The sequence below is a fragment of the Micrococcus sp. MS-ASIII-49 genome (assembly GCF_000946635.1).
GTDB classification, from domain to species: domain Bacteria; phylum Actinomycetota; class Actinomycetes; order Actinomycetales; family Micrococcaceae; genus Micrococcus; species Micrococcus luteus.
This window is the reverse complement of the sequence record NZ_JXSP01000029.1, coordinates 1-56,455: the sequence shown is the minus strand read 5'-3', so window position 1 is coordinate 56,455 and position 56,455 is coordinate 1. Positions and strand designations below refer to the sequence as shown.

Here is a 56,455-nt window from a genome sequence, read left to right as displayed (position 1 = left end):
CAGGGTCCCGTCCGCGGCCAGGGCGAAGCTCGCCACCACCGTCCCGCGCACCTCGCGGTCCACGATCCGCCCACCGGCCGGCACCGTCATGTCCCCCACGGCCTCCACGTGGGCGTCGTACCGGTCGGACCAGAACCACGGGGCGCCCGGGGCGTCCGCCTCCTCCCCCAGGATCGCCGCCGCGGCGGCCGCGCCGGAACGCAGGGCCGGCTCCCAGTGCCGGGACGGGGCCCACGCGGACTCCCGGGCGCGCGCGGCGTCACCCACGGCCAGGATCCCGGGCACGGTCGTGCGGCCCATCGCGTCCGTGAGCACGCCGTCGGCCACCTCCAGACCGGCGTCCTCGGCGAGCGCGGTGTCCGGCACGGTGCCCCCGGCCAGCACCACGACGTCGGCGTCCACGGTCCGCCCGTCGTGGAGGTGGAGCCGGTGGGCGGCCGGCAGCGCGGCGCCGCCGTCGGCGTCCCGGTGCTCGATCCAGGCCGCCCGGCCGACCTCGACAGCGACCCCGTGCTCGGCGTGCATCCGGTGCAGGCGGGCGGCCAGCGCCGGCCCGACCGCCGCGCGAGCCGGGGCGTCCGTCCCGGTCACGAGCGTCACCGCGGCGAGCGAGCGGCGCGCCGCGGCCGCGACCTCCGCCCCCGTGAAGCCGCCGCCCACGACCGCCACCTCGGCCCCGAACGTCAGGCGGTCGCGCAGGGCCTCGGCGTCGGCGCGGGTGCGCAGGGTGATCAGGTCCGGGTGGTCGGCGCCGGCGACGTCGAGGGCCCGGGGTCGCCCGCCCGTGGCGAGCACGACCGCGTCCGCGTCCAGGACCCGCCCGGAGGCCGTCTCCACCCGGTGGGGCGCGGGGCCGCCGTCGGGGTGGACGCCGCCCGGCACCACCCGGACCGCCTCGTCCTCCACCAGCTCCACCCCGTGCTCGGCGAACCATGCCGGCGGGGCGAGCAGCAGGCGGCGCGCGTCCGCGTCGCCGGTCAGGAACTCCTTGCTCAGGGGTGGCCGGTCATAGGGCACGCCCTGCGGGTCCACGAGTGCGATCTCGCCCGCGAAACCGCGACGCCGCAGCTCGCGGACCACGGCGAAGCCCGCGACGCCGCCGCCCACCACCGCGACCGAGCCGGGCACGCCTGCCGGGGCCTCGACGTCGTGGCTCATGCGCCGGGGACGAGGTAGAGCTGGCCCTCGCGCTCCTCGACGCGGTGCACGCCGACGCCCTTGGTGGCGGGCAGGCAGAGCGCCTCGCCGGTGCGCAGGCAGAACTGCGCGGCGTGCAGCGGGCACTCCACCCGGTCGTCCTCGAGCCAGCCCTCGGCCAGCGAGGCGTCCTCGTGGGTGCACGTGTCGTCGATCGCGTGGAACTCGCCTGCGTCCGTGTGGAACACCGCGACGTCGTCCCTCGTCCCCGCCGTCGCCGCCGGGACGACGATCGCCTCGCCCTCCGGGACGTCCGCCGCCGCGCCGATGTGGATCGGCTCCGCCATGGTCTGCCTCCTCTGGTTCCCGGGCCGGGCGGCCCGTGGTGGTCTCCCGTCACCGTATCCCCCGGCGCGGACCCGACACCCCTCCGCTGTGCTCCGCCCCGGTGCCACACCGCGCCCACCTGTGAATGGATGAACCGGACATCACGGGGGCGTGAAATCACCCGACAAGCCTTCGAAAGATGTTCCCGGGAATGGTCGATCACGCTACGATCACGACGGCCTCTGGCCCTCATCCCGCCCTCACCACGCCACCGACCCGGGAAAGCGACACGGCCCGCGCCTGTCGTTCCTCGGGCACTCCACCTTCCGAAGGCATCCGCATGAAGATTCTCCCGCCGCGTTCCGCCGCGTCCCCCCGCCCGCTCGCGCCCGCCGTCGCGGTCGCCGCGCTCTCCGTCCTCGTCGGCGGCCTGCTCCCGCAGCCGCCGTCCGCGACCACGGAGGGCGCCCCCGACGCGCGCCCGCTCGACGACGCCGCCCGTGCCACGACCGCAGGGACGGCCACGACCCCCGCGTCGGCCGCTCCCGTCGAGGGCGCCGGCGTCGCGACCGTCCCGCAGGAGGGCGAGAACCTCGTCCCGGCCGAGGAGGCCCCGGCCGGCGTCGTGCTCGGCGAGCCCGTGGTGGACCGCCCGTTCACGGTGGCCGCCGCCGTGTGGGACGCCGCGGCGGACGACGCCGTCGAGCGCGTGGAGATCCGCGTGCGTCAGGACGGGGCCTGGGGCCCGTGGCAGGTCCTGGATCGGCCCGTCCTGCCCGAGGGCGCCGCCCCCGCGCGCACCGGCACGGACCCGTTCGTCGCGTTCGGCGCGGACGGCGCCCAGCTGCGCGTGACCACCGCCGACGGCGCAGCCCCGGCCGGCCTCGAGCTGTCCCTCATCGACCCGGGCACGGCCGCCACGGACGAGACCGTCGCGAGCGCGCACCCGGCGGTGGCCGCCGAGCAGGCCGCCGAGACCGCCGGTCTGCCCCGGGGCGTGAAGTCGAGCGCCGTCGTCGGGGGCGCGGAGCCCGCCGAGGCCCGCACCGTGGCCACGGCCTCGGACGCCCGCGCGAAGATCCTCCCGGACGTCATCACCCGCGCCCAGTGGGGCGCGGACGAGTCCTGGGCGGAGGACTCCCCGCAGTTCGACCAGGTGCGCGCGCTGACCATCCACCACACGGCCGGCACCAACGACTACTCGCGCGCCCAGGCCGTGGAGCAGATGCGCGGCATCTACGCGTACTACACGAAGACCCTCGGCTGGGGCGACTTCCCGTACCACCTGATCACGGACCGCTTCGGCAACATCTACGAGGGCCGCCGCGGCGCCCTGGACTCGAACCCGCTGGGCACGCACGCGGGCGGGTTCAACCGGGGCACGATGGGCATCTCCACGATGGGCAACTACGACGTGGTCGCCCCGTCCGAGGAGGTCGTGGACGCGATGGCCCGCGCCACCGCCTACTACCTGTACCGCGACGGCATCGACGCGCGCGGCCGGGTCACCCTGACCTCGGGCGGCAGCACGAAGTACGCCGCGGGCACGCCCGTCACCGTGGACACGATCTTCCCGCACCGGGCCACGTCCGCGACCGCGTGCCCGGGGCAGCACCTGATGGCTCGCTTCGACGACCTGCGGGACCGCGCCGAGGCCATCGCGACGGCGGCCGGCCAGCCGCCGACACCGGCCACCCCGGCTCCGACGCCGGCTCCGACGACCGAGCCGTCGACCGCCGGCACGTACACGGTGCAGCCGAACGACGGCTGGTGGATCATCGCCCGCCGCACCGGAATGCCCGCGGCCACCCTCCAGGAGCTCAACGGCATGACCGAGTCGACCGTGCTCCACCCGGGCATGGTGCTGCGCACCGTCGCCGACCCGACCGCCCCGGAGCCCACCCCGATCACCACCGGCACCTACACGGTGCAGCCGGACGACGGCTGGTGGGTCATCGCCCGACGGACCGGCGTGTGCGCCGCGGAGCTCCAGCGGCTCAACGGCATGACGGCGTCGACCGTCCTGCACCCGGGGATGGTGCTCATCACGGCCGCCACGGCGCCGGCCTCCACGCCCGCGCCCGCTCCGGCCCCCGCCCCGGGCACGTACACGGTCCGTGAGGGCGACGGCTGGTGGATCATCGCCCACCGCACCGGCGTGACGATGGAGACCCTCCAGCGCCTCAACGGCATGACCGCGACCACCGTGCTGCACCCGGGGATGGTGCTGCGGACCGGCCAGACCGCCTCCGCCCCGGCGCCCTCGCCCGCCACCTACGTGGTCCAGGCGAACGACGGCTGGTGGCTCATCGCCCAGCGCACGGGCGTCTCCATGGAGCGCCTGCAGCGCCTCAACGGCATGACGGTCTCGACCCTGCTCCACCCGGGCATGGTGCTGCGCACCGCCTGAGCACCCCGCCGGGACGACGTCGGCCCGCACCTGCGCGCGAAGGTGCGGGCCGCCGTCGTCGGTTGAGTTATCACCGGTCGCAGGCCGCCGCACCCGGGATAAGTCAACCGGCGTTCCTCCCCACGAGAAGTCGACGACGGCGCAGGCCTCCGGGAGCCCGTGGGGCCGGTGACTGCGGCGCGGCGGCTCAGTCCTCGAGCTTCTCGAACCGCACGCCGGGGTGCGCCGCCTCCAGCTCCTCCCACGTGATGCCGTGCAGCTCGCGGACCCGCACGACCCCGGAGGCGTCCAGCAGGAAGACGCCCCGATCCGCGTAGATGCGGGAGACGCAGCCGACGCCGGTGAGGGGGAACGTGCACTCGGCCAGCAGCTTCGGATCGCCCTTCTTGGTGAAGAGATCCATCATCACGTAGGTGTCCTTGGCGCCGATCGCCAGGTCCATCGCACCCCCGACGGCGGGGATCGCCCCGGGCTTGCCCGTGGACCAGTTGGCGAGGTCGCCGGTCGCGGAGACCTGGTAGGCGCCGAGGACGCACACGTCCAGGTGGCCGCCGCGCATCATGGCGAACGAGTCGGCGTGGTGGAAGTACGCGGCCCCGGGCAGCTCGGTGACGGGGATCTTGCCGGCGTTGATGAGGTCTTCATCGATCTGCTCGCCCTCGGCCTGCGGGCCGAAGCCCAGCATGCCGTTCTCGGTGTGCAGGGTGACGTTCTTCTCCGCCTCCAGGTAGTTGGACACCGTGGTGGGCTGGCCGATGCCCAGGTTCACGAAGGAGCCGGGGGCGATGTCCGCCGCGATCGTACGGGCCAGTTCGTCCTGGGTCAGCGGGGTGTCGGTCTGGGTGATGCTCATCGCTCTCCTCACTTCCCCTCGGCGGCCGGCTCGGCCGCGGTCGTCGTGGCCGCGCACGGCTTCGGCCGGCCCTCCGCCAGGGCAGCCCGCTCGGCGCGCTCCTTCTCCCCGGACTCGGTGTCGATCCGCACCACGGTGTCCGTGTAGATGCCGGGGGTCACCACGTGCTCCGGGTCGATCGGCTCCTCGCGGACCTCGTCCACCTGGACGATCGTGGTGGCGGCGGCCGCGGCCATGACGGGTCCGAAGTTGCGGGCGGTCTTGCGGTACACGAGGTTGCCGTGGCGGTCCGCCGCGTACGCCTTGATGAGCGCGACATCGCCGCGGATCGGGGCCTCCAGCACGTAGTGCGTGCCGTCGATCTCGCGGACCTCCTTGCCCTCGGCCAGCTGCGTGCCGTAGCCGGTGGGCGTGAAGAAGCCGCCGATGCCGGCGCCGCCGGCGCGCAGGCGCTCGGCCAGGTTGCCCTGCGGGACGAGCTCCAGCTCGATCTCCCCGGCACGGTAGGCCTCGTCGAAATGCCACGAGTCGGACTGGCGCGGGAACGAGCAGATGATCTTGGCGACCCGCCGCTCCTTGATCAGCAGCGCCAGGCCCGCGTCCGCCTGGCCCGCGTTGTTGTTGACCACCGTGAGGCCGGTGGCCCCGGACTCGAGCAGCGCGTCGATCAGCTCCATCGGCTGGCCGGCGTTGCCGAACCCGCCGATCAGCACCGTGGCGCCGTCGGTGATGCGGGAGACGGCCTGCGCGGCCGTGTCCACGAACTCCAGCATGGGGACTCCTTGGATGAGGGGGTCGGGTGGGTGCTCGGCCGGACGCGTCAGCGCGCGGCCACGTTCTCGAGGACGACGGCGATGCCCTGGCCCACGCCGATGCACAGCGCGGCCACGCCCCACCGCTCACCGGAGGCCTCGAGGCGGCGGGCCAGCGTGCCGAGCACGCGGGTGCCGGAGGCCCCGAGGGGGTGGCCGATCGCGATCGCGCCGCCCCAGGCGTTCACGATCTCCGGGTCCACGCCCCAGGCGTCCGTGCAGGCCAGGGACTGGGCGGCGAAGGCCTCGTTGAGCTCGACGGCGGCCACGTCCTTCCAGCCGATCCCGGCGCGGGACAGGGCCCGTTTCACCGCCTCCACCGGCGCGTAGCCGAAGAAGTCGGGCTCGTTGGCGGCGGTGGCGCGGCCGGCGATGCGGGCCAGGGGCTCCAGGCCGAGCACATCGGCGCCCGTCGACGAGCCCAGGAGGGCGGCCGAGGCGCCGTCGTTCATGGGCGAGGCGTTGCCCGCCGTGACGGTGCCGTTCTCCCGGCGGAACACGGTGCGCAGGCCGGCGAGGGTCTCGGGGGTGGAGTCCGGGCGGACGGTCTCGTCCCGCTCCAGGTCCGTGCCGGGCACGGCGGCCACGAGGGAGTCATACCGCCCCTCGTCCCACGCCCGCGCGGTAAGGCGGTGCGAGCGCGCGGCGAACTCGTCCTGGCGCTCGCGGGAGATGCCGAAGCGCTCGCGCAGCAGCTCCGTGGCCTCGCCGAGCGAGACGGTCCACTCCGGCGGCATCGCGTCATTGATCAGGCGCCAGCCGAGCGTGGTGTTCGCCGCCGCCAGGTCGTGCATGGGGAACGGGCGGGTGGTCTTGGGCAGCACCCACGGGGCACGGGACATCGACTCCACGCCGCCCACGAGGACCACGTCCGCCTCGCCGGTGTTGATCTGGCGGGAGGCGATGATCGCCGCGTCCAGGGAGGAGCCGCAGAGGCGGTTCACGGTGGTGCCGGGGATGGACAGCGGCAGGCCGGCCAGGAGGGTGGCCATGCGGGCCACGTTGCGGTTCTCCTCGCCCGCGCCGTTGGCGTTGCCGAAGACGACCTCGTCGATCCGCTGCGGGGCGGCGGCGTCCGTGCCGGCCTCGATCGGGCGGCCGGCGGCGGCGTCGGCCACGGCCTGGGCGGACGCGGCGCGCAGGCCCTCCAGGCCCGGGGCGCGGTCCACGAGGGTGCGGACCACGTGGGCGGCCATGTCGTCGGGGCGCACCCCCGACAGCGCGCCGCCGACCTTGCCGAAGGGGGTGCGGACGGCGTCGAACACGTAGGCATCGGTGAGGCTCATGGCCTCACCGTAGGACCGCCTCGGCGGGCGGGGAAGGGTGTGTGCGTGACGCGCACGGGCGTGCGCTGTGCGCATAGCGGACTACGCTGGCGGACATGACCGACGACGTCGACGCCCCCGGCGCACGTCCCGCGTCGGGCGGGGACGTGGTGCGCGCCCTGGCGTCCGGTCTGGCGGTGCTGCGCGCGTTCACCCCGGACACCCCCACGCTCTCGGTGAGCGAGGCCGCGACCGCCGCGGGGGTCACCCGGGCCACGGCGCGGCGCATGCTGCTGACGCTCACGGAGCTCGGCTACGCCGTGCAGGACGGGCGGCGGTTCGCGCTGACCCCGCGCGTGCTGGAGCTCGGCCACGGCTACTGGTCCGGCCGGTCCGTCTCCGAGATCCTCCGGCCGATCCTCACCCAGGCCTCGCAGCGCCTGCACCAGTCCTGCTCCGCGGGCGTGCTCCACGGGGCGCACCTGATGTACATCGCGCGTGTGCACACCGAGCGGATCCTGCGGGTGAACCTCGACGTCGGCACGCGCCTGCCCGCGTTCACCACGTCCATGGGCCGCGTGCTGCTGGCCGACCTGCCCGAGGACGAGGCCTGTGCCCTGCTCGCAGGCGCCCCGCGCACCCCCGCCACGGAGCACACCCTCACGGACGTGGACGCGCTGATGGCCGAGCTGGCGCGCGTGCGGGAGCAGGGCCACGCCGTGGTGACCGCGGAGCTGGACGCCCATCTGAGCAGCGTCGCCGTGCCCGTGCGCGACGCCGAGGGGCGAGTGGCCGTGGCGATCAACACGGCGCTGTCCCTCGGGCCGGACCATCGCGACCCGGGCGCGCGCCGGGCGGCCCTGCGGACCGGGGCCCGCGTGCCGGCGCCGCGCACGCCGGAGGTGGCGGCCGCCGTCGTGCAGGCCCTGCCGGTGCTGCGCGCCGCCGCGGACGACGCCGAGGCCGCCCTGGCCGCGCTCCAGCGCTGAGCGCCCACCCCCTTCAGCACTCCCCGCACCCGCATCCGCACCAGCACCAGCACCAGCACCCGCCCCCGCGAATCGACTGCGGTTCTGACCCTTCTGAGGCCCGGAACGGCCGCCAGAAGGGTCGGAAGTGCAGTGGATTCGGAACGGGAAGGGCAGGGTGGGGGGTCAGGCCGGGAAGCGGCGGAGGTACTCCTCGAGGGAGTCGTCCGGGCGGTCCATCCACGGCACCGGGTGCGCCGCGGCCAGCGTGCCGGTCACGGTCGAGCGGTGCCGCCGGTCGCGGAACGTCCGGACGTCCTCGATCCGGGCGTCGCGCATCTCGAGGAAGGTGCGGGCCACCGCCTCGACGTCCACCTCCGGGCAGTCCGTGTGGGAGGACAGGTCCTGGATGTACGCGCCCTGGTAGGCCAGCGCGGCCGGCGGCCCGTCGATCCGCGTCATCCGCTCGAACCAGGCGTCCATGTCGGCCCGACGCTCCTCATCGCCGGGCACCGGGACGCGGCCGAGCAGCACGTCGCGGGCGAAGAAGGCCTGCGCGTCCAGGAGCGTCAGGGTGAACAGCTGCTGGGTGGCACCCAGGTAGAGCACGCGCGGGTCGGCGTGCCAGACCACGCCCTTCCACAGCCCGAACGGGGCCAGCAGGTTCGGGCCGGCCAGCGCCAGCTCGCCCGGCAGGAAGGGGTAGTGGTGGCGGTAGCCGGTGCACAGCAGCACGGCGTCGTACTCGGCGGTGGAGCCGTCCGCGAAGGTGACCTCCGCACCGTCGAACCCCTGCACCTCGGGGGCCTCGTCCATGCCGGCCGGCCACGCGATGTCCTGCGGGCGGGCACGGTAGGCGGTGGTCACGTGGGCGGCGCCGGCGCGGTGCAGCTGCAGGGCCAGGTCCTGCCCGGAGTAGGAGGAGCCCACCACGAGCACGCGACGGCCCGTGTACGGCTCCGGGCTTCGGTAGTCGTGGGCGTGCTGGGCCTGCCCGGGGAAGGTCTCCACGCCGGGCCAGGACGGCAGGTGCGGGGTGTGGAAGTGCCCGGTGGCCACCACGACGCGGTCGAACCGCTCGGTGACGGCCTCGCGCGTGACCAGGTCCTCCGAGGTCACCCCGAACCCGCCGTCGTCGAGCGGCTGCACCCAGCGGACGGCCGTGGCGAACCGGATCTGCGGGCGGATGCGCCCGGCCACCTTGGCCACCCGGCCCACGATGTAGTCCCGCATGGCCTCCCGCGGGAGGTACGAGGACACGGCGCGGCCGAAATGCGCATCGAACGGGTAGTCCGGGTACTCCATGCACTCCTTGGGCCCGTTGATCCACAGGTCCCGGTACATGGCGGAGTGCACGGGCTCGCCGTGGCGGTCCGCGCCGGTGCGCCAGTCCAGGTTCCACTGGCCGCCCCAGTCGTCCTGGCGCTCGAACGCCACGACCTCCGGGACCGCCGCCCCCGCGTCCTCGGCCAGGGCGAGGCTCCTCAGCAGGGCCATGCCGGACGGGCCGGCTCCGATCAGGGCGACGCGCTCACGCATGGGTGTCCTTCCGAGAGTGGGGGTGGGGCGGCTCGGCCCGACCGTAGCACCGGCCCCCGCGAATCGACTGCGGTTCTGACCCTTCTCCGGGGTGGAACGGCCGCCAGAAGGGTCACAAGTGCAGCGGGCCACCCGCACCATGATCGACCCGCCGAACGGGGCGCGGCGGACAAGGGTCACGGCCGCCACGGCCATGAGTCCGAGGCCGTAGAGGAGGCCGGCCGGGTCCCACATGCCCAGCACGACGCCGGACCCGGCGTCGGCAAGGTCGGCATCGTGCCGGGCGAAGACCTCCTGGGCCAGCTGGAACGCGATGCTCCGGGGAGTACTCCCAGCTTCCTCTACGGCATGCGATACTCCCATCATTCATTACTCAATTCACGCGCCGTGCATGGCAGCCGTTGGCCACAACGGCATGTGACATCACTGCGCCCTCCCGAAGGAGCATCGTGGCCCGCAAGAGCAATCCTGTGTATTACGACGCCAACGGCAATGTCGTGCAGCCCCCCGCGAAGAAGAAAGGGGGGTGTCTCAAGTACGCCCTGATCGGCCTGCTCGCCCTGATCGTGATCGCCGTCCTCGCCTCCATGATGGGCGGCGGTTCGAACAGCACCTCGGAGGGGGGCGGAGAGGCCGCCTCCCAGGGCGAGACCAGCTCCAGCGACGAGGCAGCCAAGGTCGGCCTCGGCCAGGAGTTCACCGTGGGCGACTGGGCCACGACCGTTGAGTCGGTCGATACGCCCGTCGCGAGCGTCGGCCCGTCCGGCTTCTCCACGGAGGCCCAGGGCGAGTTCGTGCCCGTGCAGATCAGCGCGAAGAACAACGCCAAGGAGGAGCGGACGTTCTTCGCCGACAGCGTGAAGCTCGTCAGCGCAGACGGGGCCGAGTACAGCTACAGCACGGACGCATCGATCTACGGCACCGAGAACGGCATGAACATCGAGCCGACCAACCCGGGCAACGTGGCCAGCGGCTACCTGTGGTTCGACGTTCCGGCAGGGACCGAGATCACCCAGGTCAAGGTCTCCGGGGGCGGCCTCTCCCTCGATCAGCCGGTGGTCGTCGAGCTCGACTGATCAGCGCGCAGACGAGGCCCCATGTCCTTCCCGGGCATGGGGCCTCGTGCGCGCTGTGAACGTTGCGCTCAGAGCGGCCTGCCCTCGGCGAGGTCGGCGTCCTCCTGGGCGAGCTTGAACGCGATGTTCGCCGCCGGCACGGAGGCGTAGACCGCGGTCTGCAGGAGGATCTCCTGGATCTCCTCCCGGGTCAGGCCGTTGCGCAGGGCGGCGCGCGGGTGCATGGCGCACTCGTCCCAGTAGCCGCCGGCCACCATGGCGGAGATGGTCACGGCTGAGCGCATCCGCCGGTCCAGACCGGGCCGCGTCCAGATCGTCCCCCATGCGTAGCGGGTGATCAGGTTCTGGAAGTCCTCGGTGGTGGCGTCCTTCCTCGCCTCGGCGCGGTCCACGTGGGCGTCGCCCAGGACCTCGCGGCGCACGGCCCTGCCCGCGTCGAGCACCTCCTGGGAGGTGCGGTCCATGTCGTGCCCGATGGGCTGCTCGGCGCTCATGCGCAGTCTCTCCTCGTGGTGGGGGCGTCGTCGTGCGGGGCAGGGCGGGAGGGGGCGGGCGGCTCAGCGCGCCGGGAAGGCGGCCAGGGCCGCGGCGGTGCGCTCGGGCTGCTCGAGGGGGGCCTGATGGGCGGTCTCGTCGAACACGTGGGTCACGGTGCCCGGCACCGCGGCGGCGATCTCCTCGCCCGCCGAGGGCGGGGTGACCTGGTCCGCCACGCCGTGGATCGTGAGGACGGGGACGGCGATCTCCCCGAGGCGCCCGCGCACGTCGAAGTCGGCCAGCGCCTCGCACAGGCGCGCGTAGGAATGGCGGTCCGCCTCCTGCAGGGTGTGCAGCAGGCCCGTCGTCCGCTCCGGGTGGGCCGCGATGAACCCGTCGGCGAACCAGCGCTGCGCCGAGCCCTCGACGAGGGTCGGGGTGCCGGCACGCTCCACGAGCTCGGCGCGCTCGCGCCAGGACCCCGCCTCGCCGATCTTCGCGGCGGAGCAGATCACGGCCACACCGGAGACGGTGTCCGCGTGGTCCAGGGCCAGCTGCAGCGCCACGCACCCGTTGAGGGAGACGCCCGCGAAGTGCACGGGCAGGTCCGCGGGAACGGTGCCGTCCTCCTGCAGCGCCTGCACGGCGGCGACGACGGCGTCCGCCAGCTCCGCCATCGAGAACGGCTCGGCGTGGGGCTCGGAGGCGCCGTGGCCGGGCAGGTCGTAGCCGACCACCACGGTGTCCTCAGGGAGCTGCTGCGCGGCGAGGCTCCACAGGGCCTGGACGCCGGTGCCGAGGCCGGCGCCGACCACGAGCACGCGGGCGGGGTCCTGGGCGGGCTTCAGGAGGGTGGTGGTGACACGGGGGGTGCTCATGGGCGGTCCTTCCTCTGCGGCGGCGCCGCACCCCGAGGGGCGCGGCCGGTTCTGACGGAGATGGTCTCAGGTGCGGGGCGGCGTCGTCGTGCCCCGGCGGGCGGCGAGGAGGCGGTCCACGAGGGCCTCGGCCTCCCCCGTGTAGGCGGCGGGGTCGAGGAGGTCGTCGAGGCGGGCGTCCGGAACGGACTCCGGGACCGCCGCGCGCAGCAGGGCGCGGGAGTTCCCCTCGCACGCCAGGGAGCGGTCCACGACGTCCTGGATCAGCCGCTTCCCGGAGCCCGGCTCGCCGGAGGCCTCGTCCAGCTCCGGAGCCAGCTCGGCCATGATCCGCTCGGAGACGAGCAGCGGGCCGGTGAGCTCCAGGTTGCGCCGCATGCGGTCCTCGTGGACGCGCAGGCCGGAGACGAGCTCGCGGGTCAGGGCCGCGGTCCCGCCGGCCACCCGCAGCAGGCGGCGCAGCGCGGGCCACTCGGCGTGCCAGGCCCCGTCCGGGCGCTCGTCGTCCGCGGCGCCGGCCGCCGTGTACACCCGCGCCGCGAGCCCGGGGGCGGACAGCGCGGCGGAGCGGATCAGCACGGAGAGCACGGGGTTCTGCTTGTGCGGCATCGCGGAGGAGCCGCCGCGGCCGGCCGCAAGCGGCTCACCGAGCTCGCCGTTCTCGATCCGCGCCGATGTCAGCACGTCGTTGGCGATCTTCCCGCACGCGGCCACGACGTCGGCCAGGGCCGCGGCCACGCCCGTGACGGCCATGCGGTTCGTGTCCCAGGGCCCGGCGGGGGCGGCGAGGCCCAGCTCGGCGGCGAGGTCCTCGACCAGGGTGAACGCGGTGACCTCGGGGCCGAGGGTCCCCGCGCGGTGCGCGCGGTCGACGTGCCCGGACAGGGAGGCCAGGGTGCCGGCGGCGCCGCCCCACTGGACGGGCAGGTCCGCGACGGCGGCGGCGAGCCGATCCGCGGCCTGGCCGAGGCCGTCGAGCCAGTTCGCGGCGCGCAGCCCGAAGGTGGAGGGCAGGGAGTGCTGGGCGAGGGATCGGGCGACCATCGGCGTCGAGCGGTGGGCGCGGGCCAGCTCCGCAAGCGCGTCCTGCGCGGCGGCGAGGTCCTCGGCCAGGATCGCGCCCACCCGGCCCACCATGACCATCAGCGCGGAGTCCACGACGTCCTGGCTCGTGGCGCCCAGGTGCACGGCGCGGGAGCCGGCCGGCAGCTGCGCGCGCAGCGCCTTCAGCGCCGGGATCAGGGGGGGTGCCGCCGCCCTGGGCCGCGCGGGCGAGCGCGGCGAGGTCGTAGGCGTCCGGGTCGCCCGCCGCCGCGGCGGCCGCCGCCTCCGCCTCCGTGGCGAGCCCGTGCCGGGCGAGCACGCGCACCCATGCCGCCTCGACGTCGAGCAGGTGCCCCAGGAAGGTGCGGTCCGCGGTGGCGGCCTCCGCCCGACTGCCGGCCCAGGCCGGATCCAGGAGGCCGACGTCGGCGACGGCGGCGAGGTCGGCGGCGGCTGAGGTCATGGCGGGCTCCTGGGGTCGGAGGGGTGGGATCGGGCTCCGGAGGCGGCGTCAGGCCCGACCCGTCCCGCGTGTGGGAGGGGCCGGGCCTGCGGCCGAGGCCGGCGTCAGTCGAGCTCGGGGTACTCGATGCCGGGGAACTGCAGGAACACGGTCTCCTTCGGTGCGTGCTCCCCGGGGCCCTGGATCCAGATGTCGAACTCGAGCGAGCCGTCGTCGTTCCGGGTGCCGATCAGGGTGCGACGGCGGTCCTCGTCGAGGGAGGTCAGGAACGCGTCCTGCACGATCGCCTCGGCGTCCTCGGGCAGGTACACGCGGGTGTGCAGCTTGTTCAGCAGGCCGCGGGCGAACACGACGACGTGGATGAACCGGGCGCGGTCCTCGTTCACCACGCCGGGCTCCACGGTGGAGAAGGTGTAGCGGCCCGCGTTGTCCACGGCGCAGCGGCCCCAGCCGGTGAAGGTGAAGCCGTCCTGGACGAGGGAGCCGTCCTCCTGCGAGATGACGCCCTCGGCGTCGGCCTGCCAGATCTCGATCATGGCGTCCGGGATCGGATCGCCGTTGCCGTCGTAGACGGTGCCGAACAGGCGCATCGCGTCCGCGCGGCCCGCGGGGACCAGCTGGTGGCCGTCGCGCCACGGCAGGTGGACCTGCTCGTAGCCGTTCGCGTAGCCGAAGAACGGGCCGATGGTCTGGCCCGGGGTGGGGACCAGCCTCCCGTCGGCGGTGCGCTCGGTGGTCTCGTCGATCCGCATCAGTGATCGCCCTCCTCGTCTTCCATCCAGGTGCGGTGGCTGCCCGTGAGCACGATGTCCCACCAGTAGCCGGTGTTCCACTCGTGGCTGGTCACCGAGTGGTCGTAGGTGGCCACGAGCCGGTCGCGGGCGGCCTGGTCCGTGATGCCCTGGTAGATCGGGTCCAGCGGGAACAGCGGATCGCCCGGGAAGTACATCTGGGTGATCATGCGCTGCGTGAAGTCCGTGCCGAACAGGGAGAAGTGGATGTGCGCCGGGCGCCACGCGTTGCGGTGGTTCTTCCACGGGTACGGGGCCGGCTTGATGGTGGTGAACTCGTAGGTCCCGTCCGCGCCGGTCAGTGTGCGGCCGATGCCCGTGAAGTTCGGGTCCAGCGGCGCGGGGTGCTGGTCCCGCTTGTGCACGTAGCGGCCGGCCGCGTTGGCCTGCCAGATCTCCACCAGCTGGTGGCGCACGGGGCGGCCGTCGTCGTCGAGCACGCGGCCGCGCACCTTGATGCGCTCGCCGATCGGCTCGCCGTTCTGGCCGACGGTCAGGTCCGCCTCGAGCGGGTGCACGTCGCGGTGGCCGAAGGCCGGGGACCACAGCTCCACGGTCTCGGGGTCGGCGTGCACGAGCGACTTGGTGGGGTGGCGGAACACCGACGAGCGATAGGGCGGGAAGTCGAGCCGCGGCTGGGTCTCGCCCTGGGCCTGGGCATGGACGGCCGCGATCTCTTCACTGATCTGCCCCTGCGAGTCGCGGGTGGCGGCTGGATCGAGCACGTGGGCGCTGTCGAACGTGTCGTCGTCCTTGGCCTGGGCGGCGATGCTCACGTCGGCTCCTTTCTCTGCGGGGTCGGGGATCGGTCGGGCTCAGGCGGAGGGCCAGCCGGTGTACTGCTCGGCGAGGAACTGCCGTCCGTAACGGGACTGGACCACGTTGCGGAGCTCACCGCGCACGCGCATGTCCTCGAACTCCGAGGCGTCCGGGCGGGCGTGGAGCATGGTGGTCATCCAGTAGGAGAAGTTCTGGTCCTTCCACACGCGGGTCAGCGCCGTCTCCGAGTAGGCGTCGAGCAGGTCGCGCGAGCCCGTGGCGGCCCACGACTCGAGCGCCTCGGCCAGGACGCGCACGTCCGCGAAGGCGAGGTTCAGGCCCTTCGCCCCGGTGGGCGGGACGGTGTGTCCGGCGTCGCCGGCGAGGAAGACGTTGCGGTGACTCAGCGGTGTGCGCACATAGGAGCGGAAGCCGAGCACCGTCTTGTCGATGATGGGGCCGGTCTTGAGGGTGAAGCCGTCCGGGCCGGCCACGATGCGCTGCAGCCGGTCCCAGATCCGGTCGTCGGACCAGTCCTCCACGCGGGTCGAGGGGTCGCACTGGAAGTACATGCGCTGCACGGTCTCCGAGCGCTGCGAGATCAGGCCGAAGCCGTGCTCGGAGCGGGCGTAGATCAGCTCAGGCGAGGACTTGGGCGCCTCGGCGAGGATGCCGAACCAGGCGAAGGGGTACGCGTGGAAGTGGTCCTCGCCCTCGGTGTCGCGCTGGAGGGCCTTGCGGACGGTGGAACGCGAGCCGTCCGCGCCCACGAGGATGTCGCAGCGCAGTTCCTCGACCGGCCCCTCCTCGCCAGCGGCCACGGAGCGGAACCGGACGCCGGGGGTGTCCGAGTCGACGTCGAGCACCTCGAGCACCTCGGTCTCGAAGCGGACGTCGCCGCCGTCGCGCCGCCGCGCCGCGGCGAGGTCGACGAAGACCTCGTTCTGCGCGTACAGGGTGACCGTGGCACCCACGAGCTCCGGGAAGTCCAGGGCATGCGACTCGCCGTCGAAGCGCAGGATGATGCCGCGGTGCTCGTCGCCCACCGTCCTCACCCGGCCGTCGACGCCCATGTCCGTCAGCATCTCCACGCTGGGCTGCTCGAGGATGCCCGCGCGGTGGGTGTGCGCGATGGTCTCGGGGTCACGGGACTCGAGGACGACGTTGTCGATCCCCTGCCGCGCGAGCAGGTGGGAGAGCATCAGGCCGGCGGGCCCGCCGCCGACGATGCCGACGCGGGTGCGGGTCACGGGGGGCTGGGTCATGGCGTCCTTTCCGGGGGACGTCACCGGTCGGGCCGGGCGGGTCGGGCCGCGCGGCCGGGGCCGGCGGCGGAGGTCCCGACCATCCTGTGGCGCAGGACACGGCCCGCGCCCGGCCGTTCTCACTCAGTGAGAATGGCCGCCGAGTCCGCGGGCGATCCCCCGGGCGGCCGTCATCAGCAGGGGCGGCACCCCCGGGGTGTACGGCGCCTCGCGGGGGACGACGACCCCGAGCGGGGCGTGTCAGATGGTCTGTGTAAGCCGTACCGAGAGGAACGGTAAGAATCATGACCATGATCGACGAGAAGAACCCAGGCGAGCCCTCGGGCCAGGACCTGGTCGAGCAGCTGAAAGCCTCAGGGCAGCTTGATGCCCTGTTCGCGCAGATCGACGCGGGCGGCGTCGAGCTCACCGGTGACGGCGGGTTCGTGCCCGCGCTGGTCAAGGCCGCGCTCGAGCGGGGCCTGCAGGCCGAGCTGACCAGCCATCTGGGCTACGAGAAGGGCTCGAGCGAGGCGCTGAAGCACGCCAACTCCCGCAACGGGACCACCCCGAAGACCGTGGAGTCCGAGGTCGGGCCGATCGAGCTGGACGTCCCGCGAGACCGGGGCGGGTCGTTCACCCCGCGCCTGGTGCCCAAGGGCCAGCGGCGCCTCGGGGGCCTGGATGACATGATCATCAGCCTCTATGCCGGCGGAATGACGATCCGGGACATCCAGCACCACCTGGCCTCCACGATCGGCACGGACCTGTCGCACGAGACGATCTCCAACATCACCGACGCCGTGAGCGAAGAGGTCCTGGCGTGGCAGTCGCGGCCGCTGGAGGAGTTCTATCCGGTGATCTATCTCGACGCAATCCGGATCAAGATCCGAGAGAACAGCCAGGTCCTCAACCGTGCCGCCTACATCGCCGTCGGCGTGGACCTCGAGGGCATCAAGCACGTGCTGGGGATCTGGGTCCAGGACACCGAGGGCTCGGCGTTCTGGGCCCACGTCTGCGCCGATCTCGCCAACCGGGGCGTGCAGGACGTGCTGATCGTGTGCTGCGACGGGCTCAAGGGCCTGCCGGAGGCGGTCGAGGCGACGTGGCCGGACTCGATGGTCCAGACCTGCGTGGTTCACCTGATCCGGGCCGCGATGCGGTTCGTGGCCTACCAGGACCGCAAGAAGGTCGCCGCCGCGCTGAAGCCGATCTACACCGCCCCCAACGAAGAGACCGCGAGGAAGGCGCTGGCCGAGTTCGAGGCCTCCGAGCTCGGCACGAAGTACCCGTCTGCAGCCGCGACCTGGGCGAACTCCTGGGAGCGGTTCATCCCGTTCCTGCAGTTCCCACCCATGCTCCGCAAGGTCATCTACACGACCAACAGCATCGAGTCGCTGAACTTCCAGCTACGGAAGGTGACCAAGAACCGCGGCCACTTCCCCTCGACCGAGGCGGCGGTGAAGCTGCTCTGGCTGGCGATCTGCAACATCGAAGACAAACGCGCCGCCGAACGCGCTCGGGACCGGGGCAAACCCGCCGGCCAGCGCAAAGCCCAGGGCCGGCTCGTCGAAGGTCAGGCCGTCACGAACTGGAAGCAGGCCCTCGCCCAGCTCGCCGCGGCCTACCCCGACCGGATCAACCCCTACCTGTGACCACCCCGCTTACACAGACAAGTTGACACGCCCCCCGAGCGCGGCCGCCGCCACGCCGTCGGCCCCGCGGACCGGCACGGCGACCCCCCGGGACTCCTCGTCCAACGCGCCGTCCACGGCCGCGTGGCCCTCCCGGCGCACGTCCGCCAGGAGCGCTCGCAACCGCGGCTCGCTGGGCGTGGCCACCCGCGCCCGCACGCCCGCGGGCACCGCACCCCCCGACTCGAGGGGATGGTGATCCACGACGGCGCCGAGCCGGTCCCGGTGCCGGGCGATGAACCGCTCGGCCGTCTCGACCGGGGCGTGCGCGAGCAGCACGAGCCCCAGGGCCGTGGTGAACGGCGGCAGCCGCCCCGCGACGTCAGCCTGGTTCACCACGGCCCCCTGGGAGGAGAGCCGGGCGAGCACGAGGACGCCGTCGTCGCCGAGGACCGCGAGCTGTGTGTGCTGCCGCAGCACCGACTGCACGTCCACGAGGAACGGCATGGCCGTCCGGGCCAGGGACATGCTCGGCGCGCTGCGGGAGGCCATCTCCCACAGCCGCAGGCCCGGCCGGACCACGCCGTCCTCGTCCTTCTGCAGCAGCTCGGCGCGCACGAGCCGGTCCACCCACCGGTAGGCGGTGGCCAGGGGCAGCTCGGTGCGCCGGGCCAGGGCCGCCACGGTCAATGCCGGATGCTCCGCGTCGAACGCGGAGAGGACCCGGATCAGCCGGTCCAGCGTGCTGCTCACGCCGGCCCGCTCACGTCAGGAAGTCGCGCGCGACCTCGAGGAAGCGGTCGTTGGCCTCCTTCTCGCCGATGCTCACGCGCACGCCCTCGCCCGCGAACGCCCGGACGGACAGGGCCCGGGCCTGGGCGGCCTCGGCGAACGCCTGCGTTCGCTCGCCGAGCGGCAGCCACACGAAGTTGGCCTGCGAGGAGGGCAGGTCCCAGCCGGCCTCGGCCAGGGCGGCGGCAACGCGCTCGCGCTCGTCGACGACGATCTGCACGCGCTCGAGGACCTCGTCCAGGTGCTCGAGCGAGGCGATCGCGGCCTCCTCGGCCACCGTGGACACCGCGAACGGGGTGGCCACGGTGCGCAGGGCCTTCGTGATCTCCGGCTGCGAGACCGAGTAGCCCACGCGCAGGTTGGCCAGGCCGTGCGCCTTCGAGAAGGTGCGCAGCACGACGACGTTCGCGTGCTTGCGGTACATCTCCAGGCCCTTGACCGCGTCCTCGTCGCGGACGAACTCCACGTAGGCCTCGTCGATGACCACGAGGATGTGCGCGGGCACGCGCGCCAGGAAGTCTTCGACCTCGGCGGTCGTGAGCACGGGGCCGGTCGGGTTGTTGGGGGTGCAGAGCAGGATCACGCGGGTCCGCTCCGTGATCGCCTCCAGCATGGCCGGCAGGTCGTGGCGGTGGTCCGCCGTGAGCGGCACCTGCACGTCCACGGCGCCGGCGGTGCGGACCACGATCGGGTAGGCCTCGAAGGAGCGCCACGCGAAGATCACCTCGTCGCCCTCCCCGGCCTCGCCGTGGCCGGCGAAGGCGGTGATGACCTGGGCCAGGGCGCCGAGGGAGCCGGCGCCGGTCACGACGTCGTCCGCCGGGACGTCCAGGTGCGCGGCCAGGGCCTGGCGCAGGCCGGTGGAGAGGGTGTCCGGGTAGCGGCAGAGGGTGCTGGGCGCGCCCTCCGGGCCGGTCACGACCTGACGCACCCGGTCGATCACGCCGGACACGGGCGCGTAGGGGTTCTCGTTCGAGGAGAGCTTGTAGGGGTGCAGGCCCGGGACGGCGACCGGCGGCTTGCCGGCGGCGTACGGCGGCAGCATGCCGACCTTCTTGTGGGGCGCGACCACGGCGGGCGGCTGCTGTGCGTCATCAGTCATGGCCACCAGGGTAATGCGGGCCGCGGACGCCGTGAGCGGCACCACGGGACCCGGGCTCGGCGCCCCGGGGTTCAGGCCGCACCGAAGGCGACGGCGACGGCCCGGGCCGCCTCACCGAGCCGGTCCCCGAGGCGCGCCGGGTCCTCCGGCCGCGTCGCGTAGACCACGGCGAGGGCGGCGGGCAGCTGGCCGGGGACCCGCAGCGGCACCGCGACCGAGGAGACGCCGGTGATGACCTCGTCGGAGCTGACGGCCCAGCCGCGCTCCCGCACGTCGTCGAGCTCGGGCCGCTCAGGCGGGGCCTCGCCGGGCAGCCGCGCCCACTCCTGTCCGGTCAGGGTGGCGGCGATCGCCATCCCCGGCGCACCGACCCCGAGGGGGTGCCGGGTCCCCGGCCGCTGCGTGACGAGGTTGCCGCTGGGCGGCTCGGCCGTGGCCAGGGTGAGGCAGTGGGCCCCGTCCCACACCACCAGGAACGCGGTCATGCCCAGGTCCGTGGAGACGGCCGTCAGGTGCGGCATGGCCGCCGCGCGCAGATCCTGCTCCACCCGGCGGGCGAGGACGGCCAGGCCGGGGGCGGCGTGGACGCGGCCGAGGCCGTCGCGGCGCAGCAGGCCATGGGTCTCGAAGGTGCGCAGCACGCGGTAGGCGACCGAGCGATGGACGCCCAGGCCGTCGGCGAGGTCGGCGATGGTGGGCGGCTCGGGCGCCTCCACGACGGTCTCGAGCAGGGTGAGCGCGCGGGAGAGGGTCTGGGAGGGCGCGCCCTCCCGGACCGGGCCGCCGTCGTGCTCCGCCATCTGTACTCCTCGCCTCGGGTGCCGGACGTGACGCGCCCGGGGCGTGGTCGGCCCGCGCGCTGGTTGTGAACCCGGTCACGTCCGCGTACAGTCTGGCACACATGTGTTCCCAGGGAGAACACCGTGTTCTCTGAGAGAACACGCCGTCGGGTGGCACGCGCACCGCGCAGCGACATCCCCCGCAGCGAAAGGACCCCCATGCTCTTCCACCACCACGGCTACGTCTCCACGAACCCGCGCGTCCAGGTGGCGGCCGGCATCGGCCTGGACCGCCCCGCCGAGCTGCCGGACGAGATGGACGTGCTGATCGTCGGCTCGGGCCCGGCCGGCATGATCGCCGCCGCCCAGCTCGCGATGTTCCCGGACGTCCACACCCGCATCATCGAGCGCCGCCCCCACCGCCTCGAGATCGGCCAGGCGGACGGCATCCAGGCCCGCTCCGTGGAGACCTTCCAGGCCTTCGGCTTCGCAAGCGAGATCATCGACGAGGCCTTCGACCTGACCTCCATGGCGTTCTGGAACCCGGCCGAGGACGACGCGGACACGATCGTGCGCACCTCGCTGGCCGAGGACGACCCGGAGGGCGTCTCCGAGTTCCCGCACCTGATCGTGAACCAGGCCCGCATCCTGGACTGGTTCGCCGAGTACATGAAGAACTCCCCCACCCGCGCGCGGCCGGACTACGGCTGGGCATTCGAGACCCTCGAGGACACGAACGACGGCGAGCACCCCGTGCTCGTGACCCTGCGCCGCACCGTGGACGCCGAGGGCCACGCCCTCGAGGACCCCGCCTCGGGCCCGACCCGCCAGGTGCGCGCCAAGTACGTGGTGGGCGCGGACGGCGCGGGCTCTCGCGTCCGCAAGGCGATCGGCCACACCCTGACCGGCGACGCCGCGAACCACGCGTGGGGCGTCATGGACGCGCTGGCCGACACGGACTTCCCGGACATCCGCACCAAGTGCGCGATCCACTCGTCCAGCGGCTCGATCCTCCTGATCCCCCGCGAGGGCGGCCACCTGTTCCGCATGTACGTGGACCTCGGCGAGGTCCCGGCGGACGACGACCACCAGGTGCGCCAGACCCCGCTCGAGGAGATCATCCGCCGGGCCCAGCAGATCCTGCGCCCCTACACGCTGGACGTGAAGGAGGTCGCCTGGCATTCGGTGTACGAGGTGGGCCACCGCCTCACCTCGGGCTTCGACAACCGCGAGCGCGTGGCCCACCCCAACGTGTTCCTGCTCGGCGACGCCTGCCACACCCACTCCGCGAAGGCCGGCCAGGGCATGAACGTGTCCATGCAGGACGGCTGGAACCTCGGCTGGAAGCTGGGCCAGGTGCTCTCCGGGATGGCCCCGGTCGAGCTCGTGCCGACCTACTCGGAGGAGCGCAAGGAGATCGCCAAGAACCTGATCGACTTCGACAAGGAGTGGTCGACGCTCATGGCCAAGCCCACCTCTGAGCTGGGCGACCCGAACGAGGTGGCCGAGTTCTACACGAAGACCGCCGAGTTCCCGGCCGGCTTCATGACGGAGTACCAGCCCTCCCTCCTCACCACGGACGCCACCGGCCAGGCGCTGGCGCAGGGCTACCCCATCGGCAAGCGCTTCAAGTCGGCGCTGGTGGAGCGCTCGTGCGACACCAACGTCAAGCACCTGGGCCACCTGCACCGCGCGGACGGCCGCTGGCGCGTCTACGTGTTCGCCGACGCCGCCTCCCCGCGCGCCGAGAATTCGAAGGTGGCGGCGTGGGCGAAGGCGATCGTGGAGGACCCGCGGTCCTTCCGCAACCGCCACACCCCGTCGGACGGGCCGGAGGACGCCCGCTTCGACATCAAGGTCGTGTACCAGCAGAAGCAGACCGAGTTCGCCCACCCGGACGTGCCGTCGATCTTCCGGCCGACCACCGGCTCCCTCGGCCTGCACGACCTGAACAACATCTTCGCCACGTGCCGGCCCACGCACGGCGAGGACATCTTCGAGGCCCGCGGCATCAGCCGTGACGGCGCCGTCGTCGTGGTCCGCCCGGACCAGTACGTCTCCGGCGTCTTCGGCCTGGACGAGGTCGACCGCCTGAACGCGTTCTTCGCGGGCGTGCTGCTCGACGCGAACTGAGCAGGCGGCGGCGGGCGCCCCGCCGCCGGTGCGCTCACCGGGATCCCGGGGGCAGGTGGTCCCGCTCGGGCGGCGTGCGGCGCAGTCGCACCGCCCGGCTCGAGGCCACGGTGCCGGCGGTCAGCCCGGCCAACGCGGCGGAGAGCCCGGCGACCTCCGCCCGGGATGCGGGCTCGGCGGCCTCGAACTGCCGGATCAGGTCCACCTGGACGTCGAAGTCGTGGGCGGCGTCCAGGTCACCCTTGACCGCCAGCGGAGAGCCGGTCCGGAAGCCGCCCCCGGGCCCGTCCCACCCGTGGCCGGCCGGGTGGAAGACCACCTCGGCCCGGCGCGCCGAGACGGGGGTGGGCGCCCCGTCCGCGGCGACGGCCAGGTCCCCGTCCGCGGAGAACTCCAGCACCGCGGTCCGCCCGGTCTCCACCGCGTTGCCGGACGGCGCCGCGACCGTCATGACGCCGGTCACGGGGTACACGGACGTGAAGTCCTCGCGCCCGGCCAGGTTCACGGCGTGCACCCCGCCCTGGGAGTAGCCGGCCAGGACGAGCGGGGCGCCGTGCGGGACGTCGGCCGCCTCGAGCGCCGCCCGCACCGCCGGGGCCGTGACCTCGGACTCGGAGCCGAGGGCGTCCAGGAGTCCGCCGGCGTCCCACGGGTCGGTCGACTCGGGATCCGGGATCAGGCCGCCGCGGGTGCCCGGCAGGCCCACCACCCAGGCGCGGCTCCCGTTCTCTCGCACCACCTCCGTGACCGTGAGGTCGCCGTCCCCCTCCTCGCGCGGGATGAGAGAGGCCAGCCCCGTGGCCGAGCCGTCCAGCAGGGCGGGCGCCGTCGGCCGGTCCTGCGGCGCCCCGTGCGGGGTCACCGCGCCCCGGGGCGCCGCGCCGGCGAGGGTCAGGGCGTCCGCCGCCACGGTCCACGCCTCGTCCGGGGAGACCCGCAGCGCCTCGGTGAGGTCCGACGCGGCATCCGTCCCCTTCTTCGCCGCGGAGGAGACGGGCCGCTTCAGCACGAGCTTCTGCGCCCTCGTCAGCATCTTCACGTCGATCCGCGCCAGGGCCGCGAGCAGGGGGAAGCCGGCGGCCGTGAGCATGGCGGCCACGATGGCCTCGGGCACCGCCTGGACGAGGTCCTGCACGAGCCGCTCCGCCTCGCGGGTGGTGAGGCCGTCATGGCCGTCCCGCCAGAGCAGCGCCGGCAGCTCCTCCAGGGAGGCGTCCTCGGCGGCCATGATGCCGGCCGCCGCGCGCTCGGCCTCCTCGTAGCGGGCCGCCGCGGAGAGCAGGTCGCGGTGCAGCTCGGCGCACTGCTCCGACAGGCTCCGCACGCGACCGACCGCCTCCGCCAGCCGGTCCTGCAGCAGGGCGGCGGAGGCGAGCCACGTGGCCGATCGGCCCAGCCCGAAGGCGGCCGCGTCGACCTGCCACGAGGCTCCGGCCGCCTCTTCGGCGGCGTGCTCGTGCCGCCCGGCCACGACGCGCATCTCCTCGGCCTCCGCGTAGATCGAGCCCGGTCCGCCGTGCGTGCTGAAGGCCACCGCCCCCGGGCCCGCACCCCGCCCGCCGGTCATGCCGCCACCGCCAGCGAGCGCAGGACGGCCAGCGCCGCCTCCTCGGCCGCCCGCTGCCGGGCCTCCGCGTTCCGGCGCGCGTCCTCGGCGTCCCGCTCGGCGGTGGCCCGCAGGGCGAGCCACTCCCCGGCCTCCCGTTCGAGCTCCGCCGCCAGGGCCGCCGCCCGCCGGACGGCCTCCCCATAGGCGCCGGCGGCCTCCCCGCGCCATGCCGTGTGCATCGCCGAGCGCACGTCCGTGGCGGCGCTGACCAGCCCGCCCAGCGCCGTGCGCAGCTGCGTCTGGGCCACGGCGAGGTCGGCGAGGGCCTGCTCGGCGGCCTCCCGCTCGCGCCGGGCGGGGTCGGCCCACGCGACCAGGCGGGCGGCGTCGTCGTCGAGTCCGACGGCCCGCAGGGCCGTGGCGATCTGCTGAGGTCCGATGAGGGGTGACATGCGGCCACCGTAGGGAGGGCCCGGGCCCCGCGACTGCGGCGAGGGGCGATCCGGGGATGGGGGACGCCGTCGGGACGCCTGTGCAGGAGCCAACCCTCTCGCACCGTCCCGGCGGCCGCGTCGCACCCGGGTCGCGCCGGCTTCGGCGTGTTGACCGAGGTCACACCCTGGCCTATTCTGAACGAGCGGTCAGTAATTCGATGCGCCCCGGTGCGCCCTGACCACGGAACCAGCCCGCACTCAGCGTGAGGTGATCCCCATGACGCAGACCAGCTCCCCCCAGCACCTGGCCTCCGTCCCGTCCCCCGAGGATGCGGCCGGCCAGGAGAACTTCGATCGCCTGATCGCGGAGGACTCACGCATCGAGCCCCGCGACTGGATGCCCGAGGCGTACCGCAGGTCCCTGACCCGCCAGGTCTCCCAGCACGCGCACTCCGAGATCATCGGCATGCAGCCGGAGGCCAACTGGATCACCCGAGCCCCCTCCCTGAAGCGCAAGGCGATCCTCATGGCCAAGGTCCAGGACGAGGCCGGCCACGGCCTGTACCTGTACTCCGCCGCCGAGACCCTCGGCACCCCGCGGGACGAGCTGAACGCGCAGCTGCTCTCCGGCCGCGCGAAGTACTCCTCGATCTTCAACTACCCGGCCCGCACCTGGGCGGACATGGGCGCGATCGGCTGGCTCGTCGACGGCGCCGCGATCTGCAACCAGGTGCCGCTGTGCCGCGCCTCCTACGGCCCGTACGGCCGCGCGATGGTGCGCATCTGCAAGGAGGAGTCGTTCCACCAGCGCCAGGGCTGGGAGATCCTCTACGAGCTCTCGCACGGCACCCCGGAGCAGAAGCAGATGGCCCAGGACGCCGTGGACCGCTTCTACGGCCCGGCCCTGCAGATGTTCGGCCCGCCGGACGAGGACTCCCCCAACTCCCGCCAGTCCATGGCGTGGAAGGTCAAGCGCTTCTCCAACGACGACCTTCGCCAGCGCTTCGTGGACATGATCGTCCCGCAGGCCGAGGCCCTCGGCCTCACCCTGCCGGACCCGGACCTGAAGTGGAACGAGGAGCGCGGCCACTACGACTTCGGCGAGCTGGACTGGGACGAGTTCATGTCCGTGATCAAGGGCAACGGCCCCATGAACACCCAGCGCATGGCCCGCCGCATCCAGGCCCACGAGGAGGGCGCCTGGGTCCGCGAGGCCGCCGACGCCTACGCCCGCCGCCAGGCCGAGCAGAACGCGCCGGCCGAGACCCACCTGATCGGAGCCTGACCCATGAGCGAGACCACCGCCGCCTCCCACGCCTGGCCCCTGTGGGAGGTCTTCGTCCGCGCCAACCGCGGCCTCTCCCACGTGCACGCCGGCTCGCTGCACGCCCCGGACGCCACCCTGGCGCTGCGCAACGCGCGCGACCTGTACACCCGCCGCAACGAGGGCACCTCCGTGTGGGTCGTCCCGGCCGAGGCCATCGCGGCCTCCGACCCGGACTCCAAGGGCGGCTTCTTCGAGTCCCCGCAGGGCAAGTCCTACCGTCACGCCACCTACTACCAGCAGTCCGAGGGGGTGCCGCACCTGTGAGCTTCGCGACCAACGACTCCGCCACGAAGCACTCCGCGGGCGTGGCCATCACCGCGGAGGAGATCGCGGCCGGCGAGCAGAAGGCGAGCGACGACGTCGCCCGCTACGCCCTCGCCCTCGGTGACGACGCCCTGATGCTCGGCCAGCGCCTGTCCTGGTGGATCTCGCGCGCCCCGGAGCTCGAGGAGGACATCGCCCTGGGCAACATCGCCCTGGACCTCGTGGGCCACGCCCGCTTCCTCCTCTCCTACGCCGGCACGGCATGGGGCAAGACCGAGGACGAGCTCGCGTACTTCCGCGACGAGGAGGAGTTCCGCTCCGTCCGCCTCGTGGAGGCCGAGAACGGCGACTTCGCCAAGACGATCGCCCGCCAGCTGTACTACTCGTTCTACTCGTACGAGCTGTACACCCGCCTGCGCGAGTCGGCCGACCCCACGCTCGCCGCCATCGCGGACAAGGCCCTCAAGGAGGTCCTGTACCACCAGGACCACGCCGCCCTGTGGCTGCAGCGCCTGGGCCTGGGCACCGAGGAGTCGAAGCGCCGCATGCAGCGCGGCCTGGACGAGCTGTGGCCCTACGTGGCCGAGCTCTTCCACGACGACGACGTCGTCCGCGCCCTCGCCGAGCAGTGCGTCGCCGTGCTGCCGTCCTCGCTCGAGGAGCCCACGATGACCCGCATCCGCGCGGCCATCGAGGAGGCCGGCCTGACCGTCCCGACGACGGGCACCGCCCGCGGCGGCGACCGTTCCGGCGCCATGAGCGAGTACCGCGGGTACATCCTCGCGGAGATGCAGTCCCTGGCGCGCCGTCACCCGGGAGCGACCTGGTGACCACCGCCAGCGAGCTGCGCCCCGCCGATCCCGCCGACGCGCGGGTCTGGGATGCGGCCTCCACCGTGCACGACCCGGAGATCCCCGTGCTGTCCATCGCGGACCTCGGGATCCTCCGGGAGGCACGGGCCGATGGCGAGAGGGCCGTCGTCGTCATCACGCCCACCTATTCCGGCTGCCCCGCCATGGACACCATCACCACGGACGTCACCCGCGCGCTCGAGCGCGCCGGATTCCCCGACGCCGAGGTGCGCCTGGTGCTCCAGCCGGCGTGGACCACGGACTGGATGACGGACGAGGGCAAGGCCAAGCTCAACGAGTACGGCATCGCCCCGCCCGTCGCGCGCACCACGGACGGCCCGATCAGGATCGGCATGGCCGTGAAGTGCCCGCGCTGCCACTCCCTGAACACCCGCGAGATCACCCGCTTCGGCTCCACCTCCTGCAAGGCCCTCTACACCTGCCGGGAGTGCCTCGAGCCCTTCGACTACTTCAAGGTGCACTGATGACCGAGACCACCGACGCCCCCGCCACCGGCAAGCGCCGCGCCACGTTCAACACCCTCGAGGTGTCCGAGCTGCGCCGCCTGACCGACGACTCCGTGGAGGTCACCTTCGCGGTGCCCGAGGAGCTCGCCGACGACTACGACTACGTGCCGGGTCAGTACGTGGCCCTGCGCAAGGAGCTCGACGGCGCCGAGGTGCGCCGGTCCTACTCGATCTGCGCCGTCCCGAAGCGCGGCGAGATCCGCGTGGCCGTGAAGAAGGACATCGGCGGCACGTTCTCCACGTGGGCCAACGAGAGCCTCGAGGTCGGCGAGAGGATCGACGTGATGAACCCGCAGGGCGCGTTCACGTCCCGCACGCACGTCACCTCCCTCAACGACGCCCAGAGGGTGGCGGCGGAGAAGGTCGCGGAGAAGAAGGACACGCACCTGGTGGCGTTCGCGGCCGGCTCGGGCATCACCCCGATCATGGCGATCGCCAAGGCCGTGCTCGCGGCCTCCGAGACCTCGCGCTTCGACCTGGTCTACGCGAACCGCTCCGCCATGGACGTGATGTTCGCCGAGGAGATCGGCGACCTCAAGGACAAGTACCCGGCCCGGTTCACGGTGCACCACGTGCTCTCCCGCGAGCAGCGCGTGTCCCCGCTGCTCTCCGGTCGCATCGACGAGGACAAGCTCACCACCCTCCTGGACCGCGTGATCGACGTGCAGGGCACCGACGAGTGGTTCCTCTGCGGCCCGTTCGAGCTCGTGCAGCTCACCCGTGAGACGCTCGCCGCCCGCGGCGTGTCCGAGGACGACGTGCGCTTCGAGCTGTTCACCACCGGCCGCCCGGAGAACCCGCAGGGCCACTCCGGCCGCGTGGTGGAGGTGGACCCGCAGGGCGACAACGTGACCATCGAGTTCAACCTCGACGGCCTCACCGCCAAGGTCGAGTCCCCCACGTCTGCCCACGAGACCGTCCTCAACGCCGCGCTGCGCGTCCGCTCGGACGTGCCCTTCGCCTGCGCCGGCGGCGTGTGCGGCACCTGCCGCGCCAAGGTCGTCGACGGCGCGTACGAGATGGACGAGAACTACGCGCTCGAGAAGGACGAGGTGGAGAAGGGCTACGTGCTCACGTGCCAGACCCGCCCGACCTCCGACTCGATCACGCTGGACTTCGACGCCTGAGCGCCCGCCCACGAGACCGAAGGAGCCCCCGATGATCGAGATCACCGTCGAGAACGGCGTCGCCGAGATCGTGCTGGACGCCCCCCAGAGGATGAACGCCCTGGACGAGGCCGCGCTGGCCGAACTCCAGGCCGCCTACGAGCGGGCCGCCGCCGGCGTCGAGTCCGGCGAGGTCCGGGCCGTGCTGCTGCGCGGCGAGGGCCGCGGCTTCTGCGCGGGCCGCGACATCTCCGCCGTGGTCCCGGCCGAGGACGACGCCACCGCCTACCTGCGGGACAGGGTCACCCCGGTGCTGCGGGCCATGTCCGAGATCCCGGTGCCCACCTTCGCCGCGGTGCAGGGCGCCTGCCTGGGCGTGGGCCTCGGCCTCGCGATCGCCACGGACGTGGTGTACGTGGCCGAGGACGCGAAGATCGGCTCGCCGTTCGCGAACCTCGGGGCCACCCTGGACTCGGGCGGCCACTGGCTGTTCACCGAGCGCCTGGGCGCGCACCGCACCCTGGACCTGATCTACACGGCCGAGCTCCTCTCGGGCGCCGAGGCCGTCCAGGCCGGGCTGTTCTCCCGGGCCCTGCCCGCGGACGAGCTGCTCGAGTTCACCCGCGCCAAGGTCGCCCAGGTGGCCTCCGGCGCGACCCTCGCGTTCCGCGCGTCGAAGGAGCTCGTGGCCCAGGTCCGCGACCGGCGCGTGGGCCTGTGGGAGTCCCTCGACGCGGAGAACATCGCCCAGGGCGAGCTCTGCGGCACCGCCGACTACGCCGAGGGCTTCCATGCCTTCCAGGAGAAGCGGAAGCCGGAGTTCACCGGCCGCGGCTGAGCCGCCGCACCCCGCCACCGACGACGGCGCCGCACCCTTCGCACGAGGGGCGCGGCGCCGTCGTCGTCCCGGCCCGGCCGCGTCACATTCCCGTCATCAGCCCGGATCGTGGCGTGAGTCACAGAGGATCGTATACGGTGACGGGTGTCACTTCCCGACCGATCGGTCGGGAACCACACCGTCCCGCCGCCGTCTCACGGTCGGCCGCCGCCCCGCATCCCAGGAGCACCCATGAGCCACACCGTCGCATCCCCCGCGGCGCCCGCCCCCGCGCGCGATCGCCGCGAGGAGCGCAAGGTCATCGCCGGCACCGTCGTCGGCACCACCATCGAGTGGTACGACTTCTTCATCTTCGCCCAGGCCACCGCCCTGGTCTTCGCCGCCCTCTTCTTCCAGCCGATGGGCGAGAACGGCTCCCAGATCGCCGCGTGGGTCACCCTCGGCATCTCCTTCCTCGTCCGCCCGCTCGGCGCGATCGTCGCCGGCCACCTCGGCGACCGCTTCGGCCGCAAGCTCGTCCTGTCCCTCACGCTGATCGGCATGGGCCTGGCCACCACCCTCATCGGCCTGCTGCCCACCTACGCCCAGATCGGCGTGTGGGCCCCGATCCTGCTCGTCGCGCTGCGCCTGCTGCAGGGCCTGTCCGCCGGCGGCGAGTGGGGCGGCGCGGCGCTGCTGGCCGTGGAGCACGCCCCCCCACGGCAAGCGCGGCCTGTTCGGCTCCGCCCCGCAGGTCGGCGTGCCGCTGGGCATGATCCTGGCCACCGGCGTGCTGTTCATCGTGCGTTCCACCATGTCCGAGGAGCAGTTCCTCACCTGGGGCTGGCGCATCCCGTTCCTGATCTCCGTGGTGCTGATCGTCGTCGGCTACCTGATCCGCAAGGCCGTCGAGGAGTCCCCGGTCTTCAAGGAGATGCAGCAGCTCAAGGCGGACGAGTCCGCCCCGCTGGGCGAGCTCTTCCGGCACCACACCAAGGAGGTCATCCTCGCCGCAGTGATCTTCGCCGCGAACAACGGCGTCGGCTACCTGCTCATCGCGTGGTTCTCGAAGTACGGCGGTCCGAAGGGCCTGGGCATGACCTCCTCCGAGGTGCTCATCGCGAGCCTCGTCAGCGGCGTCGGCTGGTTCATCTTCACCCTGCTCGGCGGCTGGGTCTCGGACAAGATCGGCCGCAAGCTGACCTTCGTCCTCGGCTACGGGTTCCTGATCGTCTGGGCCTTCCCGCTGTTCGGGCTGCTGAACACCGCGTCTCTGCCGCTGTTCTCGCTGGGCCTGTTCGTCCTGACGCTCGGCCTGGGTCCGTCCTACGGCCCGCAGTCGGCGATGTACGCCGAGATGTTCCCGGCGCGCGTCCGCTTCTCCGGCGTCTCCATCGGCTACGCGCTCGGCACCATCATCGGCGGCGCCTTCGCCCCGCTGATCGCCGACCAGCTCGTGAAGACCGGCTGGGAGAACGTGGCCTGGTACATCATCGCGATCTCCGCGGTCTCGCTCATCGCCGTCCTGTTCGTCCCCAAGAGCATCCAGGACCGCGAGCTGCACGACGAGCAGGTCGTCGCCACCCGCTCCCACCCGGTGGCCCCGGCCTGATCCGGCCCGCCTGACGGGCTCCGCCCGTCCCCACCCCACGACGACGGCGCGTCCTCCTCCGGAAGGGCGCGCCGTCGTCGTGGGCGACCGGACCGGCGCCGAGGCCCGCAGACACGCCGCTACCTCGGGGACGTAACGGCGCGTCTGCGGGCCTTGGCGCGGGGTGCGCCGGGTCAGACGCCGATCGACTTGGCCTCGGCGCAGCCGCCCGGCTCCGTCTCCACCCCGTCACACCCCGCCCCCGCAGTTGACCCCCGTCACACCGGCCCGGAATACTGAACCTGAACGCACGGTCGGTAATTCGCCGCGCCCGCCCCGCCCCGTCGTCGGTCACTCAAGGAGTCTCCATGTCCGCACAGTCCCAGGCCCTGCTCGTCGGCGGTCGCCGCACGCCCGTCGGCAAGTACGGCGGCGCCCTCTCCTCCGTCCGCCCCGACGACCTCGCCGCCCTGACCATCAAGGCCGTGATCGAGGACGCCGGCATCGACCCGTCGGTCGTGGACGACGTCATCCTCGGCAACGCCAACGGCGCCGGCGAGGAGAACCGCAACGTCGCCCGCATGGCCTGGCTGCTGGCCGGCTTCCCGGACACCGTCCCGGGCATCACCGTGAACCGCCTCTGCGCCTCCGGCATGTCCGCGATCGGCATCGCCACCGCGATGGTGCGCTCCGGGATGGCCGACGTCGTCGTGGCCGGAGGCGTGGAGTCCATGTCCCGCGCCCCCTGGGTGATGGAGAAGCCGACGACGGCGTTCGCCAAGCCCGGCGCGGCCTTCGACACCGCGATCGGCTGGCGCTTCGTGAACCCGCGCTTCGCGGACGGCGAGTTCGGGGAGAAGTTCACCTTCTCCATGCCGGAGACCGCCGAGGAGGTCGGCGAGGTGGACGGCATCACCCGCGAGGACGCCGACGCCTTCGCCGCCCGCTCGCACGAGCGTGCGCTGGCCGCCATCGAGGCCGGCCGCTTCGCGGACGAGATCGTGCCCGTCGTCGTCACGGGCCGCAAGGGCGCCGAGACGATCGTGGACACGGACGAGGGCCCCCGTCCCGGCTCCACCCCCGAGGTGCTCGCCGGCCTGCGCCCGATCATCAAGAAGGACGGCGTGGTCACCGCCGGCAACTCCTCCTCCCTCAACGACGGCGCCTCGGCGATCCTCGTCGTCTCCGAGCGGGCCGCGCAGAAGTACGGCCTGACCCCGCGCGCCCGCGTCGTGGAGTCCACCTCGGCGGGCCTGGCCCCCGAGATCATGGGCCTGGGCCCCGTCCCGGCCACCGAGAAGGCCCTCGCGCGCTCCGGCTGGTCCGTGGCGGACCTGGGCGCCGTCGAGCTCAACGAGGCCTTCGCCACCCAGTCCCTGGCCTCGATGCGGCGCCTCGGCCTGGACCCGGAGACCGTCAACGCCGACGGCGGCGCGATCGCCCTGGGCCATCCGCTGGGCTCCTCGGGGTCGCGTCTCGTGGTCACGCTGCTCGGTCGGATGGAGCGTGAGGGCGCGGACAGGGGCCTGGCCACGATGTGCGTGGGCGTGGGCCAGGGCGCCGCGATGCTCGTCGAGAGGGTCTGAGCGGATGACCGACTTCGACCACTTCACGGCACTGCGCGTCGAGGAGCGCGAGGACCGCGTCCACGCGCGCATGGACCGCCCGGGCGTGCGCAACGCGATCGACCAGACCATGGTCGACGAGTTCCACGAGCTCTGCGCCCACCTCGAACGCGAGCCGAAGATCCTGATCATCTCGGGCACGCAGGTGGAGTCGACGCGCGAACCGGGGAGGTTCTCCGGCATCTTCGCCTCCGGCGCGGACATCGGACAGCTGCGCGAGCGCCGCCGCGACGACGCCCTGCGCGGCGTGAACTCGCAGGTCTTCGACCGCATCCACCGGCTGCCCATGCCCGTGATCGCGGCGATCGACGGCTTCGCCCTCGGCGGCGGCGCGGAACTGGCCTACGCGGCCGACTTCCGCATCGCCACCCCGGCACTGAAGATGGGCCAGCCCGAGACGAGTCTGGGGATCACGGCCGCTGCGGGCGCCCAGTGGCGGCTCAAGGAGCTGGTGGGTGAGCCGGTGGCCCTCGAGCTGTTGCTCGCCGGACGGATCCTGGACGCGCAGGAGGCCCTCGAGCTCAAGCTCGTCACCGAGCTGCACGAGCCGGACGCCCTCCTCGACGCCGCCGACGCCCTCGCCGACCGCATCGCGCAGCAGGACCCGCTGGCGGTGCGGCTGTCCAAGCGCGTCTTCCACCTCCCTCGCGAGGCCCACCCCCACGTGGACGAGATCGCGCAGGCCATCCTGTTCGAGTCCGACGCCAAGTTCGAGCGCATGCAGGCGTTCCTGGACCGCAAGAAGAAGTGAGGACCGACATGACCGACCAGCAGCACACCCCTGATACCGTTCCGTCCTCCGTGCCCGCCGTCGTCGGCGTCCTCGGCGGCGGCCGGATGGGCGGCGGCATCGCCCACGCGTTCCTCGTCTCCGGATCGTCCGAGGTGGTCGTCGCCGAGCGCGACCCGCAGTCGGCCGAGGCGGCCAAGGAACGCATCGAGGCCGACTTGGCCGCCTCCCTCGAGCGCGGCAAGATCGACGGCGACCTGGACGAATGGGCGCAGCGCCTGACCGTCTCCGTGGACCGTGCCGACTTCGCCCGCTGCGACCTCGTGGTCGAGGCCGTGTTCGAGGACATGCAAGTGAAGATCGACGCGCTCACCGACGTCGAGGCCCACCTGCGCGAGGACGCGTGGCTCGCCAGCAACACCTCCTCCCTGTCCATCGACGAGATCGCCACGCATCTGCAGCGCCCCGAGCGCTTCTGCGGCCTGCACTACTTCAACCCGGTGCCCGCCTCGAAGCTCGTGGAGGTCGTGATCGGCGAGCAGACCGGTGCGGAGCTCCAGGCCCTGTCCACCGAGTGGGTCCGCGGGCTCGGCAAGACCCCGGTCGTCGTCAAGGACGCCCCGGGCTTCGCCTCGTCGCGCCTGGGCGTGGCGATCGCGCTCGAGGCCATCCGCATGGTCGAGGAGGGCGTGGCCTCCCCCGAGGACATCGACGCCGCCATGGTGCTCGGCTACAAGTTCCCGGTCGGCCCGCTGGCCCTGACCGACATCGTGGGCCTGGACGTGCGCCTGGGCATCGCCGAGTACCTCGAGTCCCAGCTGGGTGAGCGCTTCGCCCCGCCGCAGCTCATGCGGGACATGGTGGCCCGCGGCGAGCTCGGCCGGAAGTCCGGCAAGGGCTTCTTCGACTACCGCTGAGCCCCCGGGGCAGGCGCTTTCGAACGGGAGATAGGGCCTATCTCCCGTTCGAAAGCGCCCATTCCCCCGATATCACGTTCGAAAGTGCGGGGCGGCGCGGCTAGCGTGACGGGTATGGACGAGCCCACGCTGCTGCGCGTCGCCCGCGACCGCGCCCTCGAGCTGCCGGGCAGCGCCGCGTCGCACCCCTTCGGCCCGGACACCGAGGTCATGAAGGTGCAGGGGAAGCTGTTCGCGGTGTTCATCGACCACGACGGGCGCCGCCTCGTGAACGTCAAGGCCCGCCCGGAGGACGGCGCCCAGCTGCGCGCGGCCCTGCCCGCGGCGATCACGCCCGGCTATCACATGGACAAGCGGCACTGGCTTAGCCTGGCCGCGCACCCGGCCCTCGACGAGCAGCTCGTGCGGGACCTCGTCACGGAGTCGTACCTGTTGGTCGTCGCGAAGCTCCCCCGCACCCGGCGCCCCGTGGACCCCGAGACCTTCGGCCGGGCCTGATGTCGGTCGACCGCCCCTTCCGCTTCACCCACCGCTGGGCCGTCCCCGCGGACGCCCGGTCCGTGCTGGCCCTGCTCGCCGACCCGGCCGGCTACCCACGCTGGTGGCCGGCCGTCCCGCGCGTCCGTCGCCTGGGCCCCGACCGCGCCGCCGTCCGGCTGCGCGGGTTCGTGCCGGTGCGTCTGACGATGGAGCGTCTCATCGACGACCGCGCCCGCGGCCTACTGGTCGCCCGCCTGAGCGGGGGCCTGACGGGCACCGTGCGGGTCACCGTCCACGACGACGGCGCCCCGGCCGGACACGCGCCGCACTGCGTCGTGACGTGGGAGCAGGAGGTGGTGCTGACCTCGCCGTGGATGCGCGCCGTGGCCCGCGTGCCGGGCGCCCGCACCGCGATGGGCCTCAGCCACGCGGCCGCGATGCGCTCCGCGCGTCGGGCGCTCGGGGCCAAGGCCGTGCCGACCGCTGATCCTGCTCGAACGACTCGTCCATGACGGCCCGGCGCCCTCGGGCCGGCTCAGACCTCGGCCTGGGCCTCGTCCCACTCGCGGGACAGCGGCGGGCGGGAGAGGCCGTCGAGGAGACCGTCGGCGGGGTCGACGCCGAGCTCGACGATCCTGTTGTCCGCATCCACGTGGACGACCTTGGGCTGGAAGTGGCGAGCCTCGTCGTCGTCCATCTGCCCGTAGGCGATGAGGATGACGATGTCCCCCGGATGCACCAGGTGGGCGGCGGCGCCGTTGATGCCGAGCACGCCGGAGCCCCGCTCGCCCGCGATGGTGTAGGTCTCCAGTCGCGCGCCGTTGGTGACGTCCACGATGGACACGAGCTCGCCGGGGAGGATGTCCGCGGCGTCCAGCAGGTCCTGGTCCACAGTCACGGAGCCCACGTAGTGCAGGTCCGCCTGGGTCACGGTGGCCCGGTGGATCTTGGCGTGGAACATGGTGCGCAGCATGCGGCAGAACTCTCCGGATGAGGGGGTGGGGCGGGTCCGAGGGGACCGGTGCTCGATTCTACGCCGGTCCGGAGACGAGGGGCAGGGGGGGTCCACGCCGGCCCGAGGCTCCCGCCCCTCTCGCCGAGGCCCGCAGACGCGCCGCTACGTCCTGGCCGTAGCGGCGCGTCTGCGGGCCCGGGCGGGTCAGATCCACGACGGCGGCACTCGGCCCGGCGGGGTCCGCGCAGCCACCAGGCCCCGCAGCTGCCGCACGAACAGCTCCCAGTGCCCCGGCCGGAACACGTCGGCGGTCACCCGGATCACCTCCCACCCCTCCGCGCGCAGGGCCGCGTCCCGCTCGCGGTCCTCACGCCACTGCCGGCGATCCGTGCGATGCTGATCGCCGTCGTACTCGACGGCCACCTTGGCGTCCGCCCACACCAGATCCACGCGGAGCCGCTGTCCCGTGGCGAGGCGGATGCACGGGTTCACCGCGGGCTCGGGGACGCCGTCCAGGACGAGCCGCACCCGCAGCCGGCTCTCCTGCGGCGAGTCGGCCCCGGGACGCACGAGCTCCAGCGCCTCCCGGGCCGCACGGATCCCGCGCACCCGACCGCGTTCCTCGACGGCGGCGCGCAGCTCGGCCATGTCCGTCACCCCGGGCGGCAGCCGACGGCGGCGGGCCTCCGTCGGGGCGGTCCGAACCATGCTGTCCCCCAGCGCGACGAGATGCTCGAGCGGCCCGGCGTGCGCGGCGAGGTCCACGAAGGTCCACCCCGGTGCGGTCACACGCACCCCGTCCACGATCCGCACCGGTGCGTCGGCGCGGAGGCGGTGTGAGCGGATCCCGGCCCGGCTCGACGCGGTGCCGTGGCCGCGCGGGGTCGCGATGTGCACGGACCGGTCGGCGGCGAGCGGCCCGGTCAACCACAGGCCGAGCACCCTGGCGGCCGTGACGTGGCTGAACACGCCCTCGGGGTGCAGATCCTGCAGTGCCCGCACATGGTCCATGGGGTCCGGTTCGACGCCGCGCCGGCCCCAGAGCCCCCAGCCGAGGGAGACCACGTCCCCGCGCCGCAGCCGGGCCGCGCTCACGCCCGCCTCGCGCGCGGCCGGGGTCGAGAACACCGTCGGAGCGCGGAGGAGGCCGTCCAGTCCGCAGCGCATCGGAGGCAGGGGCGCGGGCGAGCGGGGCATGGGCCGAGCGTGCCCGATCCGGGCGCGCCGCCGTCGTCGTCCGCCGGGATCTGTGGACGACGCCCCGCCGAGGCCCGCAGACACGCCGCCACGTCCTGGCCATAGCGGCGTGTCTGCGGGCTTTGGCGCCACGGGTCGCCGCCAGACCCCACCCCACCCCTCCCCACGACGACGGCGTCACCGGCCCGGCTCCCCCTCCCGCGTGATCCACGTCTCGGCTAGGGTGAGGACCAATAACCGACCGATCGGTCGGGACTCGTCCGCGCCCCCGACACCAGGAGACCCCGTGACCGTCACCGCCCCCTCCCTCCCGGAGATCCTCCCCAGCTACGTCGCCGGCAGCTGGTGGACGCCGTCGCACCCGTCCAAGGTCACCGACGTGACGGACGCGAACACCGGCGCGCGCCTGACCGGCGTCTCCACCGACGGCCTCGACACGGCCGCCGCCATCGAGCACGCCCGCACCGTCGGCCAGCAGGCCCTGGGCGCGCTGACCATCCACGAGCGCGCCCTCAAGCTCAAGGAGCTCGCGCTCTACCTGAACTCCCGCGTCCAGGAGCTCTACGACGTCTCCTTCGCCACCGGTGCCACGCAGCGCGACCACGCCTTCGACGTCGACGGCGGCATCGGCACCCTCTTCACGTTCTCCGGCAAGGGCCGCCGCGAGCTGCCGAACTCCACCGTGATCATCGACGGCGACGTGGAGCCCCTCTCCCGCGACGGCTCCTTCATCGGCGAGCACATCTACCAGCGCATCCCGGGCGTGGCCGTGCAGATCAACGCGTTCAACTTCCCCGTGTGGGGCATGCTCGAGAAGTTCGCCCCGGCCTTCGTCGCCGGCGTGCCCACCGTGGTCAAGCCGGCCACCCCCACCGGCTACGTCACGCAGAAGTGCGTCGAGCTGATGCTCGAGTCCGGCGTGCTGCCCGAGGGCTCGATCCAGCTGATCTCCGGCTCCGCCCGCGACCTGCTGGACCACCTGGACTACCGCGACCACGTCGCGTTCACCGGCTCCGCCGCCACCGCGGCCACGCTGAAGAAGCACCCGAACGTGCAGGAGGGCGGCGTCCGCTTCACCGCGGAGACCGACTCCCTCAACGCCGCCATCCTCGGCCCGGACGCGGACCCGGAGTCCCCCGAGTTCGAGGCGTTCGTGAAGGTCGTCTTCCAGGAGATGACGGTCAAGGCCGGACAGAAGTGCACCGCCATCCGCCGGGTGATCGTCCCGCAGGATCGGGTCGAGGCCGTGACCGCCGCCCTCACCGAGCGCCTGGCCGCGAAGGTCGTCCTGGGCGACCCGCGCGTCGAGGGCACCACCATGGGCGCCCTGGCCTCGAAGGACCAGCAGGGCGAGGTCCGCGGCGCGGTGCAGCGCCTGGTCGACGCCGGCGGTCAGGTCCGCCTCGGCGGCCCCGAGGGCTCGACCGGTGACGCCGACGCCGAGTCCGGCGCGTTCTTCGCCCCCACGGTGCTCACCTTCGAGGACGCACGCACCCCCGAGGTGCACAGCGTCGAGGCGTTCGGTCCGGTCACCTCGGTGATCGGCTACACGGACGTGGCCGACGCCGTGGCCCTGGCCGCCCTGGGCTCGGGGTCGCTCGTGGCCACGGTCGCCACGAACGACGGTGAGACCGCCCGCGCGTTCGCCGCCGGGATCGGCGCCCACCACGGCCGCGTGCACGTCCTGAACCGCCAGACCGCCGCGACCACCACGGGCCATGGCGCCCCCGTGCCGGTGCTGGTCCACGGCGGCCCCGGCCGCGCCGGCGGCGGCGAGGAGCTCGGCGGGGTCCGCGCCGTGAAGCACTACATGCAGCGCACGGCGATCCAGGGCTCCCCGGACATGCTCACGGCCATCACCGGCGTGTGGCATCAGGGCGCCGCGGCCCACACGGTGACCCGCGAGGACGTGGAGGCCGGCACGGCCGTGCACCCGTTCTACAAGTCCCTGGCCGAGCTGACGGTGGGCGACCAGTTCGCCTCCGGCCTGCGCACCATCACCCTGGAGGACATCACCGCCTTCGCGGAGGAGACCGGGGACAGGTTCTACGCCCACACGGACGAGGAGGCCGCCATGGCCAACCCGTTCTTCCCGCGCCGCGTCGCCCACGGCTACCTGCTGGTCTCGTGGGCCGCGGGGCTGTTCGTGGCCCCGGATCCGGGCCCGGTGCTGGCCAACTACGGCCTGGAGAACCTGCGCTTCATCACGCCGGTGACCTACGACGACGCCATCCGCGTGACCCTGACGGCCAAGCGCATCACCCCGCGCGTGAGCGACGAGTACGGCGAGGTGGCCTGGGACTGCCGGATCCACAACCAGAAGGACGAGCTCTGCGCCCAGTACGACGTGCTGACGCTCGTGGCCAAGACCTGGCCGATGGCCCCGTCCGAGACCTCCCAGGGCTGAGCCCCCCTGCTTCGACGGGCCGTCCCGTGCGCCCGCTGCGCGCCGGGCGGCCCGTCGTCGTCCCCGGGAACAAGGAGCGTGCCCGGGACGTTCACCTGTACGTCCCATTCGGACCGCGAGAGAAGAAGGTCGACATATATGTCCGAGTTCACCCGTTTTGATCAGGTCACCGTGCTGGGCACCGGTGTGCTGGGTTCGCAGATCATCATGCAGGCGGCGTACCACGGCAAGAAGGTGATGGCCTACGACGCCGTCCCCGCCGCCCTCGAGGGGATCGAGCGCCGCTGGGCGTGGATCCGCCAGGGCTATGAGGCAGACCTCGGGGAGGGCTACGACCCGCAGCGCTTCGACGAGGCCATCGCCCGCATCACGCCGACCTCGGACCTCGGCGAGGCCCTGGCGGATGCGGACATCGTGATCGAGGCCGTCCCGGAGAACCTGGAGCTCAAGCGCAAGGTGTGGGCCCAGGTGGGCGAGCTCGCCCCCGCCACGACCCTGTTCGCCACGAACACCTCCTCCCTGCTGCCCTCGGACTTCGCCGACGCCAGCGGCCATCCGGAGCGCTTCCTGGCCCTGCACTACGCCAACCGCATCTGGGCGCAGAACACCGCCGAGGTCATGGGCACCGCCGCCACCTCGCCGGAGGCCGTCGCGGGAGCCCTGCAGTTCGCCGAGGAGACCGGCATGGTCCCCGTGCACGTGCGCAAGGAGATCCCGGGCTACTTCCTCAACTCCCTGCTCATCCCGTGGCTGCAGGCCGGCTCCAAGCTGTACATGCACGGAGTGGGCAACCCGGCGGACATCGACCGCACCTGGCGCGTGGCCACCGGCAACGAGCGCGGCCCGTTCCAGACCTATGACATCGTGGGCTTCCACGTGGCCGCCAACGTCTCCCGCAACACGGGCGTCGACTGGCAGCTCGGCTTCGCTGAGCTGCTCGAGAAGAGCATCGCCGAGGGCCACAGCGGCGTGGCCGACGGCCAGGGGTTCTACCGCTACGGGCCGGACGGGGAGAACCTCGGCCCGGTGGAGGACTGGAACCTGGGCGACAAGGACACCCCGCTCGGCTGACCTCCTCCGCTGACGGATCAGGGGCCGTCCGGTGCGCACCACGCATCGGGCGGCCCCGTTGCGTGCCCCCGCCGCTTCCTTGTGGCATCCGTCACAGCGCACGTAGAGTCGGGCCATGACGACCTCCCGACTCCCCCTGCTCGGCGCCCTCGCCGTGGGCGCGCTCGCCCTCGCCGGGTGCGCGGGCGGCGGCGGCGCGGAGCCCTCCTCCCCCGCCCCCTCGTCGGCGTCGTCCACGACGACGGCGGCCTCGTCCGCCCCCACGTCGCCCGCGGCCAGCAGCTCCACGGAGAGCACGGGCGCGGCGGAGAGCACGGCCGGCGCCTCCGCCTCGGGCAGCCTGTCCCTCGAGATGCCCCCCGCGCTGGACGGGCAGCGGACCCTGGCCGTGCAGACCGCCGTCCAACGGGCCGCGGGGCCGGGGTCCGAGGTGGGGCTGAGCGCCGCCTCGCCGCTGGAGCGGCAGACGGAGCTGCGCCAGCGGGCCGCCGGCCTGGAGCAGGCGGTCGACGCCGGTGCGAGCCCGGCTTCCACCCGCAGCGCGGAACAGCAGGCCTGCCTGGACGCCACCCGCTCCGATCTGGAGCGGGACGCCGAGGCCGGGGCGGCGGACCTGGGGCTCACGGCCCAGCCGGAGACGGCCGCCACGACCGGCGGCGGGCCCACCACGACACCGGCGCCCTCCTTCACGGCGTCCCCCGACGCCGAGGTCACTCCGCTCGGCGTGCGCGTCACCGTGTACCCCACGGAGGAGGCCGCCCGCGCCGCCCTGGAGGACGCCCGAGCGGCGGGGCAGGCCTGCACCGGGGTGGACCTGGCCGGGCTCGGCGTGGAGAGCGTGACGCGGACCGAGCACGAGGGCGGCACCGCGTACACGGCGCTCCCGGCCCCCGGGGGGTCCGTCTACTCGCACCTCACGGCCGTGCAGGACGGCGCCCGCACCGTGGCCGTGGCCCAGGCCGACGCGGACGGCGGGGTGCCCGCGGACGCCGAGGACCGTGCGGCCTCGATCGTGGCCGACGTGCTCGCCGCGCTCGACGGCGAGGGCTGAGGACGGAGGGCCCTCAGCCCCGCAGACCCCCGAGCACCACGCCCGTGACGGCGTCGATCATCTGGTCCGGTCCCTGCTGGCCGGGGGCGCCGCGATCCGGCCGGTACCAGTCGACGATCGAGTTGATCATGCCGAGCGCCAGGCGGGCGAGGTTGCGCGGGCTCACGTCGGAGCGCACGGCGCCGACGGTCTGGGCGGCCTCGAGCAGGTCGCCCAGACGCCGGGTGATCTCGCGGCGGCGCTCGACGGCCGCCACCTCGACCGCCGAGTTCCCGCGCAGGCGCAGCAGCAGGGTCACCTCGGGCTGCTTCTCCGCCAGCACCCCGAGCGTGCCGCGGATGGCCGCCTCGACCTGCGCGCCGGCGTCGGCCCCGCTGGCCACCACATCGTCCAGGCACGCCTCGAGGGCGTCGAGCGCCTCCGTCACCGCGTGGTCGAGGATCGCCTCCTTGGACTCCACGTGGTGGTAGATCGCGGACTTGGAGATGCCCAGGTGGGCGGCGAGCATGCCCATGGACGTCGCCTCGTAGCCGTGCCGGTTGAAGAGCTCGACGCACTCGGCCAGCAGCGTCTGCCGGTCATAGCCGGGACGGCCGCGGCGCGGGGTGGGGCTGCTCTGGGGCACGGGGCTCCTTCGGGGGCGGGCGGACGCCGACGACGGCGCACCGGTCCACTCTACCGGGCACCCCGGCGTCGGGATCGGCCGCGGGGACGGGATCAGGCCTGGTCGCGCAGGTCGTAGATCCGCTTGAGCTTGCCGGAGGAGCGGGCCAGGGACTCCGGCTCCACCACGTTGATCATGCACGAGGAGCCGATCTTCGTCTTGATCTCCATGCGCAGGTGCGCGGCGCAGGCCTGGGCCTCCTCGAGGGTCGCATGATCGCGGCGCTCGATGTTCACGGCCATCTGGTCCATACGGTCCGGACGGGTGATCTCGAGGGTGAAGTGCGGCGACAGGGCCGGCTCCTTGAGGGCCAGCTCCTCGATCTGCGACGGGAACAGGTTCACGCCGCGCAGGATGATCATGTCGTCCGAGCGGCCGGTGATGCGGCCCATGCGGCGGTGGCCCGGGTGCGTGGTGCCCGGCAGCAGGCGGGTGAGGTCGTGGGTGCGGTACCGGATGATCGGCAGCGCCTGCTTGGTGAGCGAGGTGAAGACGAGCTCGCCGTGGCGGCCGGTCTCGAGGACCTCGTCCGTGAGCGGGTCGATGATCTCGGGGCGGAAGTGGTCCTCCCAGATGTGGGAGCCGTCCTTGGTGGCCGCGGACTCGCCGGCCACGCCCGGGCCCATGACCTCGGAGAGGCCGTAGATGTCCAGGGCGTCGAGGTCGAAGGTCTGCTCGATCTCGCGGCGCATCTCCTCGGTCCACGGCTCGGCGCCGAGGATCGCGACCTCGAGGGAGGACTCGCGCGGGTCCAGCCCGAGCTTCCTGAAGCCGTCCGCGATGGTCAGCAGGTAGGTGGGCGTGGAGAGGATGGCGCGCGGCTGGAAGTCGGTGATCAGCTGCACCTGCTTCTCCGTCTGCCCGCCGGACATCGGGATCACGGCCGCCCCGACGCGCTCGGCGCCGTAGTGGGCGCCGAGGCCGCCGGTGAACAGGCCGTAGCCGTACGCGTTGTGCACGCGGTCACCGGGGCGGATGCCGCCGGCGCGGAAGCAGCGGGCGACGAGGGTGGTCCACGTGGCCAGGTCGTCGTCGGTGTAGCCGACCACGGTGGGCTGGCCGGTGGTGCCGGAGGAGGCGTGGATGCGACGCAGCTCGGGGCCCGTGGCGGCGAAGGCGCCGAACGGGTAGCTCTTCCGCAGGAACTCCTTGTCCGTGTACGGGAACTTGGCGAGGTCCCCGAGCTCCGTGAAGTCCGAGGGGTGGACGCCGTGCGCGTCGAAGTGCTCCCGGTACGCGGGCACGTTCTCGTAGGCGTGGTGCAGGGTCCAGCGGAGGCGTTCGAACTGGAGCGCCTCGATCTGGTCCCGGCTCATCGTCTCCTCGGGGTCCGGGGCCCCGCGGTCGGCGGGGGCGGGCAGGGGTGCCGGCGTGTACGGGTTGGGGATCGAGGCCTCGAGCATGGCGTTCTCCTGGGGATGCGGGGTCGGGCGGCGGTCGACGACGGCGGCGCATCGGCGGGTGCGCCCGTCGGTCAGCGTCCGGGGGCGGGGATGGTGCGGGAGCGGCCGCGGAAGGCGGCCACCGGGGTGCCGTCGTCGGTGGTGACGGTGATGTCGTAGACGGCCGAGCGGCCGGCGGCGGCGACCAGGCGGCCCTCCGCGACGAGGGTCTGCCCGGCGCGGGTGGCCGCGAGGAAGTTGACGTCCACGCCGGAGGCCACGGTGAGGGTGGAGCCGTCCGAGGCGGGGTCGTTGCAGGTCAGCGCGAAGCACGTGTCCGCGAACGCGAAGACGGCGCCGCCGTGGGCCAGGCCGAAGCCATTGTGCTGGTCCTCGGTGAGCGTCATCCGGATGCGCGCGTGGTCCTTCTCGGCGGCCTCGAGGGTGACGCCGAGCCACCGTGCCACGCGGTCCTCCGCGAGCATGGGGTGGTGGGCGGTCTCGGTCATGGGCGGGCCTCCCTGCCGGCACGGGCGCGCCGGCGCGGCGGCGCAGAGAATTACTGAACGATCATTAGGTAACTCCCTGGATGTGACTCACGTCAAGTCCGGTCCGGTGTGTGACGCGCGCCGCCCCCACTTTGCCGCCGCCGGGGCGAGGCGCACCGGGACCGTGTGCGCGGGCCCTGCCCATCGCGTCCGCGACTCCTGTCTAGGGTGACGGCATGGTGACCTTCGCGCCGGACCGCGCCTCCTTCATGCTCAGCCCCTCGGACATCACCGCCGCCGCGACGTGCACGTACGGGTGGCTGCGCGGGACGGTGGACCCCGCGCTCGGGCGCGCCCCGCGGATCGGCGTGGCGGACGCGTTCCTCGAGCGGGTCTCCCGCCTCGGGGACGAGCACGAGTCCCGCGTGCTCGCGCGACTCGAGGCGGAGCACGGCGGGGACCAGGTGGTCCGGCTCGCCCGCCCGGAGCGCTACACGCCCGAGGGTGTGCAGGCCGCCCGCGAGCGCACCGCGGCGGCGTTGGCCGCGCGTCCCGCCGTCGTGTTCCAGGGGATGCTGCACGACGGCGCGTTCGGCGGCCTGGCCGACTTCCTCGTGCTCCGCACGGACGAGGAGCACCCCGAGGGTGCGTACGAGGTGGTGGACACGAAGCTGGCCCGGCATGCGCGGGTGACGGCGCTGCTGCAGATCGCCGCGTACGCGGACCTGCTGGACGGCATGGGCGTGCCGCGGGCGCGGCGGGGCAGCCTGTGGCTCGGGGACGGTTCCCGGCACGTCGCGGACCTGGACGAGGTGATCCCGGTGTACCGGCACCAGCGCTCCCGGCTGGAGGCGCTGCTGCGGGATCACGTGGCCGCCGGGGAGCCCGCCCGCTGGGGTGACGACCGCCTGAGCGTCTGCGGCGCATGCGAGGCGTGCGAGGAGGCCGTCGCCGAGCACCGGGACGTGCTGCTCACGGCGGGGGCCACGCGGTTGCAGCGCACCCGGCTGCGCGAGGCCGGCATCACGACCATCGAGCAGCTCGCGGCGTCCGTCGCACCGCCGGAGGGCATGGCCCGCCGCACGTGGGAGGCGCTGCGGGAACAGGCGGCGATCCAGCTGGAGCCGGCCGGGGCGGGCGGGCTGCCGGCGCATCGGATCGTGGACCCGCGCGCCGTGGCGGGGCTGCCGGCGCCGGACGCCGGAGACGTCTTCTTCGACTTCGAGGGGGACCCGCTGTGGGTCTCCGCGGACGGCAGCATGGAGGGCCTCGAGTACCTGTGGGGCTGGGTCGAGGCGCCGGGCGGGGACACCGCGCGCACCGCCTCGGCCGACTTCCGGTTCACGGGTCTGTGGGCGGACACCCGTGCCGCCGAGCGGGCGGCGCTCGAGCAGTTCGTGGCGTTCGTGGAGGCGCGGCGTGCGACCCACCCGGGGATGCGGATCTACCACTACGCCGCGTACGAGGTCACCGCGCTGAAACGGCTGACCGTGCGCCACGGCGTGGGCGAGCGCGAGCTGGACGACTGGCTGCGCGCGGGGCTGTTCGTGGACCTCTACTCCACGGTCCGCGCCGCCCTGCGGGCCGGTGTGCCGAGCTACTCCATCAAGAAGCTGGAGCCCCTCTACATGGGGGCGGAGCACCGGGCGGAGGACGGCGTCACGACGGCGGCGGACAGCGTCACCCAGTACCACCGGTACGTCGCCGCGCTGGAGGCCGGGGACACCGAGGTCGCGCGGGCGATCCGCGCCGACATCGAGGACTACAACCGGTACGACTGCGTCTCCACGGCGCGGCTGCGGGACTGGCTGCTGGAGCAGGTGGGGCGCACCGCCGAGCACGGCGCCACGGCACCCCGGCCCGACGACGATGAGCACCTCGTCGAGCCCGCCCCCGCCTTGGAGGGCGAGGACGCGCGCCTGGAGGCGGACCTCCTGGGCCTCCTGCCCACCGCGGACGACGCGGACGCCGTCCTGGACGACGAGCAGCGCGGCGTGGCCCTGCTCGCCGCCGGGCTGGGCTTCTACCAGCGCGAGGACAAACCCGTGTGGTGGGCCTTCTTCGACCGCGGCATCTCCCCGCCGGATGAGTGGCAGGACGCCCGCGCCAACGTCGTGGCGGACCGCGTGGACGTGGCCGAGCACTGGCACCGACCCAAGGGCGCTCGGACCTTCCAGCGGGTGCTGCGGATGACCGGCACCCTGGAGCCGGGGAGCTCGCTGCAGCCCGGAGCCGAGGCCATCACGGTGTACGAGGACGTCCCGGCGGACCGCCGCGACCTCCTCCAACCCAACGCGGTGCGCTGGGTCGGTGCCAAGGCCGTCGTGGAGGACGTCGAGGACCGCCCGGACGGCAGCTCCGTGGTGCTGCTGCGGGAGAAGATCCCCACGCAGGACGTGGAGCAGCATTCGGAGCTGCCCATGGCGGCGTTCGCCCACACGGTGGTGAACACGGACAAGCTCAAGGAGCGCCTGCGCGAGCGCGCCCGGACCGCGGTGCAGGCCGGCGGTCTGCCGGGATCGGGAGGCGACGCCGCCGCCCCGTCCACGGCCGCCTTCGACATCCTGGCGCGCCGCCCCCCGGCGACCGCCGGCCGCCCCCTGGCGGCCATCTCCACCGAGCTGCGCGAGGGCGACTCCGCGCCCGCTCCCGCCCGCCAGGGCTGGGAGGCGCTCGTGGAGGCGCTCGAGTCCGCGCGGGGCTCCTACGTCGCCGTCCAGGGCCCTCCCGGGACGGGCAAGACCCACGTGGGGAGCCACGCCGTGAAGGCCCTGCTCGAACGCGGGTGGAGCGTGGGCGTCACGGCCCAGTCCCACGCCGTGGTGGAGAACTTCCTGGGCAAGCTCGTGTCCATCGGGGTGCCGAAGAAACAGGTGCTCAAGGCGGAGAAGCGCGGCAAGGACGCGCCCGAGCGCCCCTGGGCCACGGTGTCGGACGCCAAGCCGTACATCGGCCTCCCCGGCCACGTCGTCGGCGGCACCGCCTGGACCTTCGCGCACGAGGACGTGCAGGAGTTCGACCTCCTGGTGATCGACGAGGCCGGGCAATTCTCCCTGGCGCACACCCTCGCCGCGGCGGCCATGGCCCGCACTGTGCTCCTGCTCGGCGACCCCCAGCAGCTGCCGCAGGTCACCAAGGGGACCCACCCCCAGCCGATTGGCGAGGCCGCGCTGAGCTGGCTGGCCGCCGACGAGCCGGTGCTGCGCGCAGACCGCGGCTTCTTCCTGGACACCTCCTGGCGTATGCACTCCGCGCTGACGGAGGCCGTCTCCACGCTCTCCTACGCCGGCGAGCTCGGCGCGAAGGAGGACGTCACGGACGCCCGCCGGCTCGACGGCGTGGAGCCCGGGCTGCACCCGTGGCCGGTCTCCCACACGGGCAACGCGGTGTCCTCGCCGGAGGAGGCCGCGGCCGTCGTCGAGATCGTCCGGTCACTGCTCGGCCGCACCTGGTCCACCGGCCCGGACGACCCCGGCCGACCGCTCGAGCCGTCCGACGTGATCGTGGTGGCCCCGTACAACGCGCAGGTCGCCACGGTCCGGGAGACGCTCGACGCCGCCGGCCTCGAGGGCACCACCGTCGGCACCGTGGACAAGTTCCAGGGCCGGGAGGCCGCCGTCGCGATCCTGACGATGGCGGCGTCCTCACCGCAGGAGGTGCCGCGCGGGCTGGACTTCCTCCTGAACCGGAACCGGCTCAACGTGTCGATCTCGCGCGGGCAGTGGGCCGCCTACCTCGTCCACTCCCCCGCCCTCGCGGACGCGCTGCCCACCAGGCCCGAGGACCTGCCGATGATCGGCGCGTTCCTGCGGCTCGTGCACCGCTGACTCAGTCGGTGGTCCCCTGGCGCAGCAGGAACCGCTGCAACTTGCCGGAGGGGGTCTTGGGCAGCCGGTCCACGAAGTGCACCCGGCGCGGGTAGGCGTGCTTGGAGTACTCGTCGCGGACCTTCGCCTGCAGCTCGGCCGCCAGGGCGTCCGAGTCCGCGACGGCCCCGGCGGGCACCACGAACGCCACGACCTCCTCGCCGCGCACCCCCTCCGGGTCCGGCAGGCCGACGACGGCGACCTCCTGCACCCGCGGGTGGTCGATGAGCACGGACTCCACGTCGAACGGGCCGATCCGGTACCCGGCGGCGAGGATCACGTCGTCGTCCCGGGAGGAGAAGAAGAACCAGCCGTCGTCGTCCTGCCGGGCGGTGTCCCCGGTCAGGTACCAGCGGCCGTCCGGGGTGAAGCGCTCCGCGGTCTTCTCCGGCTCCCCGAGGTAGCCGGGGAACCAGAACAGGGGCGAGGCCGCGTCGATCGCGATCTGCCCGTCCCGGATCTCCGCGGCGATCCCCGGCAGGGGCACACCCATCGAACCCGGGCGGGGCGGCGCGGCCAGCTCGGGGTGCGCGAGGGTGCAGATGACCATGCCCAGCTCGGTCTGGCCGTAGTGGTCGCGGATCTCCGTGCCGAGGGCCGCCCGGCCCCACTCGAGCACGGACGGCGGCAGCGGCTCCCCCGCCGTGGACACGCGCCGCAGCCGCAGCGGGGCGTCCTCGGTGACCTCCCCGGCCTTGGCCAGCGCGCGGAACATCGTGGGGGCGCCGGCGAGGTTCGTGATGCCCTGCGAGCGGATCACCTCGACCATGGTCGCCGGGGAGAAGGCGCCGCGGTACTGCACCGAGGTCGCCCCGAGCACCAGCGTGCCGACGATCCCGTAGTACAGCCCGTACGCCCAGCCGTGGTCGGCCGCGTTCCAGAACAGGTCCTCGGGGCGCAGGTCCACCGCGCACGTGAGGTAGACGGCGAACGCGGCGGCCGCGCGCAGCGGCACGGGCACCCCCTTGGGGCGGCCGGTGGTGCCGGAGGTGAACAGCAGGGCGATCGGCCCGTCCCCGCCGACGGCGACGTCCTCGGCCAGCGGCGCGGAGTCCGCGAGCGCGTCCCACTCCGGGCCGGTGCGGATGATCTCGATGCCCGGGATGTCCGTGAGCTTCTCCGCCTGGCGGGGTTCGGCGACGACGAGCCGCGCCGCCGCGCCCTCGATGCGCATCCGCGCGGCACCCGCGGCGAACGCGGTGAACAGCGGCACGTGCACGGCCCCGAGCCGCCACAGGGCCAGCAGCGTGACGACGAGCTCCTCCCGTTTGGACATCATCACGGGGACGCGGTCGCCGTGCGTGACGCCGCGGGCGGCGAGGCCGGCGGCGAGGCGGCGCGAGCGGTCGGCCAGCTCGCCGAAGGTGAGGTCGACGGCGGACATGTCCTCCGCCACGAACCGGAACGCCACGGCGTCGGCCGGCCAGCGGTCGCAGAGCAGGTGGGCGGCGCAGGCGTCCGGGGTCTCGACGTCGGCGACCCACCCGGCCATCAGCCGGTCGATCGTCCCGGCCTCGTGGGCCTGCCCGGTCCGTTCCGTCATCTCGGTCTCCTCATCCCTCGCGGCACGCCGACGCCGGGCGACGGCGACGTCAGCCACGGTAGGTCCACCGCGCCCCGGGCCACCGGGCGCGTCCGCATGTTGCACTCGCCACCCCGTCGCGGCTGAGGGCAGGATGGCGCCATGACTGATCTCGATCCCGCCACCCCTCGCCCCTCAGGGACGCGCGCGGACGCCCCGCCCCGGACCGACGTCGCGCTGCGCCCGGTGGCCGCCGACGACGCCGACTTCCTGTGGACCTGGATCCACGGCGCCGAGGACCCCGAGTGGAAGTCGTGGGACGCCCCCTACTTCCACGCCGCGGACACGGCCGCCCCGCCGAGCCGCGCGGACTTCGACGCCGACCACGCGCGCCGGCGCGTCGGCGACCCTGACGTCCGGGTCGTCACGGTGGACGGCACCCCCGTCGGTCTCGTGACCCGCACGGAGCAGCATCCGGCGGGCGCGGGCTGGTGGGAGCTCGGCATCCTGTTGTTCGACCCGACCACGTGGGGCCGCGGCGTCGGGCGGGCGGCGCTCACGCTGTGGTCGGACGCGTCGTTCGCGGAGACGGACGCGCACCTGCTGAGCCTGGTCACGTGGTCCGGCAACGCGCGGATGATCGCGTCGGCGGTCCGCGTCGGGTACACCGAGGTCGCCCGCATCCCCGAGGCGCGCTCCTGGGAGGGCCGGCGATGGGACTCGGTGCAACTCGCGGTGCTGCGGCGAGACTGGTGGCCGGCGTCGACGGACGGCTGAGGACGGACCCGGCCCTCGCCTTCGTCGGGCGTCCGCGGCGCCTGCCAGAATGGGGGCCATGACCTCACAGCCCGCGTCCACCGCCCACCGCCGTTCCCTCGCCGAGGCCGGCATCGCCCTCGGCCCCCTGGACGGCCGCTACCGCGCGGCGGTGGAGCCGCTCGTGGAGCACCTGTCCGAGGCGGCGCTGAACCGCAACCGCATCCACGTGGAGGTCGAGTGGTTCATCCACCTGGCCGAGCACCGCGTGCTGCCGGGTCTCGAGCCGCTCACGGCCGAGCAGCAGGCGGGCCTGCGGGCGATCGTCACGGACTTCGACGCGGAGTCCGTGGCCGAGCTGGCGGCCACCGAGAAGGTCACGGTGCACGACGTGAAGGCCGTCGAGTACTTCATCGCCGACCGCCTCGAAGGGCTGGGCCTGGGCCGGCTGAAGCCGCTCGTGCACTTCGCGTGCACCTCCGAGGACATCAACAACCTCGCCTACGCGGTGGGCGTGCGCGACGCCGTCGAGCAGGTCTGGCTGCCGGCCGCCCGCGCCGCCGTGGCCACCGTCTCCGCGATGGCCGCCGAGGCCGCCGAGACCCCCATGCTCTCCCGCACGCACGGCCAGCCGGCCACGCCCACCACGCTGGGCAAGGAGATGGCCGTGTTCGTGCACCGTCTGACCCGCCAGACCCGGCGCATCGCCGGCCAGGAGTACCTGGGCAAGATCAACGGCGCCACCGGCACCTACGCCGCCCACCTCGCCGCCGCCCCGGACGCGGACTGGCCGGCCCTGTCCCGGTCCTTCGTGGAGCACCTCGGCCTCACCTGGAACCCGCTGACCACCCAGATCGAGTCCCACGACTGGCAGGCGGAGCTGTACGCCGACGTCGCGCGCTTCAACCGGATCCTCCACGGCTTCTGCGTGGACGTGTGGAGCTACATCTCCATCGGCTACTTCGCGCAGATCCCCGTGGCCGGCGCGACCGGCTCCTCCACCATGCCGCACAAGGTGAACCCGATCCGCTTCGAGAACGCCGAGGCCAACCTCGAGCTCTCCTGCGCCCTGCTCGACTCGCTGGGCGCCACCCTCGTGGAGTCCCGTTGGCAGCGCGACCTCACGGACTCGACGTCGCAGCGCAACATCGGCGTGGCCCTCGGCCACTCGGTGCTCGCCCTGACCAACGTCACCAAGGGCATGGGCCAGCTCCAGGTCGCCGCGCCCGTACTGGCGGAGGACCTCGACACGAACTGGGAGGTGCTCGGCGAGGCCGTCCAGACCGTGATGCGTGCCGAGGCGATCGCCGGCGTCGAGGGCATGGACAACCCCTACGAGCGCCTCAAGGAGCTGACCCGCGGCCACCGCGTGGACGGGGCGCGCATGCGCGAGTTCGTGCAGGGCCTCGGCCTGTCGGAGGCGGCCCAGGCGCGCCTGCTGGAGCTGACCCCGGCCGGGTACACCGGCGTGGCGGCGGAGCTGGCCAAGGAGTTCGGCCCCGCGCAGGGCTGACCGGGCCGCCTGACGGGGGACGATGGGCGGGTGCTGCTTCCGTCTCTCACCGTGTGGCTGCTGTCCGCCACCCCCAAGGACCCCGCCGAACTCGAACGGGACGTGCCCGAGCCGATCGACGCGCACGGCGAGCTCGCCGAGGCGATCACCGCGGCGATCACCGCCGTGGACCTCGTGGGCGTGTTCTTCTTCGCGATCTCGGGTGCGGTGCTCGCCGTGCGCAAGGGCTATGACATCGTCGGCTCCCTGCTGCTGGCCCTCATGGTGGGCACGGGCGGCGGCGTCGTCCGTGACCTCGTGGTCGGCCGGGACGTGCCCGCCGCCTTCGACAACCCCTGGTACCTGATCCTGCCGGCGGTCGCGTCGCTGGCGGTGTTCCTCCGGATCTTCGACGGCGAGCGCGGCCACCACGCCGTCATGGCCTTCGACGCCATCGGCCTGGCCGTGTACTGCGTGGTGGGCACGCGCATCGCCCTGCTCGCCGGCCTGAGCCCGGTCGCCGCCGCGGTGCTGGGCCTGGTGACCGCCGTCGGCGGCGGCATCCTGCGCGACGTCGTCGCCGGGGAACCGCCCGCCGTGTTCGGCGGGCGCGGCTGGTACGCGCTGCCGGCCATCCTCGGCGCGGGCACGACGGCGGCCCTCGGCCAGGCGGAGGTCCTGAACCCGCTGACCTCGGCGGCGGTGATGGTGCTCGTGCTCGTGCTGCGCGTGGTGTCGCTGCGCAGGGAGTGGCTCGCCCCGGGGGCCGAGATCTCGGGGGCGACCCAGCGCCAGCGCCTGGATCCGCACGACGAGCCGCCCGTGCCGGACATCCGCGACCGCAAGGGCAGGGACGGGCCGCCCGCCGACCCCGGCGAGGACGGCCCCCCGGCGAACGAGGAGACGCCCGGAACCGACGAAGACGTCACACCTCCGGGGACACCCGGGTGAACAAACGAGTCACCGCGCGGGCCGCACGGGACAATGGCCGGTGAACCCCGGACTCGACGGAAGGAGCCGCCGTGGACGTGCAGCAGTTCTTCGCCACCCTCACCGACGTCCCGTGGCTGCTCACGACCCTGGACCTGATCGGGATCTTCTTCTTCGCCACCTCGGGGGCGCTGCTGGCGGCACGCAAGCAGTTCGACCTGGTGGGCTCGCTGGCGCTGTCCCTGCTGGCGGGCCTGGGCGGCGGCTTCACGCGGGACATCCTGCTGGACCGCGGCCTGCCCGCGTCCCTGGAGAACCCGGTCTACCTGGCCCCGCCCGTGCTGGTGTCCCTGCTCGTGTACGTCAAGGTGATCCACCCGAATCGGCTGAACCTGACCATCACCCTGTTCGACGCCGCCGGGCTTGCCCTGTTCACGGTGTCCGGCGTGCTGCTGGCGCACTCGATGGGCGTGCACCCGGTGTCCACGGTGGTGATCGCGATGGTCACGGCGCTGGGCGGCGGTGTGCTGCGGGACATCGTCGCCAACGAGGTGCCCTCCATCTTCGACCCCCGCGGCGTCTACGTGCTCCCCACGTTCCTGGGCGCGGTGCTGGCGACCGTGGTGGCGATGAACGGCGCGCTCAACGCGTTCACGGGCTTCCTCATCGCGTTCCTGATCTTCGCGGTGCGGATGATCGCCTACCGCTACCAGTGGCGGTTCTTCGGCGCGGAGATCTCCCAGGACAAGGAGTCCCTCGAACGTCTGCGGCGCCTGGCCACGCAGGCGCAGGAGGCGGCCGCCCGCCGGGTGGAGCGCACCCTCGAGCGCCGGCTGCGCTCCCCCGGCGCCCCCGCCTTCCCCGACGAGGACACGCACGGGTCCTACGGCCCGCGGCAGGAGTACGAGGACCAGGTGCGGGTGGACGACTACGACCCGCAGACCCAGACGATCACCGTCGTCGACCCCGCCTCACACCAGCAGGTGCGCCTGGACCGCGGCACCGGCGTCATGGACGTCACCGACCTGCGCACCGGGCGCACGCGCAGCTTCGACGACCCCGAGCACGACTGGATCGCGGACGACCCGGAGGACCCGAGGGGCTGAGGGATGCGGTGGGCCCGACGCCGGGCCGCGCACGCGCACCCCGCGCACAGGTCTATGCTGAGAGTCCATGACCGGCACGCATGAGACCGCCCGCCCCGCCAGCACCACCACGGAGGCCGCGGCCTCCGGCCCCCTCCACCGCGTCGGATTCGACCGCGCGAAGTACATCGAGCTCCAGTCCCAGCACATCCAGGAGCGCCGCCGCCAGATCGGCGGGAAGCTGTACCTGGAGATGGGCGGCAAGCTCTTCGACGACCTGCACGCCTCCCGCGTCCTGCCCGGCTTCACCCCGGACAACAAGATCGCGATGCTGGACCGCATCAAGGACGAGACCGAGATCCTGGTGTGCTTCAACGCCAAGGACCTCGAGCGGAACAAGGTCCGCGCGGACCTGGGCATCACGTACGAGGACGACGTCCTGCGCCTCGTGGACGTGTTCCGGGAGCGCGGGTTCCTGGTGGAGCACGTGGTGGTCACGCAGCTGGAGGACGCCAACCACCGTGCGCTGGCGTTCCTCGAGAAGCTCGAGCGCCTCGGCCTGAAGGTGGCCCGCCACCGCGTGATCCCCGGCTACCCGCACGCCATGTCCACGATCGTCTCGGAGCAGGGCTTCGGCGCCAACGAGTGGTCCGAGACCACGCGGGACCTCGTCGTCGTGACGGCCCCCGGCCCGGGCTCCGGCAAGCTGGCGACGTGCCTGAGCCAGGTGTACAACGACCGGCAGCGGGGCATCCCGGCCGGCTACGCGAAGTTCGAGACGTTCCCCATCTGGAACCTGCCGCTCGAGCACCCGGTGAACGCCGCCTACGAGGCCGCCACCGTGGACCTGGACGACATCAACCTGATCGACCCGTTCCACCTGGCCGAGTACGGCGAGCGGGTGACGAGCTACAACCGCGACGTCGAGGTGTTCCCGCTGCTGTCCGCGCTGCTGGAGAAGGTCACGGGCACCACCCCGTACAAGTCCCCCACGGACATGGGCGTGAACATGGCCGGCGCGGCGATCGTGGACGACGAGGTGTGCCAGGAGGCCGCGAAGCAGGAGATCATCCGGCGCTACTACAAGGCTCAGGTCAACGAGGCTCTGGAGGGCGCGGACGACACCGAGTCCGAGCGCGTGGCCCTGGTGATGTCCAAGCTGGGTCTGAGCTCGGAGGACCGCCCGGTGGTGGGTGCCGCACAGTTGGTGGCCGAGCGCACCGGTGAGCCCGGCGCGGCCGTGCAGCTGGCGGACGGCACCCTGGTGACCGGCAAGACCTCGGAGCTGCTGGGCTGCTCCGCCGCGGTGCTGCTCAACGCCCTCAAGGTGCTGGCCGGCATCGAGGACGACGTGCACCTGCTCTCCCCCGCCTCGATCGAGCCGATCCAGACGCTCAAGACCGTGCACCTGGGCTCCAAGAACCCGCGGCTGCACACGGACGAGGTGCTGATCGCGCTGTCCGTGTCCGCGGCGACCGACGAGAACGCGAAGGCGGCCGTCGAGCAGCTGGCGAGCCTCGAGGGCTGCGACGTGCACACGACGACGATCCTCGGCTCCGTGGACGAGGGAATCTTCCGGTCCCTGGGGATGCTCGTGACGAGCGAGCCGAAGTTCCAGAAGAAGGGGCTGTACCGGAAGCGGTGAGGCGAGGCGGTTCTTGCGACGAGCCTTGCGATATGGCCCCTTCCGGGGCGTTATAGGGGCCATATCGCAGGGCTCATCGTCCCGTGAAGGCAGACCACGACGCCGGCGCGCGCCGCCGCCTCACTCCCCCGGCAGTCCCGGCGGCAGCACCGCGCCGCGACGGGTGGCCTGGCGACGCATGAGACGGGACAGATCCCCGACGAAGCGGGGCCAGCCGCCGCGTGTGAAGACCTCGCCCGCGACCCAGGTGACGGCCCAGTCGTCGGCTTCGAGGCCACGCCTGCGCGCCCGGTCCCGCTGCCACTGAGCCCGATCCGTACGGTGCTGGTCGCCGTCGAACTCGAGGCACAGCCGCAGTTCCTCCCAGGCCAGGTCCACGCGGACCGTCTCCCCGGAGCTCAAGCGGATCGGGGGATTCACCTGAGGCTCGGGGAATCCCGCCTCGTGGAGCCGATGCCGTAGCCGCGACTCCGGCGGAGAATCCGCGCCCGTGCGCAACAGGTCCAGCACGGCGCGGGCCCGCACGATGCCGCGGACGTTCTTCCGTGCGTGCGCGAGACGCCGCATCTGCTCCACCGTGGTGGCCCGGGGAGGCAGGTGACCGAGACGGCGCGCCTCCGCCCCGTGCGGTGACGGCAGCAGGCTATCCCCAGCGACCACGAGGTCCTCGACAGAGAGGTGATGGGCGAGGTCCACCCAAGTCCAGGCGGGGGCGGTCAGACGCAGACCCCGGTACTCGATCACGGGTGCGTCCGGCTGGAGCTGGTGCATGACCAGGCCCGACCGACTCGTCCGTCCTCCGCAGCCGCGCTCCTTCGCGAGATGGACTCGCGGATCCTCGAGCAGCCGGCCCGGGATCCACATCCCCCAGATCCGCGCGGCCGTGGCGTGGGAGAACACCCCCGAGGGGTTCAGCGACTGGACGGCGCGCAGATAGTCCGTCCACGTGGCCTCCACGTCCCGGCTCATGCGCATGCCGTGGCCGACCGGGACCAGGTCCGGTGCGCGGAGCCGGGCGCGGCTCAGGCCGGCGTCTCGCCCCTCCGGGACGGTCAAAATCGTAGGAAGCGTCGGGGCGAGAGGAGCGAGGGATCGCGGCATGCGACCAGGCTGGTGCTCCGCGCGCTCACTGGGAGCAGGCGGACTCCGACCTGTGGACCACGGACCGGCCGCACGCACCTGTGCAGGAGACCGTCCAGCATCGCCCCCACCCACCCCCTGTGACGAGCCCTGCGATATGGCC

General features: G+C 73.2%; 49 protein-coding genes and 1 pseudogene (1 of these 50 cut by a window edge). 26 read left to right on the top strand and 24 right to left on the bottom strand.

Features of this window, described 5'->3' with window-relative positions; translation table 11 throughout:
- Positions 1-1,158 carry the 5' portion of an NAD(P)/FAD-dependent oxidoreductase gene (locus SJ20_RS02085; protein ID WP_044658778.1) on the bottom strand. 132 nt of this gene lie to the left of the window's left edge, so 1,158 of the gene's 1,290 nt are visible here — the first part of the coding sequence; the start codon lies at positions 1,156-1,158; the stop codon falls past the left edge of the window.
- Positions 1,155-1,484, bottom strand: a complete 330-nt coding sequence (locus SJ20_RS02080) for a bifunctional 3-phenylpropionate/cinnamic acid dioxygenase ferredoxin subunit (RefSeq protein WP_002857882.1) — start codon at positions 1,482-1,484, stop codon at positions 1,155-1,157. The genes SJ20_RS02085 and SJ20_RS02080 overlap by 4 nt, the downstream gene beginning before the upstream one ends.
- A gap of 320 nt (positions 1,485-1,804) precedes the next feature.
- Here SJ20_RS02080 and SJ20_RS02075 point away from each other — a divergent pair, with 320 nt between their 5' ends.
- Entirely contained in the window at positions 1,805-3,874 is a 2,070-nt protein-coding gene (locus SJ20_RS02075) for a LysM peptidoglycan-binding domain-containing protein (RefSeq protein WP_044658777.1), read from the top strand.
- A gap of 187 nt (positions 3,875-4,061) precedes the next feature.
- Here the strand turns inward: SJ20_RS02075 and SJ20_RS02070 are convergent, their stop codons facing one another.
- From SJ20_RS02070 to SJ20_RS02060, 3 genes are read right to left on the bottom strand one after another with little or no spacing between them, the layout of a single operon-like run.
- The gene (locus SJ20_RS02070; RefSeq protein ID WP_020624468.1) at positions 4,062-4,727 is read right to left on the bottom strand and encodes a 3-oxoacid CoA-transferase subunit B; all 666 of its coding nucleotides are present in this window, start codon (positions 4,725-4,727) and stop codon (positions 4,062-4,064) included.
- Positions 4,728-4,735: 8 nt separating this feature from the next.
- The gene (locus SJ20_RS02065) at positions 4,736-5,500 is read right to left on the bottom strand and encodes a 3-oxoacid CoA-transferase subunit A (RefSeq protein WP_020624469.1); all 765 of its coding nucleotides are present in this window, start codon (positions 5,498-5,500) and stop codon (positions 4,736-4,738) included.
- Between the two features lie 47 nt (positions 5,501-5,547).
- Positions 5,548-6,825, bottom strand: coding sequence for a thiolase family protein (locus SJ20_RS02060; RefSeq protein ID WP_044658776.1), 1,278 nt, complete (start codon positions 6,823-6,825; stop codon positions 5,548-5,550).
- A 95-nt stretch (positions 6,826-6,920) separates the two neighbouring features.
- Here SJ20_RS02060 and SJ20_RS02055 point away from each other — a divergent pair, with 95 nt between their 5' ends.
- Positions 6,921-7,793, top strand: coding sequence for an IclR family transcriptional regulator C-terminal domain-containing protein (locus SJ20_RS02055; RefSeq protein ID WP_020624471.1), 873 nt, complete (start codon positions 6,921-6,923; stop codon positions 7,791-7,793).
- Positions 7,794-7,958: 165 nt separating this feature from the next.
- Here SJ20_RS02055 and SJ20_RS02050 read toward each other — a convergent pair whose 3' ends face one another.
- Entirely contained in the window at positions 7,959-9,677 is a 1,719-nt protein-coding gene (locus SJ20_RS02050; protein WP_200891080.1) for an NAD(P)-binding domain-containing protein, read from the bottom strand.
- 83 nt (positions 9,678-9,760) lie between these two features.
- On the opposite strand from SJ20_RS02050, the gene SJ20_RS02045 reads away from it, so the two are divergent.
- Positions 9,761-10,387 (top strand): DUF4352 domain-containing protein, encoded by a 627-nt coding sequence (locus SJ20_RS02045; RefSeq protein ID WP_129867092.1) that lies wholly within the window; start codon positions 9,761-9,763, stop codon positions 10,385-10,387.
- Positions 10,388-10,455: 68 nt separating this feature from the next.
- Here SJ20_RS02045 and SJ20_RS02040 read toward each other — a convergent pair whose 3' ends face one another.
- The 6 genes from SJ20_RS02040 to SJ20_RS02015 all read right to left on the bottom strand — a co-directional run bounded on the left by SJ20_RS02040 (position 10,456) and on the right by SJ20_RS02015 (position 16,064).
- A complete protein-coding gene (locus tag SJ20_RS02040; RefSeq protein WP_044658774.1) occupies positions 10,456-10,881 on the bottom strand; it encodes a carboxymuconolactone decarboxylase family protein in 426 nt (141 codons plus the stop codon).
- Positions 10,882-10,944: 63 nt separating this feature from the next.
- On the bottom strand, positions 10,945-11,742 hold the full coding sequence (locus SJ20_RS02035) for an alpha/beta fold hydrolase (protein ID WP_020625038.1): 798 nt from the start codon (positions 11,740-11,742) through the stop codon (positions 10,945-10,947).
- 66 nt (positions 11,743-11,808) lie between these two features.
- Complete coding sequence (locus tag SJ20_RS02030) at positions 11,809-12,930, bottom strand: lyase family protein (protein WP_235281221.1); 1,122 nt, start codon at positions 12,928-12,930, stop codon at positions 11,809-11,811.
- 423 nt (positions 12,931-13,353) lie between these two features.
- Positions 13,354-14,001, bottom strand: coding sequence for a protocatechuate 3,4-dioxygenase subunit alpha (pcaG, locus tag SJ20_RS02025; protein WP_020625037.1), 648 nt, complete (start codon positions 13,999-14,001; stop codon positions 13,354-13,356).
- Positions 14,001-14,810: a protocatechuate 3,4-dioxygenase subunit beta gene (gene pcaH / locus SJ20_RS02020; RefSeq protein ID WP_196489408.1), complete on the bottom strand. Its 810-nt coding sequence runs from the start codon at positions 14,808-14,810 to the stop codon at positions 14,001-14,003. The genes pcaG and pcaH overlap by 1 nt, the downstream gene beginning before the upstream one ends.
- 45 nt (positions 14,811-14,855) lie before the next feature.
- Positions 14,856-16,064 carry a 4-hydroxybenzoate 3-monooxygenase gene (locus tag SJ20_RS02015; protein WP_036316631.1) on the bottom strand — a complete coding sequence of 403 codons (1,209 nt, stop codon included), beginning with the start codon at positions 16,062-16,064 and terminating at the stop codon, positions 14,856-14,858.
- Positions 16,065-16,354: 290 nt separating this feature from the next.
- Here SJ20_RS02015 and SJ20_RS02010 point away from each other — a divergent pair, with 290 nt between their 5' ends.
- Positions 16,355-17,698 (top strand): IS256-like element ISMlu11 family transposase, encoded by a 1,344-nt coding sequence (locus SJ20_RS02010; RefSeq protein ID WP_044658726.1) that lies wholly within the window; start codon positions 16,355-16,357, stop codon positions 17,696-17,698.
- Between the two features lie 9 nt (positions 17,699-17,707).
- Here SJ20_RS02010 and SJ20_RS02005 read toward each other — a convergent pair whose 3' ends face one another.
- The 3 genes from SJ20_RS02005 to SJ20_RS01995 all read right to left on the bottom strand — a co-directional run bounded on the left by SJ20_RS02005 (position 17,708) and on the right by SJ20_RS01995 (position 20,371).
- Complete coding sequence (locus SJ20_RS02005) at positions 17,708-18,430, bottom strand: IclR family transcriptional regulator (protein ID WP_082067566.1); 723 nt, start codon at positions 18,428-18,430, stop codon at positions 17,708-17,710.
- Between the two features lie 10 nt (positions 18,431-18,440).
- Positions 18,441-19,571, bottom strand: a complete 1,131-nt coding sequence (locus tag SJ20_RS02000) for a histidinol-phosphate transaminase (RefSeq protein ID WP_200891079.1) — start codon at positions 19,569-19,571, stop codon at positions 18,441-18,443.
- 71 nt (positions 19,572-19,642) lie between these two features.
- Entirely contained in the window at positions 19,643-20,371 is a 729-nt protein-coding gene (locus SJ20_RS01995) for an IclR family transcriptional regulator (protein ID WP_044658772.1), read from the bottom strand.
- Between the two features lie 198 nt (positions 20,372-20,569).
- On the opposite strand from SJ20_RS01995, the gene SJ20_RS01990 reads away from it, so the two are divergent.
- Complete coding sequence (locus SJ20_RS01990) at positions 20,570-22,483, top strand: FAD-binding monooxygenase (RefSeq protein ID WP_044658771.1); 1,914 nt, start codon at positions 20,570-20,572, stop codon at positions 22,481-22,483.
- Positions 22,484-22,517: 34 nt separating this feature from the next.
- On the opposite strand, the gene SJ20_RS01985 is transcribed toward SJ20_RS01990, so the two are convergent.
- Positions 22,518-24,050, bottom strand: coding sequence for a hypothetical protein (locus SJ20_RS01985; RefSeq protein ID WP_044658770.1), 1,533 nt, complete (start codon positions 24,048-24,050; stop codon positions 22,518-22,520).
- Positions 24,047-24,484, bottom strand: a complete 438-nt coding sequence (locus SJ20_RS01980; RefSeq protein ID WP_044658769.1) for a hypothetical protein — start codon at positions 24,482-24,484, stop codon at positions 24,047-24,049. The genes SJ20_RS01985 and SJ20_RS01980 overlap by 4 nt, the downstream gene beginning before the upstream one ends.
- 259 nt (positions 24,485-24,743) lie before the next feature.
- Here SJ20_RS01980 and paaA point away from each other — a divergent pair, with 259 nt between their 5' ends.
- The 12 genes and pseudogenes from paaA (at position 24,744) to SJ20_RS01920 (ending at position 35,213) form a co-directional block, all read left to right on the top strand.
- Positions 24,744-25,751, top strand: a complete 1,008-nt coding sequence (paaA, locus tag SJ20_RS01975) for a 1,2-phenylacetyl-CoA epoxidase subunit PaaA (RefSeq protein ID WP_044658768.1) — start codon at positions 24,744-24,746, stop codon at positions 25,749-25,751.
- Positions 25,752-25,754: 3 nt separating this feature from the next.
- Positions 25,755-26,057: a 1,2-phenylacetyl-CoA epoxidase subunit PaaB gene (paaB, locus tag SJ20_RS01970; RefSeq protein WP_002857863.1), complete on the top strand. Its 303-nt coding sequence runs from the start codon at positions 25,755-25,757 to the stop codon at positions 26,055-26,057.
- Positions 26,054-26,887, top strand: a complete 834-nt coding sequence (paaC, locus tag SJ20_RS01965) for a 1,2-phenylacetyl-CoA epoxidase subunit PaaC (protein ID WP_044658767.1) — start codon at positions 26,054-26,056, stop codon at positions 26,885-26,887. The genes paaB and paaC overlap by 4 nt, the downstream gene beginning before the upstream one ends.
- Positions 26,884-27,393 (top strand): 1,2-phenylacetyl-CoA epoxidase subunit PaaD, encoded by a 510-nt coding sequence (paaD, locus tag SJ20_RS01960; protein WP_044658766.1) that lies wholly within the window; start codon positions 26,884-26,886, stop codon positions 27,391-27,393. The genes paaC and paaD overlap by 4 nt, the downstream gene beginning before the upstream one ends.
- Complete coding sequence (gene paaE / locus SJ20_RS01955; protein WP_044658765.1) at positions 27,393-28,562, top strand: 1,2-phenylacetyl-CoA epoxidase subunit PaaE; 1,170 nt, start codon at positions 27,393-27,395, stop codon at positions 28,560-28,562. Before paaD ends, paaE begins: the two co-directional genes overlap by 1 nt.
- A gap of 31 nt (positions 28,563-28,593) precedes the next feature.
- Positions 28,594-29,379, top strand: coding sequence for an enoyl-CoA hydratase/isomerase family protein (locus tag SJ20_RS01950; protein WP_044658764.1), 786 nt, complete (start codon positions 28,594-28,596; stop codon positions 29,377-29,379).
- 231 nt (positions 29,380-29,610) lie between these two features.
- Positions 29,611-30,970, top strand: a pseudogene (locus SJ20_RS01945) (MFS transporter).
- Between the two features lie 347 nt (positions 30,971-31,317).
- A complete protein-coding gene (locus tag SJ20_RS01940; RefSeq protein WP_044658763.1) occupies positions 31,318-32,535 on the top strand; it encodes a thiolase family protein in 1,218 nt (405 codons plus the stop codon).
- A gap of 4 nt (positions 32,536-32,539) precedes the next feature.
- On the top strand, positions 32,540-33,325 hold the full coding sequence (locus SJ20_RS01935) for an enoyl-CoA hydratase/isomerase family protein (RefSeq protein WP_044658762.1): 786 nt from the start codon (positions 32,540-32,542) through the stop codon (positions 33,323-33,325).
- An 8-nt stretch (positions 33,326-33,333) separates the two neighbouring features.
- Positions 33,334-34,221, top strand: a complete 888-nt coding sequence (locus SJ20_RS01930) for a 3-hydroxyacyl-CoA dehydrogenase family protein (protein WP_044658761.1) — start codon at positions 33,334-33,336, stop codon at positions 34,219-34,221.
- 114 nt (positions 34,222-34,335) lie between these two features.
- Complete coding sequence (locus tag SJ20_RS01925; protein WP_044658760.1) at positions 34,336-34,719, top strand: MmcQ/YjbR family DNA-binding protein; 384 nt, start codon at positions 34,336-34,338, stop codon at positions 34,717-34,719.
- Positions 34,719-35,213: an SRPBCC family protein gene (locus SJ20_RS01920; protein WP_044658759.1), complete on the top strand. Its 495-nt coding sequence runs from the start codon at positions 34,719-34,721 to the stop codon at positions 35,211-35,213. The genes SJ20_RS01925 and SJ20_RS01920 overlap by 1 nt, the downstream gene beginning before the upstream one ends.
- 23 nt (positions 35,214-35,236) lie before the next feature.
- Here the strand turns inward: SJ20_RS01920 and panD are convergent, their stop codons facing one another.
- Entirely contained in the window at positions 35,237-35,674 is a 438-nt protein-coding gene (gene panD, locus SJ20_RS01915; RefSeq protein ID WP_044658758.1) for an aspartate 1-decarboxylase, read from the bottom strand.
- A 186-nt stretch (positions 35,675-35,860) separates the two neighbouring features.
- The gene (locus tag SJ20_RS01910) at positions 35,861-36,853 is read right to left on the bottom strand and encodes a DUF559 domain-containing protein (protein ID WP_044658757.1); all 993 of its coding nucleotides are present in this window, start codon (positions 36,851-36,853) and stop codon (positions 35,861-35,863) included.
- Positions 36,854-37,139: 286 nt separating this feature from the next.
- Between SJ20_RS01910 and paaZ the strand changes: the two genes are divergently transcribed.
- The 3 genes from paaZ to SJ20_RS01895 all read left to right on the top strand — a co-directional run bounded on the left by paaZ (position 37,140) and on the right by SJ20_RS01895 (position 41,382).
- Positions 37,140-39,260, top strand: a complete 2,121-nt coding sequence (gene paaZ, locus SJ20_RS01905) for a phenylacetic acid degradation bifunctional protein PaaZ (RefSeq protein ID WP_044658756.1) — start codon at positions 37,140-37,142, stop codon at positions 39,258-39,260.
- Positions 39,261-39,398: 138 nt separating this feature from the next.
- Positions 39,399-40,331 carry a 3-hydroxyacyl-CoA dehydrogenase gene (locus SJ20_RS01900; RefSeq protein ID WP_036313915.1) on the top strand — a complete coding sequence of 311 codons (933 nt, stop codon included), beginning with the start codon at positions 39,399-39,401 and terminating at the stop codon, positions 40,329-40,331.
- Between the two features lie 115 nt (positions 40,332-40,446).
- Complete coding sequence (locus tag SJ20_RS01895; protein WP_044658755.1) at positions 40,447-41,382, top strand: hypothetical protein; 936 nt, start codon at positions 40,447-40,449, stop codon at positions 41,380-41,382.
- 13 nt (positions 41,383-41,395) lie between these two features.
- On the opposite strand, the gene SJ20_RS01890 is transcribed toward SJ20_RS01895, so the two are convergent.
- The 3 genes from SJ20_RS01890 to SJ20_RS01880 all read right to left on the bottom strand — a co-directional run bounded on the left by SJ20_RS01890 (position 41,396) and on the right by SJ20_RS01880 (position 43,937).
- Positions 41,396-42,007, bottom strand: a complete 612-nt coding sequence (locus SJ20_RS01890; RefSeq protein ID WP_044658754.1) for a TetR/AcrR family transcriptional regulator — start codon at positions 42,005-42,007, stop codon at positions 41,396-41,398.
- Between the two features lie 92 nt (positions 42,008-42,099).
- Positions 42,100-43,449, bottom strand: a complete 1,350-nt coding sequence (locus tag SJ20_RS01885) for a phenylacetate--CoA ligase family protein (RefSeq protein ID WP_044658753.1) — start codon at positions 43,447-43,449, stop codon at positions 42,100-42,102.
- A 71-nt stretch (positions 43,450-43,520) separates the two neighbouring features.
- Positions 43,521-43,937: a PaaI family thioesterase gene (locus SJ20_RS01880; RefSeq protein WP_020624995.1), complete on the bottom strand. Its 417-nt coding sequence runs from the start codon at positions 43,935-43,937 to the stop codon at positions 43,521-43,523.
- Positions 43,938-44,152: 215 nt separating this feature from the next.
- Between SJ20_RS01880 and SJ20_RS01875 the strand changes: the two genes are divergently transcribed.
- Positions 44,153-47,743: a bifunctional RecB family nuclease/DEAD/DEAH box helicase gene (locus tag SJ20_RS01875; RefSeq protein ID WP_044658752.1), complete on the top strand. Its 3,591-nt coding sequence runs from the start codon at positions 44,153-44,155 to the stop codon at positions 47,741-47,743.
- Position 47,744: 1 nt separating this feature from the next.
- Here SJ20_RS01875 and SJ20_RS01870 read toward each other — a convergent pair whose 3' ends face one another.
- Positions 47,745-49,325, bottom strand: a complete 1,581-nt coding sequence (locus tag SJ20_RS01870) for an AMP-binding protein (RefSeq protein WP_044658751.1) — start codon at positions 49,323-49,325, stop codon at positions 47,745-47,747.
- Between the two features lie 141 nt (positions 49,326-49,466).
- Between SJ20_RS01870 and SJ20_RS01865 the strand changes: the two genes are divergently transcribed.
- The 5 genes from SJ20_RS01865 (at position 49,467) to SJ20_RS01845 (ending at position 55,212) form a co-directional block, all read left to right on the top strand.
- On the top strand, positions 49,467-50,081 hold the full coding sequence (locus tag SJ20_RS01865) for a GNAT family N-acetyltransferase (protein WP_010080080.1): 615 nt from the start codon (positions 49,467-49,469) through the stop codon (positions 50,079-50,081).
- A gap of 58 nt (positions 50,082-50,139) precedes the next feature.
- Positions 50,140-51,573, top strand: a complete 1,434-nt coding sequence (purB, locus tag SJ20_RS01860) for an adenylosuccinate lyase (RefSeq protein ID WP_044658750.1) — start codon at positions 50,140-50,142, stop codon at positions 51,571-51,573.
- Between the two features lie 30 nt (positions 51,574-51,603).
- Positions 51,604-52,503, top strand: coding sequence for a trimeric intracellular cation channel family protein (locus SJ20_RS01855; RefSeq protein WP_044658749.1), 900 nt, complete (start codon positions 51,604-51,606; stop codon positions 52,501-52,503).
- A 71-nt stretch (positions 52,504-52,574) separates the two neighbouring features.
- The gene (locus SJ20_RS01850; protein ID WP_044658748.1) at positions 52,575-53,588 is read left to right on the top strand and encodes a trimeric intracellular cation channel family protein; all 1,014 of its coding nucleotides are present in this window, start codon (positions 52,575-52,577) and stop codon (positions 53,586-53,588) included.
- Positions 53,589-53,655: 67 nt separating this feature from the next.
- Positions 53,656-55,212, top strand: a complete 1,557-nt coding sequence (locus SJ20_RS01845) for a DUF1846 domain-containing protein (protein WP_002858124.1) — start codon at positions 53,656-53,658, stop codon at positions 55,210-55,212.
- A gap of 120 nt (positions 55,213-55,332) precedes the next feature.
- On the opposite strand, the gene SJ20_RS01840 is transcribed toward SJ20_RS01845, so the two are convergent.
- Positions 55,333-56,181: a hypothetical protein gene (locus SJ20_RS01840; protein ID WP_131661427.1), complete on the bottom strand. Its 849-nt coding sequence runs from the start codon at positions 56,179-56,181 to the stop codon at positions 55,333-55,335.
- Positions 56,182-56,455 lie beyond the last annotated feature (274 nt).

Excerpts from the sequence above, each read along its gene's own strand:
- SJ20_RS02040 (WP_044658774.1), bottom strand. The coding sequence starts at position 10,881 with ATGAGCGCCGAGCAGCCCATCGGGCACGACATGGACCGCACCTCCCAG.
- SJ20_RS01940 (WP_044658763.1), top strand. The coding sequence starts at position 31,318 with ATGTCCGCACAGTCCCAGGCCCTGCTCGTCGGCGGTCGCCGCACGCCC.
- panD (WP_044658758.1), bottom strand. The coding sequence starts at position 35,674 with ATGCTGCGCACCATGTTCCACGCCAAGATCCACCGGGCCACCGTGACC.
- SJ20_RS02080 (WP_002857882.1), bottom strand. The coding sequence starts at position 1,484 with ATGGCGGAGCCGATCCACATCGGCGCGGCGGCGGACGTCCCGGAGGGC.
- SJ20_RS01880 (WP_020624995.1), bottom strand. The coding sequence starts at position 43,937 with ATGACCGAGACCGCCCACCACCCCATGCTCGCGGAGGACCGCGTGGCA.
- purB (WP_044658750.1), top strand. The coding sequence starts at position 50,140 with ATGACCTCACAGCCCGCGTCCACCGCCCACCGCCGTTCCCTCGCCGAG.
- SJ20_RS02070 (WP_020624468.1), bottom strand. The coding sequence starts at position 4,727 with ATGAGCATCACCCAGACCGACACCCCGCTGACCCAGGACGAACTGGCC.
- SJ20_RS02000 (WP_200891079.1), bottom strand. The coding sequence starts at position 19,571 with ATGACTGATGACGCACAGCAGCCGCCCGCCGTGGTCGCGCCCCACAAG.
- SJ20_RS01845 (WP_002858124.1), top strand. The coding sequence starts at position 53,656 with ATGACCGGCACGCATGAGACCGCCCGCCCCGCCAGCACCACCACGGAG.
- SJ20_RS02060 (WP_044658776.1), bottom strand. The coding sequence starts at position 6,825 with ATGAGCCTCACCGATGCCTACGTGTTCGACGCCGTCCGCACCCCCTTC.
- SJ20_RS01875 (WP_044658752.1), top strand. The coding sequence starts at position 44,153 with ATGGTGACCTTCGCGCCGGACCGCGCCTCCTTCATGCTCAGCCCCTCG.
- SJ20_RS01920 (WP_044658759.1), top strand. The coding sequence starts at position 34,719 with ATGTCGGTCGACCGCCCCTTCCGCTTCACCCACCGCTGGGCCGTCCCC.
- SJ20_RS01990 (WP_044658771.1), top strand. The coding sequence starts at position 20,570 with ATGCTCTTCCACCACCACGGCTACGTCTCCACGAACCCGCGCGTCCAG.
- SJ20_RS01995 (WP_044658772.1), bottom strand. The coding sequence starts at position 20,371 with ATGGCGGAGCACGACGGCGGCCCGGTCCGGGAGGGCGCGCCCTCCCAG.
- SJ20_RS01840 (WP_131661427.1), bottom strand. The coding sequence starts at position 56,181 with ATGAGCCGGGACGTGGAGGCCACGTGGACGGACTATCTGCGCGCCGTC.
- SJ20_RS02075 (WP_044658777.1), top strand. The coding sequence starts at position 1,805 with ATGAAGATTCTCCCGCCGCGTTCCGCCGCGTCCCCCCGCCCGCTCGCG.
- SJ20_RS01935 (WP_044658762.1), top strand. The coding sequence starts at position 32,540 with ATGACCGACTTCGACCACTTCACGGCACTGCGCGTCGAGGAGCGCGAG.
- paaB (WP_002857863.1), top strand. The coding sequence starts at position 25,755 with ATGAGCGAGACCACCGCCGCCTCCCACGCCTGGCCCCTGTGGGAGGTC.
- SJ20_RS01895 (WP_044658755.1), top strand. The coding sequence starts at position 40,447 with ATGACGACCTCCCGACTCCCCCTGCTCGGCGCCCTCGCCGTGGGCGCG.
- SJ20_RS01865 (WP_010080080.1), top strand. The coding sequence starts at position 49,467 with ATGACTGATCTCGATCCCGCCACCCCTCGCCCCTCAGGGACGCGCGCG.
- SJ20_RS02035 (WP_020625038.1), bottom strand. The coding sequence starts at position 11,742 with ATGAGCACCCCCCGTGTCACCACCACCCTCCTGAAGCCCGCCCAGGAC.
- SJ20_RS01985 (WP_044658770.1), bottom strand. The coding sequence starts at position 24,050 with ATGACCGGCGGGCGGGGTGCGGGCCCGGGGGCGGTGGCCTTCAGCACG.
- pcaG (WP_020625037.1), bottom strand. The coding sequence starts at position 14,001 with ATGCGGATCGACGAGACCACCGAGCGCACCGCCGACGGGAGGCTGGTC.
- SJ20_RS01870 (WP_044658751.1), bottom strand. The coding sequence starts at position 49,325 with ATGACGGAACGGACCGGGCAGGCCCACGAGGCCGGGACGATCGACCGG.
- SJ20_RS02065 (WP_020624469.1), bottom strand. The coding sequence starts at position 5,500 with ATGCTGGAGTTCGTGGACACGGCCGCGCAGGCCGTCTCCCGCATCACC.
- SJ20_RS01925 (WP_044658760.1), top strand. The coding sequence starts at position 34,336 with ATGGACGAGCCCACGCTGCTGCGCGTCGCCCGCGACCGCGCCCTCGAG.
- SJ20_RS02015 (WP_036316631.1), bottom strand. The coding sequence starts at position 16,064 with ATGACCCAGCCCCCCGTGACCCGCACCCGCGTCGGCATCGTCGGCGGC.
- paaE (WP_044658765.1), top strand. The coding sequence starts at position 27,393 with ATGACCGAGACCACCGACGCCCCCGCCACCGGCAAGCGCCGCGCCACG.
- SJ20_RS02010 (WP_044658726.1), top strand. The coding sequence starts at position 16,355 with ATGATCGACGAGAAGAACCCAGGCGAGCCCTCGGGCCAGGACCTGGTC.
- SJ20_RS01930 (WP_044658761.1), top strand. The coding sequence starts at position 33,334 with ATGACCGACCAGCAGCACACCCCTGATACCGTTCCGTCCTCCGTGCCC.
- SJ20_RS01950 (WP_044658764.1), top strand. The coding sequence starts at position 28,594 with ATGATCGAGATCACCGTCGAGAACGGCGTCGCCGAGATCGTGCTGGAC.
- SJ20_RS02050 (WP_200891080.1), bottom strand. The coding sequence starts at position 9,677 with ATGATGGGAGTATCGCATGCCGTAGAGGAAGCTGGGAGTACTCCCCGG.
- SJ20_RS02055 (WP_020624471.1), top strand. The coding sequence starts at position 6,921 with ATGACCGACGACGTCGACGCCCCCGGCGCACGTCCCGCGTCGGGCGGG.
- paaA (WP_044658768.1), top strand. The coding sequence starts at position 24,744 with ATGACGCAGACCAGCTCCCCCCAGCACCTGGCCTCCGTCCCGTCCCCC.
- SJ20_RS01910 (WP_044658757.1), bottom strand. The coding sequence starts at position 36,853 with ATGCCCCGCTCGCCCGCGCCCCTGCCTCCGATGCGCTGCGGACTGGAC.
- SJ20_RS01900 (WP_036313915.1), top strand. The coding sequence starts at position 39,399 with ATGTCCGAGTTCACCCGTTTTGATCAGGTCACCGTGCTGGGCACCGGT.
- SJ20_RS01980 (WP_044658769.1), bottom strand. The coding sequence starts at position 24,484 with ATGTCACCCCTCATCGGACCTCAGCAGATCGCCACGGCCCTGCGGGCC.
- SJ20_RS01885 (WP_044658753.1), bottom strand. The coding sequence starts at position 43,449 with ATGCTCGAGGCCTCGATCCCCAACCCGTACACGCCGGCACCCCTGCCC.